The sequence below is a fragment of the Cellvibrio sp. 25HG11W-0 genome, assembly GCF_057815475.1.
The window spans coordinates 230686-288356 of the sequence record NZ_CM174230.1 but is presented as its reverse complement, the minus strand read 5'-3'; the positions used below and the strand labels follow the sequence as shown (position 1 = coordinate 288356).

Here is a 57671-nt window from a genome sequence, read left to right as displayed (position 1 = left end):
CATCATGAGCAAGCCGATAACAATGCTAACCAATGTTTGTAATACTCTAAAACCGGATCCTTTTAGGATTAAAGAAAACTTTGAACTCACGACATTACCTTTTACGTAACAATAGTTGTTGCAGACTGCGCAAATGTTTTACTCGGCCTCGCTCTAGGGCATAGCTGACCAAGGTGGTTTGTAGGTTACTTATGTGTTGTTTATAGTTGCTATTTTTACCTTGCCCAGCCATGAAGTCATAACCATAACCTTGGGCTAAGGCTGCCTCTATGGCATAGCCCATGTGGAGTGCACCTAGGGCTATTTTGGGGTATTTGTTTTCAACAAAGCCTGACTGTAAATTGTACCTATATCCCTGCCATACAATATCAAGCAATAGCGAAACCTCTTGGCCACCTACCCTCATTGCTTCTAATATAATTTCGCCACCTTGATGATTCAGCTCCGTTAAAAATAACGTCATAAACTGAATAGATTTTTCCCCATAGCAGGCTTGCCCCCAACGCTCCACATGAAAGTTATTAAGCCGTGAAATAAACTCACTCACTTCACTTAAGGAGTATCGAGAAAATGAAATCGCACCATGATTGCTTAATAACGTGCGGCGATTGTAGTAACGCAACCGTGTATTCGCCCCTAGTGATTGCCAATACTCATGACAGCTACCCGGAGCAACCCTATAGGCTATTTCTGTTTTTTCACGATACACTTTTACACCCAAGGCCTTTGCGAGCGCCCAAACATGCCCTTCCGCTACCGACCCTTGAATGACATCAGGGATTAAGAATTGGTGCCAAGGTAGTTGCGCTAAGCGTGACGCTAGCTTTTCTATGGTTGAGTGCGCTAGAAGAGAATGCAGATTTATATATTCGGCGCGCGGCGTTGATACCTGCCGAGATCCCACGCCCATAAGATGCATACTAACAATAGGAAGAACCTTTTTGACCCTGTTGCGGCACAAATACAGTTGTTGCATAGGATTTTGTGGCGCGCCTATATCCACAACCTGAATACCCGCATTATCTCCCCATATTTTCGCCCACGCATTTATCCAGGCAGCGGTGCGAAATAGGCTAGGAGGTTCTACCACTGCCGGCTCCAACATATTTACTGCCCTATAAAAACAAACGACAACTCTTTTGGAGTTGCCGTTTGTGAGGTTTACGCTTAGCGCTTAATGACGACTTTTTGCATCAATAACATGCTGCTTTATTTCTTCATTCGCGGGAGCCAACTCTTGCGCTTGTTCTAGCACTTTTACACCCTCAGCTACCGCGCCTGTCTCTACGAGTATCCAGCCATAGGTATCTAATACTTCTGGAGACTTCGGTGCCAAGTTGGCAGCCTTTTTAGCCATTTCCAGTGCGCGCGGATCTTTATCTTCATAATACATCCACGCGAGATTGTTGAGAGCAACCGCCATATTAGGTGAAAGCGCTATAACCTTTTCGTACCATTCTTTTGCTTCAGATTTATCACCTGCCGTTTGCGCACCTATAGCTTTTATTAAAGTTGCCTTTGCACTCTTCGGTAATTTTTCAACCCAGTCACCAGCAAAGGTAAGCGCTAAGGCTTCTTCTTTATTGCGTTGATAGTAGGTGTAAATTGCATCGGCTACGCCTTCTGTTGGCGTTTCGCCCCATGACTGACGAAACAGCTTAATACCTTCTTCTGGCTTTTCTTCCGCAAAACGTATTACACCCTGTAAGAATAAACGTGCGCCTTCATTTTTATCAGATGTAGAAAATGCATCCAGCAAACGTTGTGCTTCAGGAATCTTTTTATCAATAAGTTCAATTTGAATAAGGTTTGCGAGATAGTCGGGGTTTTCAGGATAGAGTTTTATGGCTTCCAGCATGCTGACACGCGCTTCACCCAATTCATTTTTTGCGCGATGCTGCATAGCTTGCGCCTGATATAGACTAGCGGCAATTTGCTTCACATGATTTGCATTACCGCTACGCTCTAACGCAATTTTAATATGCGCGAGTGCTTCTGGTAATTGCTTGTTATTTACCATTAACTGCGCAAGAACAACGGATGGCTGCCAGTTAGTCTTTGTTTTTTCAAGCCCCTGCAGAAAATCTACAATTTCTTTGTCGCGCTTGAGTTCGAGCATAATCTTATACCAACGCCCATAGGCCGCCGTCATATCAGGATCTGCTGCTAGCGCTTGCTGCCATGCATTTACCGCTTTTTGCGGTTGATTTTGAATTTCGAAAATTTGTGCCAAACCAGAAAAGGCTAATTGTTTTTCGCTGTTAGACTTCATGCTCAGTGATTTTTCAAAAGCCTGTTCGGCAGCTGCGTAATCCTTCAGCTCCATAAAGTACCACCCCTCCATAAAGGGGCCACGCGCGTTGTCAGAAAACTGTCTTTTGAATTCTTGAATTTCTTCTTTCACTTTATCGGCTTGGTCATTTTGAAAAAGCGATTTCAAATAGACTTGTTGCACCATAATGTCCAGCGGCTGGGCCTCATAGGCCTTTTGCAGTTGCGCAAGTGCTTGCTCCGGCTGATCAAGCGCTTTATAGCGCTTTGCAAGGGCTATACGTACCCGCTGCTGTTTAGGGTCTAACGCTAAGCTTTTCTCTAATGCTCTCGCGCCCTCTACGCTTTTGTCGTCGCGGTCTAATAAGGCCAGACCATAAGTAGCCAAAATAGCTGCATTATTAGGTTGGTTTTCAGTGGCATTTTTTAATAGTTCGAGCGCCTCATCCATTTTGTTGCTGCGATATTTAACCAGAGCTGCCGCCTGTATAACGGTGGGTGTAGCTGTTTCTGGATCTATAAACTGGTCGAATAAATCTGATGCCTTGTCATCAGCACCTTTTTGATATTCCACCATACCGAGCAGCGTTGCTGTTTTTTTATCCTGCGGGAATTGTTCGCGCAATTCGTTAAGTATCACTTCTGCTTCAGCAAATTTTCCCTGCTGGTACATTTCCATCGCTTCATTAAAGCGCTGTTGTGCGGCGTTACTTTCTGGGCTGGCTTCCGCAATGACTTTTTGGTAGGTATAAGCCTCACTGGTGCGACCTTGCTGTATGAGCGCGTCCGTAAGGGAAGTAAGCACCTGCAAGCGCTCCACGGTAATAATGTCTGTTTTAGGTAAAAAACTCAGCGCAGTTGTAAGATGTTTTTCAGCTTGCGGTAATTTCTGTAAAAAGATACTCACACTGCCCAATAGGCTTAGGTATTTGACATTATCTGGCTGCGCCGCCACCAGCTCACTTAAGAGAATTTCTGCTTCTTGTATTTTGCCTTTGGCCAACAGGTAATTTACCTCTACAAATGTTTTCTCATGCTCTGCGCCACCCATTGCTACGTATTTTTCGATTGCCGCTGTATACGCATTATCATCGCCCAAAGAGATGTTTGCCGTCGCAAGTAAGGCCATTTGACGCGCAGCTTCTTCACCTTGTGCATCGCTCGAGTGATCGTTTAATACATTGATGGCAGTGCGGTATTTTTTTGTGGCAACATAGGCCTCTGCTAATTCAGTCGCTACTACTGGTTGCTTTTCTACTACTTTACTCAGCATATTTTGCGTAGCTACGTAGGCACCAATTTGGTTGTAGATTTTGGCGAGCAAGAGGTAGCCATCTGCTGCCTCGGGCTGCAATTGAATGGCACTTTTCGCCTCTTGCATGGCGGGCGTTAGCTGACCTTGGCTCTGATAGACCTTACCTGAGGTGAGGTGACGTTCAGCCTCTACTTTGTGTTCTTTTTGTTTATCACTACAACCCACTACAAAAATATTTAAGGTTATTGCAATTAGTATGAGTATTTTTTTCATGGGTGCACCCATTCTCTTTTTTTAATGACTATTGTTAATGCCTGTGGCGGCACGATTCCCAAAACTTATTTACTATAGATATTCCAACCAACAATTTTTCACTACTCTATTAATCTTTTTACCACTTTATTCTGGCCGAACAAACCAGCCAACGACATAGGCTGCTGCTCTTTAGCTATGTGTTAAAAACTATAACTTATTCCTACCCCTACAAATCTTTCACTGTATTCAGCGTCAAGGTTTTCGCTGCTACGGTCCTCGTCTTCAACCATAAGACGCAAAGCAAGTGATCCCATAAACGTATAACTATATTCCGCACTGGCAATAGTAGAATCGTAGTCACGCCCTAAATCTGCACCACTGAATACAAATTTACTTTGGGTATATTTCACATTAATCGCGGATGCTTTGGTGAACGAATAGCCAAACGTTAAACTGCCACCTGTTGATTTTTGTTGTTTTACATCATTGATGTAATCATCCTGCTGTAAAAAAACCGTTGCAGTTAAATCACATTTGAAACAAAGAGAGGCAGCATTCCAACTTGCTTGATTATCTTGACGCTTAATTAAGCCTAGTGCGCCACCAGACCCATCGCTGGTTGGCAAATTTGTGAGTGAAGGCTGATTGCCATTACCTAAGGATGTATCGGTTATGGTTTCAGAGCTCATTAATTCGAAATCATACAGCCCCGTTTTGTAACTTATATTGAGGCTATAGGCAGGTGAGGTTTCGGTGAAGCCTATTTCGGGGTCGCTTTGGTTGTAACCCAGCTCGATTCGGTAGCCTAGCTTACGTAGTTGTACCGCATAACCGAGCATGGCTTTGCGCGAGGTATAGTTAAATTCGCTTAGGGTTTCGAAGTTGATTTCTGTTGCTTGCACCATAAGCTGTAAATTTTGTGTTGCCGAGGTGCCGTGAAGGAGCATTAAGCTTGCACCTTGACGAGTTGAATCTAAGCGCTCATTTTCAAGAAATTTCACTTGTGTACTATCAACCGATAATTGCACTTGATCTGCGCTGCTAATACGGAAGCGCGCATTGGGTGTTAGAGTAAATATCTCACGTGAATCTTGATTGTTGGTAAGGTTTATTTGATCTGGCGCTTTTAGGAGTGTGGTGCGGGAATGTGTTATGTGGAGATCAAGCGGCTGGTGTTCTTTACCAATAACAAGTGTTGAACTGCCGTCCAGTGTGCTTTTATTTATTTGAGAGTCTTCGCTGAAACGCCGCTCATTGGCATTGTAGTCGGCTATAAATTCTATGAGTGCGTTGGTGTATTCGCCGCTCAATGTTAGCCCATACTCATCTTGTCGCTCATCTAACAAGGTTGTCGGAGACTTATAGGCATTGTCCGATGAACCAGCCAGACCATAAATCTTTCCTGACAAACCGTTCTCGGCATGCAGCGCAGGCGACACTAAAGCCACTGTAGCCAAGCTGACAATTTTGCGCAAAAAAAGTTGAGTTTCCATAAGCTGCCCAGCTGTTAGCGATTATCCGTGAAGTGCTTAGTTGTTAAATACTAAACCCGCAAACTTTTCCTTACCTACTGCATCTACTGCTGCAAGAACTTCGTTAGTTACTGCTTTACCAAAAGGCACCACAATCAATGCGTGGTCGCAGTAGCGCGCTAAAATACGCGCTTCTGTAGACTGTTGAACTGAAGGAGCATCAAGCAATATAAAACGATCGGGATAGCGCGCTTTGATTTCCGCAACAAACACTTCCATTCGCTTAGAATTAAAAAACTCGACGGCAGATTCACTGGAGCCACCTGATGGAATCACACGCAAGCGCTCAAGACCGCTTGGATAGATAATGCGCTTTAATGGGACTGTATAGTCGGTAAGGTACTGAGTAAGCCCCAGTTCGACCTCGGGGCCGGCTATATATTTTGAGGTGTTATTGCTATAGGGATTACAGTCGACAAAGAGTGCAGTTTTATGTTGATCTAAGGCAAAAGTAGCCGCCAGATTAAATCCAAAAAAACTCGCTCCTCCTTCGTTCGTCACTGAGGTGACGAGCAATACCATATTGTCCGTTTTGCTTTTTTGCAGCAAACGAATGCGCACTTCACGAAAAGCATTGAGTAATTCACGCTGACGCATACCGGTAAATATGACTTTCTTTTCGTAAAGCTCCTCTTGTGTCCAGTAGACAGGAGGCGTCATATTTTTTATTTGCTCGCGCTTACGGTGCTCAATAACCGCCGACTTCACCAGCTGCTCGCTCGACTCTACTAAGGAGTCTACCCCTTCCTTTAAGAGACTAAGATTTTTTTCTTTGTGTATATCCATGATCTTGTGCCTATAGGGTATCAATTAAGCGCGAGTAATTTGCCAGAAAATTGCTATGCCTACATAAACCAGTATTGCCAGCAGGAAACTGCCCAGCAAAATAAGCATATCTTTTTTGAGTAGTCGCTCACCAATAGGTGATTTGAAATGCGGAATCACGCCAAGCAGTTCAATCTCTGGTGGCATTTGCAGCTGTAGGTTGCGCGCAGATCTAAAATGCGGATCGAGCATGACATAGAGCACCAGCAAACCGAGTGGCAAGAGCAAGCCAAGAATAGGACCGATGATGGCAAAGTGAATAAAGTTTAGACCTGACGGTTTAAGTGGGAAACTTGCTGGCTCTTGAATGCGATAGCTCACACCCTGGCCCTCAATGTCGAGAGTCATAGAAAGACGCGCAGCTTCTTTGCGCTGTAACATTTCTTCGTACACTTTTCGTGTTACATCATAGTCACGTGTTAACTCTGAAAGCTGTGCTTGGTTGCCTGCGATGCGCTGCTGCCGTTCAAACTCTTGCTCTCGAAGTGCTTCTAATGATTGCATGCGACGACGTTCTGAACGCAGCGTCACTTCTGCGTCGGACAATTGTTTGCGCAATTCTTCATAGAGTGGGTTTTGCACTTGATCGCCTGAGCCATAAACCTCACCGCTGGATTGAATTTTAGCAATGGCTTGGTCAAGCTCTGCGATCTGTCCACGTTTGGAAATAATATCGGGGTAACTCTCTTCATAGCTTGAGAGCAATTGTTCTAACTGTGTATTTAAGGTTTGCCGACGAGCCTTTAACTCATCAATTTGGCCCTTGGCTTTGAGATATTGGCCTTCATTACCTAATTGGGCCTCTATGGTATTTACGCGTGCCAAACCCTCTTCGATAGAGATCTTTAGTGTTTCAATTTCATCGCGCAAGCTGGCTAGACGCGCACTAACTGAAGCCTCCGACCCATCGGTATTTTGTGAGTTGAACTCTTTGAGTTTTTCTTCCGCAAACTCAAGTTGCTTTTTATAGGTTTGTACTTGCGCATCAATAAAGTTGTAGGCACCCACACTTTCTTCACGCTTTTTACGCGCGGTATCGGCAATAAATACATTGATGATTGCGTTAAGGACTTCAAAGGACTTGTCGGGATTGCCCGCGACAAAGCTGACTTGAAAGTGATTGTTATTACGTTCGCGTTTAATAGCGATATTGCCGCGCAGTTGATTCACCACCCTGAGCTGGTCTTCATCGGGTGTTGATTTGGTGATTAAGCCACTTTCTTTACCTACAGCAATTAAGATACTGCGGGTATAGACAATTTCACTCGCCTGTTCAGAGCGATCAATTTTAGTGACTTCAGCACTGCCTTTAAGCAGCGGCTCGATAATATTGGTTACATCGGCAAAGAGCACTGCACTGGTGGTGTAGCTTTTTGGCCAAATAATACCTAAGCCTAACAATCCAAAGCTCACGCCCAAAAACAACATCAAGCACCAAAAGCGAAAGCGGATTAACTCCGCACGCAGCGCTGCCAGCAAGTCTTTTAGATACACTTTATCCATTAATTAACTCTACCCTTGTGCTGAATCATTTAGCATCCACTACCTGTCTCGGTCGCCGTTAGCAACACATTTTCTTTCGCTTAGAAAGCTCGTTCCGGCACAGTGACTATGTCGGAAGGCTGCAGTGGATAGTTAGTTTCAACTTTTCCATCGTTAATCAAATCATCCAATTTAATGGGGTACACCTTAATTTGACCTTCGAATTTGCGGTAAAGCTTGGCTTTGTTAGAAGACGCAAATTCGTTGGGGCCACCGGCCAATAAGACGAGATCCAATACGGTCATACCTTCGCGGTAGGGAATTGATTGTGGACTGCGCACAGCACCGGTAATACGGACACGACGCTGGAAATCTGAACTGGCGGGATTGGCGACTATGACGGTAACTTGTGGGCTTTTTACAAAATTGCTGAGGCTTTTAACGATATTGTTAGATAGCTCAGTCGCGGTTAGATCCGCAGCCATAATATCGCCAATTAACGGCATGGATACTTTGCCATCGGGGCGCACTGGCACTGAGAGCGAGAGTTCTGGATTGCGCCAAACGTTAATGCGCAGATCATCTCCCACACCTATATGGTATTCACTGAGCATTCCGGCATCACTTACCGGCGGCATTTTTATCGGCTTATTACTGCTACACGCTGTTAATGCCAAGATGATTAATAAGCCGTGCACTAGGGTTGCGATCAGTTTCATGGTTCTGCTCCTTAATGTGTACAAATTCTAGAATTGCCGGAAGCACTGGTTAGTGCACGCCCTTACCGAGCAAAATAATTTCAACCGTTTGAATCATGATGAGCATATCCATCAGAAAACTGTGGTTTTTGGTGTAGTAGAGATCGTATTGCAATTTGTTTTTTGCATCTTCTACTGAGGCCCCGTAAGGGTATTTCAGTTGAGCCCAACCCATTAGGCCAGGCTTTACCTTGTGACGCGTATCGTAAAATGGAATTTGCTCGGTCAGCTCACTTACAAACTCAGGGCGCTCGGGACGCGGGCCAACAAAACTCATCTGGCCTGCGAGTACGTTGTAAAGCTGAGGCAATTCATCTAGGCGAGTGTTGCGAATAAAGGCACCAACCTTGGTGACCCTCGCATCATTCTTTTGCGCCCATACAGCACCATTCTTTTCCGCATCCTGACGCATACTGCGAAACTTGTAGATGCGGAAAGTTTTGCCGTTCAATCCTACTCTTACTTGGTGATAAAGAATATTACCCGGGCTTTCCAGCCTTACAGCTATGGCAGTCAACAACATAAACGGCCAGAGCACAAGGAAAAAGGCAGACGCGAGCACCAGATCAAACACGCGCTTGGCCATGTTGCGCCTTTGTGAATACTTGAATCCGTCGGAAAAGAGCATCCAGCTGGGCTGTAATAAGGTAATGTCAATTTTGCCCAGCTCCCGTTCACAAAAACTGAGCGCATCGCTTGAAGGAATACCGGCTAACTTACAATCGAGAAATTGACTGAGCGGAAAAGCAGTACCATTACCGCGGCGGCGCTCATCAGGCGAAATCACTATTTCAGAGATTTGGGTGCTGCGCACAAACTTAAGCCAATCGCTTGGCTCAGTCATGACGAGACTGGGATCAACTACTATTGCCTCGTCGCCACTGGGTATGCAGCCAACAATATGTACGCCCAAGACATTGCGCTCAGGTGCGAGATCGGCCAGCAATTTTTGTGCGCGACTTCCCGCACCATAGATCACCACGCGACGCTTGAGCTGGTCAGTATCCACCAATTTAATAAACACCCAGCGCAGCGCTATGACGGCGGCGGTTGCTAAAAGCACGCCCCAAAAAATAAAACCCTGATAAATGATGTCGTTGCCAATGATGATGTTAGCCAAAAACAAACTAAGGCTACCAAGGAGAAAGAAGCTGACCAGAGTGCGCAACACCATGCTGGAGAAGCCTTCACGCACCAGCGCCATATATACCCCCATCGAGAGGGTACAGCAGCTGAGAAGAACAGCGAAGGTGATAGTCGCTAGCCACGAAAAGTCGAATAAAGCCAACCCAGTGTCTCTAAGCTCTGCACTAGCCGTCAACCATTGCGCAGCCCAGGCTGAACCGGCAAGCAATAGGGCCTCCGCAATACCCAGAAATAAATAGGGTATATGGACGTAATGCTTATTAAGACGAATGTAAGACAAACTCGGTTCCTTCACATTGATGGGTAGCATTGACCGACAGAGCCGACCTAGAAATTAAGTGGCGCATTATAGCGAGTTTTATGACAAAAACTCGAACACTGCGCCAGAAACCTGTCAGACCGCTAACTCCTGCGCAATCTAAGACAAAAAACGACAAAGCTTTATGCTGAAACACCCTGTGAAATATAAAAATAATCCACAAATGTGGTAACTTAGGCGCCCTCTGGATTTTGACGCCCGCTAAGGAATTACTCATGTTCGCAAGCAAACCCAAGCTTTGTATCATTGGCCTAGGCTATGTCGGCCTACCGCTCGCGGTGGAATTTGGTAAAACGATTGAAACTATCGGCTTTGACATACATTCAGGCCGGATTGCTGCGCTGCGCCAAGGCGTAGATCATACGCTCGAATTGACGGCGGAAGAACTCAGTGAGGCCAAAAACCTGAGCTTTACCACCGATGAAAAAGCTATATCCAACTGCGATGTTTATATAGTTACTGTTCCCACTCCAATTAACGACAGCAAACAACCCGATTTAACCCCACTGGAAAAGGCCTCTGCCTTACTCGGCCGCGTTATTGGGAAAAATGCCATAGTAGTCTTTGAATCGACTGTTTACCCCGGCTGCACGGAAGAGATCTGCGTGCCCATTATTGAACAGGTTTCTGGCTTCACCTTTAATCAGGACTTCTTCGCAGGCTACAGCCCTGAACGCATCAACCCAGGCGATAAAGAACATCGCGTCCACAACATTATTAAGATTACCTCTGGCTCAACACCTGAGGTCGCGGACTATGTGGATCAGCTCTACCGCAAAATTGTGGTGGTAGGCACCCATAAGGCCAGCAGTATTAAAGTAGCTGAAGCCGCTAAGGTGATTGAGAATACTCAGCGCGACATTAATATCGCACTTATTAATGAGCTCTCACTGATTTTCAAACGCTTAAATATAGATACCCTTGAAGTGCTGGAGGCAGCAGGCACCAAATGGAACTTCCTACCCTTTCGCCCCGGCTTGGTAGGCGGTCACTGTATCAGTGTCGACCCCTACTACCTTACCCACAAAGCACAACAAGTGGGCTACAACCCCGAAGTGATTCTCGCAGGGCGCCGCATTAATGATGGCATGGGCTCCTTTATCGCTGACTCCGTCATTAAGATGATGCTGCAACGTAAGACCCATGTGGTAGATTCCAATATTCTGATTATGGGGCTGACGTTCAAAGAGAACTGCCCCGACCTGCGCAACACCCGCGTGATCGACATAGTGCGCGAACTGCAGGACTACCACGCTAATGTGCATATCTATGACCCTTGGGCCGATAAAGCCGAAGCACAGCATGAATATGGTTTGGATTTGATAGATGCACCCCAAGCGGCCAGCTACGACGCCATTATTCTGTGTGTAGGCCACGACAAGTTCCGTGCCCTAGGCGCTCCTGCAATACGCGCGCTGGGCAAAGACAAACATGTACTTTTTGATGTTAAACATATTTTGCCGAAAGACGCGGTTGACGCACGGCTGTAATTTTTAAGGACGCACCATGAAAGTTTTAGTAACAGGCACTGCAGGTTTTATTGGCTCCACCTTGGCCAAGCGCCTGCTCGCGCGCGGCGATGAAGTCGTGGGTATAGATAACCTCAATGATTACTATGATGTGCAGATCAAGAAAGATCGCCTTGCATACCTAACGCCGCAAGCGGGCTTTACCGATATTCGCTGCAACTTGGAAGATAAGGCTGCCATTGATAACGCCTTTAAAATCCACAAGCCCGACCGCGTCGTTAACCTCGCCGCTCAAGCGGGAGTGCGCTACTCGCTAGAAAACCCACAAGCTTACATCGACGCTAACATCACCGGCTTTTTGAATATTCTTGAAGGCTGCCGTCACTTCGGTACCGAGAACCTTATTTACGCGTCTAGCAGCTCAGTCTATGGCGCCACCACCGCTATGCCCTTCTCAGTGCATAACAACGTGGATCACCCTGTAAGCCTTTACGCCGCGAGTAAAAAAGCCAATGAGTTGATGGCCCACACTTACAGCCATCTATTTAATATCCCCACCACCGGCCTGCGCTTTTTCACCGTGTACGGACCTTGGGGTCGCCCCGATATGGCGCTGTTCCTCTTCACCAAAAAGATCCTCGCGGGCGAGCCTATTGATGTTTTCAACTACGGTAATCATCGCCGCGACTTCACCTACATCGACGATATAGTAGAAGGTGTGATTCGCACCCTCGATCACGTTGCGCCGAGCAATCCCAACTGGGATGGCAACAAACCCGACCCCGCCACCTCTAAAGCGCCCTATCGCATTTACAACATCGGCTCTAACAGCCCCGTTGAGCTGCTGCGCTACATAGAAATATTGGAAAATTGCCTGGGTAAAAAAGCCATTAAAAACATGCTGCCACTGCAAGCAGGCGATGTACCCGACACCTATGCCGATGTGGATGCCCTAATCGAAGACGTAGACTACAAACCTACAACAACGGTCGAAGTCGGCATTGAAAACTTTGTGAAGTGGTATCGCGATTATTACAAGGTTTAAAAAATACGCGCCTTAAACAAAACTTGAAAGCCTCGCGCAAAACGGCATCTGCAGATGCCGTTTTGCTTTAAGCCAGCGCCAAATCTTCGCTCATAACAGTCATTAGCACCGCTCAAGGAGTCAGCCGTGGCAACCAACAAACCCACCATTACTCATGCCATGACGGTAGATGTCGAAGACTACTACCACGTCGCCGCCTTTGCCAAGGTCATCAAACCGAGCGACTGGGACAACTGGCCGTCGCGCGTTGAAGCCAATACCCACAAACTACTGCAGCTTTTTGCTGATCGCGACCTGAAAATCACCTTCTTTATTTTGGGCTGGGTTGCCGAACGCTACCCCGAGTTGGTAAAAACCATTCGTGCCCAAGGCCATGAAATCGCCTCGCACGGCTATAGCCACCAACTCATCTACGCACAAACACCTGAGGTATTTCGCGCAGAAACGGCAAAATCCAAACAGATACTCGAAGACCTCGGCCAAGCGCCCGTTATCGGCTATCGCGCAGCCAGCTACTCCATCACGCGCAAATCCCTCTGGGCACTCGATATTTTGGCGGAGCTGGGCTTCACCTGGGATTCCAGTATATTCCCAACCCGTCACGACAACTACGGCATACCTGGCAGCCCCGAAGAACCCTACCGCATCATCACCAGCAGCGGCGCCAGCTTGCTTGAATTCCCACTGACCACCGCCAAGGTTTGCGGCCAAGCCATACCGGCAGCTGGCGGCGGCTACTTTCGCCAATACCCCTACGCGCTCTCGCGCTGGCTGTTCGAACGCGCCAGCCTGAATCAAACCAAACCGCAAATTTTTTATCTGCACCCCTGGGAAATAGACCCAGAACAACCGCGCGTACCCAACGCCAGCTGGTTCAGCAACTTTCGCCACTACACCAACCTCAAGCGCTGCATGCCACGTTTGGAGCAAATGATCACCGACTTTCAATTCGGCACCATCAGCCAAAGCCTAGGCTCCGTCGAGATCACCACCGAACGCAACCTACAACAACTCGGCACAGATTCCACCAGCACCCGATAATTCAACATAGACTCAGCCGCGCAAGACAAGTAGAATCGCGCCCTCGCACTGCCAAGTATCAAAAGTAGGGCTTGAGCGCAGCGAAAGGAGTAGCGGCAGTGCGCAGCACTGCTAGAACCTGCAGGACGCAGAGAGATAATTAGTAACCCTTATTACGTATCCCCATCTGACTGAAAGGCTCAGCTGGGTGAGCCAAGCGTTTGCAAAACATGTTTTGCGCGCAGGCAAACGACCAACAACTTGTTGTTGGGCAGGGCTTGAGCGCAGCGAAAGGAGTAGCGGCAGTGCGCAGCACTGCTAAAACCTGCAGGACGCAGAGAGATAATTAGTAGCCTTATTACGCATCCCCATCTGACTGAAAGGCTCAGCTGGGTGAGCCAAGCGTTTGCAAAACATGTTTTGCGCGCAGGCAAACGACCAACAACTTGTTGATGGGCAGGGCTTGAGCGCAGCGAAAGGAGTAGCGGCAGTGCGCAGCACTGCTAAAACCTGCAGGACGCAGAGAGATAATTAGTAACCCTTATTACGCATCCGTAGCTCAGCTGGGTGAGCCAAGCGTTTGCAAAACATGTTTTGCGCGCAGGCAAACGACCAACAACTTGTTGTTGGGCAGGGCTTGAGCGCAGCGAAAGGAGTAGCGGCAGTGCGCAGCACTGCTAAAACCTGCAGGACGCAGAGAATTAATTAGTAACCCTTATTACGCATCCGTAGCTCAGCTGGATAGAGTAGCGGCTTCCGAAGCCGTTGGTCACAGGTTCGAATCCTGTCGGGTGCACCACTTTATTATTAATACCCTCGGGATTGCCTGCCCCTTCGCAGGCTCAGCGGCGTTCAGCTGCGCGCAAAATACATTTTGCAACACGCTTGCCTCACCCTGTCGGGTGCACCACTTTATTATTAATACCCTCAGGATTGCCTGCCCCTTCGCAGGCTCAGCGGCGTTCAGCTGCGCGCAAAATACATTTTGCAACACGCTTGCCTCACCCTGTCGGGTGCACCACTTTATTATTAATACCCTCGGGATTGCCTGCCCCTTCGCAGGCTCAGCGGCGTTCAGCAGCGCGCAAAATACATTTTGCAACACGCTTACCTCACCCTGCCGGGTGCACCACTTTATTATTAATACCCTTAGGATTGGCCGCCTCTTTGTAGGAGCAATGGCCCCTACTGCAACAACATAAAAATCCGCATGCATTGATAATTAAATATCAGCTCATAAAAAACCCGCCGTAGCGGGTTTTTAGCGAACATATCTCAAACTATTTCAAACTCGATGAATAGTTGCGTAAGACTTCATGAATACGTTCAGATGCATGGCCATCTCCGTAAGGAGAAATCCCACGCGCTACGGACTTATAGGCCGCCTCATCATCGAGCAATAACTGGCATTCGTTCACTATCGCATTGAACTCAGGGCCCACCAGTTTTACTACACCGGCATCTACCGCTTCTGGGCGCTCTGTTTCGCGGCGCAACACTAACACCGGTTTTGCTAGAGCAGGAGCTTCTTCCTGCACACCGCCCGAATCACTCAAAATAATATAGGCACGCTGCATGGCACCTACAAATGGAATGTAATCCAAGGGCGGGCAAAGAACAATTTGCGGATGATTGCCTAGCAATTCGTATGCAACAGACTGAATGCTGGGGTTCGGGTGTACTGGGTAAAGAATTTGTACATCACTGTTGTGATCGGCGATATGTTTCACCGCTCGGCAAATTTCACGATAGGGTTCACCAAAATTTTCACGCCTGTGGGCCGTGACTAAAATCAAACGTTTACTTGCATCCAGCTCTACACCCACATCTTGCAACTCAGCAGAAACAGACTGCAAGGCATCAACCACGGTATTACCGGTGATCCAAATCTGTTCTGTAGGCACACCTTCACGCACTAAATTATCGTGAGAGCTTTGCGTAGGTGCAAAGTGCCAGCGCGATAACTTTCCGGCAATGACACGGTTCATTTCTTCAGGGAATGGATTATCCATATCCCAGGTGCGCAACCCAGCTTCAATATGACCAAAAGGAATGCGCAAATAAAAGCAGGCCATGGCGACAGTCATCACCGTGGTAGTATCACCCTGAGCCAAGACCACATCGGGCGCCTCTGTTTTTAATACATCATCTAGCTTCAGTAGTAGGCGCGCAGTTAAGGTTGTGAGCGCTTGATTCGGCTGCATAATATCCAAATCTATATCAGGCACTATGCCAAAAACCGCAAATACTTGGTCGAGCATTTGACGGTGCTGTGCAGTCGCCAATACACGTACATCAAAATCAGGATTCTTTTTAAGCTCCAAAATGACTGGCGCCATCTTAATAGCTTCAGGGCGAGTTCCCGCCACACAAATAATTTTCATTTCTTTTTACTCACAACAATTTTAAATACTAGAAAACACCAGGGCGATAATTATGTGGGACCCACTCGCCCCACTTCGCTTCATAGGTCGCTTTATTCGTTTCGAATAATTCTTGGCGAACATTCGCTTTTAACTTATTAAATGATGCACTTAAATGATGATGTACGAAAACATCATCCGCGCACACAATACGCAACCCAGCCTGTTCAGCCCTACGACAATAATCATCGTCTTCGAAAAATCCTCGACCAAAAGCCTCATCCAACAAACCAACTTTTTCGTAAGCCTCACGGGTCAACATGACACAAAAGAAAGCAGCGGTAGGCAGAGACGTCAACTGACCTATGTGACGCAAATTAAACTTGCGCGACTCAGCTAGCATTTCTTCCATAGTTGCGTAGCCGATATTAATTTTTGCTTCATTGCCGATGTTGTTGGTAACTGGCCCTATGAGGCCAATCGAACTATCGCGCTGCGCATGTTTCACTAAGGTGCCGAGCCAGCCGGGTGTTACATAAGTATCGTTATTGAGCATGACAATATAGTCGCCCGTTGCCTCTACGATGCCCACATTATTGCCTGCAGCAAAGCCTTTGTTATCCTCATTCAATATTAAAATTCGATTTGAACCTCCAGTAACCCATTCGCGTAAAAAATCTGGCGAGCCATCGGCTGACGCATTGTCTACTACGATCACTTCAAGATTTGAGTACCGCGTATATTGCTCCAAGCTATACAAACAAGCTTTGGTTAAATCAAGATTGTTGTAAGTGAGCACTATGATACTCACCTTTGGCTTAGGTGCCATATCATCTATGGCTTGCGCCAAAGCGCGGGCACGATGATGCCAGGTTTGCTGTTGTGCAAATTCTTGGCGCGCGGCAATGGCTTGAGCGCTATCTTCTGTGTTGAGCACATGGGCAACTGCCGCCACAAACTCTTTGTGATTTTTTGCCGCAGTTACTAGGGTTCCGAATTGACTAATTTCAGGCAAGTCCACACAAACAACCGGCTTACCTGCGCCCAAGTATTCATAAACTTTTACCGGATTAGTCGCCAAGGTTAAAGGTATTACTTGGAAGGGCAGCAAACACACATCAAAGGCATAGAGATACTCAGGCAAAACTTGATAAGCAACCTCTCCCGTAAAGACCACATTTTTGCAGTGTTTGAGTTGCCTTTTTGCATCAACCGTATCGGCACCCACTAACAAAATACAGGCGTCAGGAAATTCGCTCGCAAGAACTTCAACCAAGGCTATATCAAACCATTCAGCTATAGCACCGTAATAGCCAATAATCTTACGGCCCTGTGCATCCTGATAGATGCTTACTGGTTTACGCGAAAAATGTTCGTAATCACCCGCATTGCGTACAATAGCGCGGTGCGGCGAGAATTTTGACACTATGTCATCCAGCCAAGCAGAGGTCGTTACGGTTAAATCTGCCTCACTAAATAAACTATGTTCCAATTTAATAATATCTTCACCGACATTACCAAAACCTTCATGGTGGTCCATGCAGTCATAAATTAAATCGCTATTAGGCACTAAGCGCGCCAATGGATACCAAAAAGGATGCTGAACAATATTCACCACATGGGTACTATTCACACTCAGCAGCAACTCACCTATGCTAGCACTTAAGTCTGCAATATCCCGCTCCGTCGGCGCCGCATAATAAATTGCTTTTTCCGTTGAAAGCGCGAGATTTACTTGAAACAAACGCCCATTAACGCCAAGTGACTCAAGAGAAAAGCTCGGTTGATCTGCATACTGCAGATTCGATGAAATATAAAAAACACGATCGCCTTCTTGTGCCAACGCAAGTGCAATTTGCTGTGGGCGCTGGTGACGAAAGTGCCAATCAATAACCCCCCAAACAATAAAATCGCGGCCTGAACTTGCTGCCATAGGTGTTTTCACGTGCGCAGTTGTTGCACACTCATCATCGAGCTTCGAATAACTACCCGCTCGAACTAATTCAGCGCCGGGAGAAATTAAATTCGGGCGTACTAGTTTACGATACAACCAGCGATTGCAGCGCTGTATAGGTGCGGGAGAAAGAGCCTGCACCCTGCGCAATAATTGGTACAAGCTACGCTTATCTTCTTGCAGTAATCCGTGCTTACACACTCGCACAAAAAAGCGCAAAGGTTTGGTATAACGCCAGCTGCGGCTACGCAACACTTGTTGATGCTGGGATACAATTAAATTCGCTTCAGCAAGTTTTTGATCGAGAAGTTTAATATGCTTATCGCGTTCTAGAGTTGCCAAGTAAAGAGTGTCTATTTCTTGCTCTTTAACAAGAACAATTACTCCTTGCTCAACCAACTGGGCATCAATCGTCTGAATTGCAAGATCCTTGCTCACCAATAGCTCATCTAACCTATTGATATGGCTATCTCTTTCTTGCGTTGCAACGTAAAGTTTATCTACTTCAACTGATCTAGACGTCAGCTCATTATTGAGCGATGCGATATGCTGATCTAATTCTTTGGTGGTAGAAAACAACTCATTAACTTTGTCTTGATAGTCGCAATTAAACTGCTCAAGATTGACAATTAGCTTTAACTTTTCTGCTAGAGCATCCTCTAAAATACTGTATTCAATCTGACCATTGGCAAGCGATATACTGAGAGAGTCCACCAGCGTAAACGCCGTCTCGCCAAACTTTATGGCAGCCACCCAATTAAATACTTGCGTTTGCAAGCGAGAATCAGACACAGATTGTGTGCCACGAGACACCGCCAACAACTCCTGATAGATCTCCTTCGCCAGCGCCGGACAACTTGTATCTAGATCCAAATCTTTTAACTCATAAATACTGTGGCGCAGCCCAGGGTCGATAAAGTCTTTTAAAAATAATTCCAGCTCACGCTCATCAATCACCAAGCCAAATACATCAGCTAATCGCTTTAATTCTTCACTTGGGTTTTGCATAAAAAAATCATAATCAACCAAGGGAATTGTATTTATTTGCGCGAGCTGAAAAGCACTTACCACATGCGTAAGCCAGAGCAAATAGGATTTCTCAGCGCTGAAACCATCACGCTTTTGCAATGACTTGACGACACTCAAGGGGTGACGAATGGTTAATAGGTAATGCACATCATATTGGCAATGGTTAAATACTTCTTGCCAAAAAGGCAAAAGCTTGGCGATACGCGGGTCTTTAATACCAAATACTGCAGTGGAACCTATTTTTTTACGCAACAGTTCAACTGCAGCTAAAAAATATCCGTCCTGCTTGAGCGACTCAACATCTGTAGAAGTGATGGGGGTTAAAAAATCCCACTCACTTCTGAGCGCATGTAAAAGTTCAATATTAAACGCATTTATATCTGCATCTTCCCAAAAGCCTTTGGCATTGACTTGCTCCATAGCAGGCAATAGTTCATTGCCCAGCTCCACACCCATTACCTGCAAACCGCGCGTAATAAGGCTGGTGCCAGTGCGATGCATACCTATAACAACAATTAATTTTTGGGGATTAATCACAACGCTCTCTTTTTCAATAAATTGGGTGACAACACATCATTATGAATTAGGAAAATCTATTAACTGCAGCAGCTGAGCAACGGATTCTTCGGCGCTACTTAGGCGCGTATCTATCACCAACTCCGCATGCTCGGGGCACTCATAAGCACTGTCAATACCGGTGAAATTTTTGAGTTCACCGCGCCGCGCTTTTGCGTAAAGTCCTTTCACATCTCGTTTTTCGCAATCTTCCAGCGGCGTATCAACAAACACTTCAAAAAATTCTCCCGGTGAAAATAGCTTTCGTGCCATTTCACGTTCGGCTCTATAGGGCGAAATAAATGATGCTAATACAATGAGGCCGGCATCTACCATCAAGTGCGCCACCTCGGCGACACGACGTATATTCTCGACACGATCAGCCTCAGTAAAGCCGAGGTCGCGATTCAAACCATGACGCAGGTTATCACCATCGAGTAAATAGGTATGAAAGCCGCGCTCGTAAAGAGACTTTTCTAAAAGGTTTGCGACAGTGGACTTGCCAGAGCCGGACAAGCCCGTAAACCAAATACAGCGTGGCACTTGCTGTTTAACCTGAGCCCGCGCCAATTTATCTATAGTGACTGTTTGCCAGCGAATATTGGTCGCGCGTCGCAACGCAAATTCAAATACCCCATAACCAAGTGGCGTGCGATCATTGGAATCTAGCAATTCAAATCTGTCTTGCTCACTCGCGCTGATCGTAATTGCCGTCGCAATATTCGCTAAGGCAACCTCGCCCTTATTTATTCGAGTGGCGGAGAGGTGTTCGCCCGTTTCTTGGTTTTCGCGATACTTGAGGGCAGTTATAGTAGCTTCCACCTCGCGTTCGCCTTGCGTAAGAATATAGGTGCGGCCCGCAACTAATGACCGCGCCGACTGCCAAAATATTTTAGCTTGATATTGATCAACGTTCTGCTGCACAGACACTTCCTTTTTCGTCAGGGCTGGCATCGTGACTCCAGCTGCAGTTCATAGGTAAGGCAAACAGGCCGGTAAACTTAGCGCGCACATCCTCAATCATTTCAATAGAAAGCAAATCATCAAAGCGACTCATCAATAAGGTTTGCTCCAAACTCGGTGCACTTACTAAACGCAAGCGCACACGATAAACACCTTTTTGTAAGGCACACTCAAATTCAATACTCAGATGACTGGTACCCTGGATATCAGGTATGGCAATACGACGCCCAGTTAACTGTACCCCACGGCTGTCGATAATATCGATGATAAGAAAGGGGGCGCTCACAGGAATACTCATGCAAATATCAATGCCCAAGTGCGCCACTTGACTGTACATCAAGGTTGCATGATTACCAGACTCATTAAAGCTTGCCGCGGTAATATCAAAACCGGTAACAGCAAAACCCTTACCTTTACGCTGTAGATCGATATTTTTTGTGACATCAGCAATGCGATCTTTTTGTACCAAAAAGAGATAATCGGCAATCACATCATCAGGAATTCCCTGAGCGATAATTTTACCTTTATCCAACAACATGGCTTGATTGCAAAACGAGCGAACCGCACTCAAGTCATGGCCTACAAACAACAGCGTAGTGCCACGCTTTAAAATTTCTTCTATTTTAGTGAGCGCTTTGGCCTGAAATCGCGCATCACCTACGGAGAGCGCTTCATCGACAATCAAGACATCAGGGTCTACATGTACCTGCACCGCAAAAGCCAAACGCACCATCATGCCGGAGCTGTAGGTTTTTACGGGCCGATCAATGAAATCACCAATATCAGCAAAAGTAACTATGTCATTATACCGAGCATCTATCTCGCGACGCGACAAACCCAATATGGCTGCATTAATATAAATATTTTCTCGCCCCGTAAACTCGGGATCAAAACCACTGCCCAACTCAAGCAATGCCGCTATACGTCCATGAACTTCGACGGTGCCAGTAGTTGGCTGTAAGGTTCCGGCAATAATTTGTAACAGTGTACTTTTACCGCTGCCATTAAGGCCGATTATCCCCAGACTGCCGCCCTCTTCTACCATGAAGTCTATGCCACGCAAGGCCTCAACCGATTGACAGCTGCGCGCTAACAATTGTTCACAATAGCCTGGCCACATTGGGCGCAAGAGGCGAACCATTAAGGGCACTAACAAACGACTTAATGGGCTGTGCCAAATCAAGTAGGTTTTAGAGAGATTACTGACTCGAATCATAGTTGCAACCTAGAGCACATCGGCAAAGCCGGGGCGAACCTTTTGAAAAAAGCTAAAGCCTAATAGCGCCACTACACTGGCGACTAGCGTATATATCCCCAAGCCAATAAAACTCGGATAGTTGCCATAAATTAACACAGCGCGAGCAGCTTCAACCACATAGGAAAGCGGGTTTAAAAAAATTAACATGCGCAGTTTTTCAGGCAAAATATCCACTGAATAAAATACAGGGCTTAAAAACAACAGGAGCGTCGCCAAGGTCGCGGTAATTTGCTGTATATCACGCAGGTACACACCCAAAGCCGCCAGAAACCAAGAAAGCCCCAGCAGCAGCAATAAATAGGGCAATACTATAAGTGGCAATAACAAAGCTGTCGCAGGAATACGGTGCAGCTCGATTAAAATGAAAACCAGAATGAGCGTGAAACTAATCAGAAAGGTAAATAGTGCACCAAAGAGCGTAATCCAAGACAGGGAGTCTAATGGAAACACAATTTTCTTAACAAAATTTTGGTTACCGGTAATCAGCACCGGCGATTTTGTTAAAACCTCTGTTAAGAGCGCGTGAAGACTTAAGCCTAAAAACAACACCATCGCAAAGCTTAAAGTTGTCTCACCAGCGGTATCACTCCAACGCGATTTAAAAACGTATTGAAACACAAAGGTATAAATAAACAGCATAATTAAGGGTGTCGCCAAGGACCAAAATAGGCCCAATACCGAACCCTTATAGCGTGCACGAATATCGCGCCGTAACAGCTGCCAAATTAGCGTTCTATTTTTCCACGCATTACTGAACATATAAGAAAGCCAAGATAATTAAAACGTTCTATTAGTCGCGCGCAACCAGGCACGACTCCTTAACTATTTTTGATTGTGTAAATACCACTGAATCGTTTTTTCGATACCCGTTTCAAAACTCTCTTGAGGGTGATAACCCAGTTGCGCATGGCACTTAGACGGGTCTATCGCATAGCGACGATCATGCCCTAGCCGATCTTCTACAAAGGTGATTAGATCTTTTGCTTGCTTACCTTGGGCGGCTGGAGTACTCGGGAAACGTGGGAGAAGCTCATTTCCCGTGCGCAACAACTCATCCAAACGGGTGCAAATTAAGTTGACTATATCAATATTGCGCCATTCATTTTCTCCGCCAAGGTTGTAGACCTCACCTGCTCTGCCCTTCTGCAAAATTAAATCTATGCCGCGACAGTGATCTTCAACATAGAGCCAATCGCGAATATTTTTACCATCACCATAAATAGGCAGTGCCTTCCCCTGCAAAATATTTTGAATAATTAGAGGGATTAATTTTTCATTATCTTGGTAGGGGCCATAGTTGTTTGAGCAATTGCTCGTAGTAACTTTCAAACCATAGGTATGATGATAAGCGCGAACTAAGTGATCCGAGGCCGCCTTAGATGCAGAGTAAGGTGAATTCGGCGCAAAAGCATTGGCTTCAGTAAACGCGGGAGCATCAGCTTCAAGCGAGCCGTAGACCTCATCAGTAGAGACATGATGAAAGTGATGGTCTGCACAGGCACTATCCAACCAATATTTTTTAGCGGTTTTTAAAAGACAGTGAGTACCGATGATATTTGCTTGTATGAAAGCGTCAGGCCCATGAATAGATCGATCCACATGAGACTCAGCAGCAAAATGCACAATACGATCTAATTGATATTGCTGAAACAACGACTCGACCAAAACTTGATCGCAAATATCACCCTGCACAAAAATAAGTTTTTGTTGCTGCTCTAAGCTAGCCAAGTGCTCCCTATGCCCAGCATAGGTGAGCGCATCTAGTACGATGAGTCGGTCCTGCGGATGTTGCTCGGCCCAATAATGACAAAAATTACTGCCAATAAATCCAGCACCACCGGTAATTAGAATATTATTCATAACGTTTATGTAATCTTTTAAAAATAGAAAATATGCGCGCATTTAGCATAGAAAATAGCGGCAACAATAAAGCAAGCTACTTAGTTTTTTTGTAGATTTTTGTAAGCATCAAGCATTTGAACTAAAGCGCTGCGCCAGTGTATGGGCGTGAGCGCCAAAGCAACCCATGTTTGCTCTTTATTTAATACACTAAAATTGGGGCGTTGCGCAGGTGTTGGATAGGCAGAGCTGGGTATTGGCTTTACCAGCGGTTTTTTATCGAGAAGCTGCATGCTGTAGGCTTCATCAAATATAGCTTGCGCAAAGTCATACCAACTTGCCACACCTGCATCTGAATAATGCCAAATTTTTTCTTTTGGCTGCACTTCTATCAAACGCCAAATCATAGCGGCAAGATTTATCGCATAGGTTGGCGTACCCACTTGATCGCACACAACACCCAACTGGTCGCGCTCAGCGCCTAAACGCAACATGGTTTTTACAAAATTTGCGCCATGCTCACAATAGACCCAACCGGTGCGCACTATATAAGCCGCCGGAGCATGAGCATGAGCGGCAGCTTCACCTTGCAGCTTTGTTGCACCATAGACACTTAATGGATTGGTCGTGTCGCTTGGCACATAAGGAGTAGATGCAGTGCCTTCAAAAATAAAATCAGTTGATACTTGTATCAGTTGCGTCTGCTGCTCGTTACACCACTGCGCCAATATGGCCACGGCATCTGCATTTATTGTGCGTGCTAGATCTGCATCAGCTTCTGCCTTATCTACCGCGGTATAGGCGGCGGCATTGATGATGACATCAGGTTTTATACGATTCAAAACAGCGCGCAATGATTGAGGCTGACTTAAATCAAAATCTGCACGGGTTAAGGCATTCACATGTATTGGCTCACCGAGCACATTCTGGCTGGGAGCAGTTTTTTGCAGTGCATAACCCAACTGGCCATTGCTGCCACTAATCAGCACTTTCACGCAAACACCTCGGCTTGAACTAAAGGCAATGCGGCTTGATCTTTGGCCGAGAGCAATGGAGTAGCAATATCGCCCAAAGGCCATTTAATTGCCAAGGCGGGATCATTCCACAACAAGGATCTATCGTGTTGCGGCGCATAGTATTCGGTGCACTTGTAATTAAACTCTGCAGTTTCACTGAGCACTAAAAAGCCGTGCGCAAAGCCCGGCGGAATCCAAAAAATATTTTTATTCTCTTCTGATAGATGTACACCTACCGCCTTGCCAAAAGTCGGTGAGCTTTTGCGCAGGTCTACCGCCACATCAAACACTTCACCCTGAGTAACTCGCACCAACTTGCCTTGTGGGTTTTGAATTTGATAATGCAAACCACGCAGTACACCCTTTGCAGATTTACTGTGATTGTCCTGCACAAAATTGACATCTATACCGCGCTGACTAAACCATTCCGTACGAAAGGTTTCCATAAAAAAACCGCGCTCATCGCCAAATACTTTTGGCTTGAAGAGCAATAAGTCGGGGATTTCTGTAGCAATAACGTCCATTAAAACACTCGATCTTCAAGAATATTCATAAGGTATTCGCCGTAGCCGCTTTTCAATAAGGGCTTCGCCAGTGCGATGAGTTGCTCTTGGTCGATATAGCCCATGCGATAGGCAATTTCTTCTGGGCAGGCAACTTTAAGACCTTGGCGTTTTTCAATCGTTTGAATAAATTGACTCGCAGCTAATAGATTATCGTGGGTGCCAGTATCCAACCAAGCCGCACCGCGGCCTAAAATCTCTACCGTCAACTCGCCCATTTCCAAATATCTTTTATTCACATCAGTAATTTCTAGCTCGCCGCGCGGCGAGGGTTTTATTGACTTGGCGATGTCGATGACGCGGTTATCATAAAAATATAAGCCGGTAACTGCATATTTAGATTTTGGTTTTAACGGCTTTTCTTCGATTGATAGAACAGTTCCGTCATCAGCAAAGTCCACTACACCATAGGCGCGAGCATCATCCACGTGATAGCCAAACACACTGGCTCCTGTTGGCCGCGCACCGGCATTTTGTAAAAGTTGCGAGAAATCGTGGGCGTAATAAATATTGTCGCCTAATACGAGCGCGCAAGAATCTTGGCCGATAAACTCTTCGCCAATGATAAACGCTTGAGCCAAACCGTCTGGCGACGGCTGTTCAGCATAGGAAATCGTTAAACCCCAACTGCTGCCATCATCCAAAAGCTCACGGTACATCGGTAAGTCACGCGGGGTAGATATAATCAAAATATCGCGAATGCCCGCCAACATTAGTGTGGTGAGCGGATAGTAAATCATTGGCTTATCGTAAATAGGCACCATCTGTTTACTGATCGCCTTGGTAATCGGATATAGCCGAGTACCCGAGCCGCCAGCGAGCACTATGCCTTTGCGCCGCGCTGCCACCATACTGCTCGTTTCGTTAGACATAGATACATCCCATAAAATCATTAAATATGTGCTAAGCGTTGAGGCTATTACACTCACCGACCAAAACCGCGATTATCGCAGCCATGGCCAGTCAGGGCTATAGCCCATGTCGCGTAATAGCTTTTTCAAACCGCGATTGGCAATTTTAAAGCGGAGCCAAAGTAATGCACGCGCTATGCGCTCTGGCCGAGGTTGTTCGGCACTTGCAAAAACAACCTCTTGCGCAACGGCAAATGTCGGCAAGCCTAAAAACTCTGTCACACGCGCCATAGTTCGATCGTGGGCACCGATCAATTCGCTATTGTCGATTATTAAAATTTGTTCGTCAGGAAATACGCGCCGCAGTGCGATGAGCTGTCGCACGTAGTGGCCCCTATCACCATAGGAATGGTGACGTGAAGCACTGTCATGGTGGCGTTTATTGCGCGCCAGTAACCGCAAAGGCTCTATGAGTAGCGCCAGACTGAGCGGCCAAGGCTCAAAACCACGCGCGCGCTCCATGCGATATTGTGACAAGGCTCGCTCGATGGGGTCGCGCAACATGACAATCAGTTTCAACCTAGGATTATATCGATACAGCTCTGCAATTATTTCCGGCCAATAGATATAAACAGGGGTAGCGTCTGAACATAACTGCGCCGTGCAGTCTTGAGGAAAATAAGACTGATAATGATGTTGAATTTCAGCCGTCGATAGCCCTATGTGGTAATCGGGTGCGTCAAACAAATGCACCTCTTTACCCTTCGCCATAGCGACTTGTGGATGCTGCGCTAAAAAATGGCTCAAAGCGGTAGTCCCACCCTTTTGCACACCTATTATCATGAAACCCAATGGACTCACGCGCTTTTCCTTATGCTTTCCATCAGTTCATCCACTTGGTCAGCCGTGTAGAAATGCCAAATCGCCTCGCCATAATGTTTTAGTTTTGCATAAAGGCTTTCCATGAGCGCCAAATCATAATGCTGATTACGACTTTGTCGTGCAGACTGATGCTGTTGATTCACACCATACAGCTGCATGATATTGGCTACCAATTCAGGGCGCTCCACAAATTCCTCATAACGCAGTACTCGATTAGGTAACGACACAATGAAGCGCGCGCAAAACCATTCCAATATACACAGCTGGCGATCGAACTTATCTGGCAGGCTAGCGAGCTTCTGGCGCAACTCAGGGCAAAACTTTTCTCCCGCGGGTATGTGACCCGTGTTTACGGGTAAATCCACTGAGTTCCAACTCGCCAACACCGCCAAAGGGTTGCGAACTATGCCATAAACGGGAAACTGTATTGCCAACTCGGGTAACAGCGCGCTAAAAAGCGCGTTATGCTTAATGATCAAATTAAAGCCTTGCTGCAGCCCTCGGTGACCAACATCAATTTGGCCGAGGGTTACATCCATAGCACGCAAGCTACCCGCAGCAGCGGTCAAAGCGACTGGGTTGTCGGGAACCGCACCGTTTTTATGGCGACTCTGTGCCATGCCTTTCTCCACAACACTGCTTCGTGTTGCAAGCGCAAATTCAGTAATTTGTGCGAGCGCATGCTCTTTGCCGAACGCTGGATCAAAATCTTCCGGCGACAAGGGTTCATGCAAGGCCAAGGTATTAGGATGGCTATTGAGAATATGACAGCAGAGCGTTGTACCCGCTCGCGGTAAGCCGGTTAATAGATATGTATTGGGTACTATCAATGAAGATTTCTCACTCTATTCATATAAACTAAGGCGCCTAAAAGCGCCTTAGTTCGAGATAAGCTGCCGCTAAAATCGCGCGCTACAGCTCGCGCCAAAGCTCATCGACCCGCGCCATAAGCGCTAAGAATTCTTGACGCTCGCGCATAAGCGAATGTTTCGCTAGTGTTTCATGAATGCGTGCGCGCATAGTGGCAAGTGCCAGTGGCTGCTGCAATAGGGCTTGCGCCTGAACCAGTGCAGCGAGTAAGGAGGGCACATTGTACTCTGGCAGCAGACAATTTTCTTGATCGAAACAAAAACTGCGATTACCCACACAGTCCGGCACTATGCAGATATCACAATAGGCCATGGCTTCTAAGGCGGGCAGATAAAAGCCTTCTGTTGCATGGGGCAACAAAAGCGCTATGCGGCTCGCTGCCATCTTATTCGCCAAGTCTTGGCGAGGAATAAAACTATCCACACAGCAGATATTCAAACCGCTACCCTCTAAACCAAGTTGCAGTTGGCGCGCCATGGTAGGATTTTTAGGGCCGAGAATCAAAAGATCCCATATTTTTTCCGGCGCGGTAACGGGCAATAGGCCGTGTCCATTGGCAATGGTCACTATTGGGCCATTCACCCTTCCTGTTGCTTCAAGTGCCTGCTGAACCTCGTGGGACACACTAATACGAATTGCTGGTTCCTGTAGAAACTCAAATAGCGACTCCTGTGGATTTGCGTGGCGAACATGTTGAATTAAGTTTATAACAGGCTGGTTTGGTGAGCGCGCAACACCTTTAAGTTGCTGCCAATCCATACCTGCTATGAATAGGTAATCATATTGGTCCGGGCAATAGTGCACTAATTGCTCCGCAGCTAATGATTGCCAAGGAGTCGCGTTGCGTGAAATAGATTCAGGGGAGAAGGCGATAAAAGGAGTAAATCCTGGGGCGCTATTTAGATGGGAAAAATAATCAGCGACCTTTTGATGACCGCCGGTGTAAAACTGGTAATCGCGAAAAAATAGTAGGGATTTTTCACTGCCTTCAGGCATGGCCCGCATAAGGGTATCCATCAATCGACTCAAAAAAGCTAACTTAACTCAAAAAAATAAGGGAGCCGAGGCTCCCTTATTTCACACTACATTGTAAAACCGAATAATTAGTTCAGTTTAACAGTGTCAGTTGACTTGTCAGACAAGTTAACTTGAGTGATTGCTGCATCGATAGTGCTAGATGGTGCAGTAACAACTACAGTAGCAGCAGTACGAGTACCGCCAGTCAAAGTAACGATGTCGCTTACTTTGATAACTTTAGTTTCGTTAGCAGCCAAAGAACCAGAAGCCATAGTACCAGCAGCAGCCGTTACACCAGCTTCTTTAGTGAAGGTGATAGCGTAAGGAGCAGCAGTAGTACCACGGTTAACCAAAACCAAACGTTGATTGTAGTCAGCGAAGGTAGTTACGTAAGGAACTTGAATGGTAGTACCACTGCGAGTAACGGAACCCAAAGCAGCAGTTACTGCTGAAGGAGCGTAAGCAGCGGTAGCAATGCCCACTGGAGTGAAGGTCAAGCTATAAGCGCCAGCATTGATTGCACTTGTAGCAGTTACTGAAACTGGGTAAGCAACGTCTACAGCAAACGCACCAGTAGTGAACTTGTCAGTTTTAGCAGAAGGTACGTTGGTTGCAGCAGTGTTAGAAACTTGAGTATTAAAAGTCAAGTTAGCAGCAGTCAAAGCAGCAGTAGTACCAGCGGTGTAGCTCAGGTCACCAGTTACAGACAATGCAGATTTACCATCAGCAGTATCAATAAGTTGAGCCAAAGTGGTAACAGCTGTACCAGCTGCATCTAAAGCGCCAGCAGTCAATTTAAACTCAACAGTACCCAAGCTTGCAGTAGCTGCAGCAGGAGTAACGAACGCAGTGAATGATGGGCTAGCACTTACGTTAGCAACACGGTCGGTTGCAACGATAGTTGGAGTCAATACGTTTGCAACGCTAACAGCTGCGTAGCTATCTGAAGCCAAAGCGCCAGACTGAGCAACAGCATTTGGAGAAGTGCTGTAGTGAGCGTAAGAAATAGTTGCAGCAGCAGATGGGTTAACTTGCAAACCAGCCAATGCCAATTGCAATAAGTCAGTTTGAGCCAAACCGCCAGAAGTTACATCAAAGATTACAAAAGTGTCACCAATAGCGCCGCCTTGAGCAACAACTGGAGTACCAGTGATGGTACCAGTCACAGCAGTCAAATCACCACCAACTACAGCGGTTTTGAACTTGGCATTGGTCAAGTCAAAACGGATAAAAGCGTGAGTAGTAGAAACCACACCGAAACCAGTAGCAGCACGCACATTCAACTCAGTCGTAGCAGCAGTCAATTGGACCATGCCAGAAACAACTTGAGCGGTAGTAACAGATTCTTTGGCGTATACAACTGCACCAGCACCAACACCACCAGTACCAGCAGACATGTCAATAACAGCGAAGGCAGGGGCAGACATTGCAGCAGCAATAGCTACGCCTAAAATTTTCTTGGAAACCATATGGTTTAACTCCTAATTAGTAAACTTATAATCAACGTTGATTTGATTGGTCTTGCGTCCTTGGGTGTACTTGAAGTATCCCCATAAGTTAAAGACCGCTGAAGAATATACCCTATCAAACCAATAGATCAAGCCTTAAGTTATTAAAAGCAGGTGCAGTTACTCAAAAGTCGATTGTTTTCACAGCGAAAACGCTCAAACAACACCCAATCAGACCAAAGGTAATCCAGCATTTCAGCGATATTGCGCTAAGCTGGTGCCTACCCTTGGCGTGCTCGCCCGCATTGACACTGAGGTGCGGCGTTAGCATGTGCTTACACTTCGTGGCAGAGCAATAAGGCGACAGAGCCGCTTTATTAACACTGCCGCGATCCTACTAGGCTACTTCCGTGGTGGCAAGCAGTAATCATGCGTCGCAAAAAGCGGCTGCTTAGTGGTCTGCGAAGCTGAGCTAGGGTCGCATTTTAAAGCTTAAGCTCAACTGAATAAAATTTAAACACTTAGATTTATACCCTATATGGGCGGGCTTGAGCCAATGAAACACTACATATGTGTATATAGTAGAAGGAAGACTTTTATTAGGTACTTTGGAAGGTAAACCTAAAGGGCCCGAAAGAGACAATCCATTAGGTTTGTTGCACAGCAAAAATAGACGCGGAAACACAGAGTGAGGATAGCTGGGCTATTTATCGGGCCCAGCTGGTCTTAAATTAGCCAAATCAGTTTGACGTTAATTTGCCTCCTGAAAGGCGTCCTGGATACTTTGAGTAATGGCCTGCCCCTCGGCGGGTGAGTCTATAACGTAGGGAATAATCATAACCATTAACTCAGTGCGCACCGATTCATTCGCATCGGCTTGGAATAGCTTACCGATTAATGGGATTTTGCTAATCCAAGGCACGCGGGTATTGCCCAGAGATTTACTGCTGGAAATCAAACCACCCAACAGAATAGAACCGCCGTCTTGCAGCGTGACCGTGGTTTGAATTTGGCGATTGAAAATACTGGGGGAGTCAATGCTGCTGGTTTTATTGGCAACTGCCTCACTCAATTCTTGATCTATCGCTATATCTACATGGCCCGAGGCATGCACAGTGGGCGTGACGGTTAAACGCACCCCGGTTTTACGCTGTATGATACTTGGCGGTAAAACCACACCGCTCGTAGTGGCGCCAGTGCTCGCCCCGAGGGTTGGCACTTCGGTGCCAACATCAATAGTTGCCTCCTGGCCGCTTTTCACCATAAGGCGCGGGCGCGACCGAATTTCCGCTCGGTTGTTTTGATAGAAAAGATTGAGGATCGCGCGCGTTTCACCGGCGCTATCTAAGGTGGCGCTCAAACCAGAGGTACCCAAACCCAAACCGCCCAAGGTCGCAATTTTGGTGGGGTAACTAGCGCCATTAATTGTTTGTGACCCGCGCCCGAGAAACTCAAACCCTGTTTGCTCCTTGTCGTTCAAAGAAACTTCAGCCAATAGCACCTCAATTAAAACCGAAGGCGCCGCCTTGTCTAAGGTTTTAATAACTGGCATCAACTCCAGCCAAGCTTGGCCACTGCCTTTATACACAATGGTATTGCGGTTAGTATCTACTACAAAATTACCGCCATTCACTTTAGCTGTCGCACCTTGTGCAGTTGCTGTGCCGCTGGTATTCATGTCGCTAATGGCACTACCTGAAGCGCTTTGGCGGGTTGACGTTGAAGTAGAACCGCCATTTTCGAAACTGTTGAGCAACTCCACTATATGTGCGGCTTCGGTATTGCGCACCTCATAGGTAAAGATGCCTTGGTCAATACTCATTTGCTGGCGACGATCTAACACCTGTACCCATTCACGCACATGGTTCAGAATCTGCTGTGAAGCGGCAAATACGATGAGCTGATTAGCGCCCTCGAGAGGGATAATCATGATGGAGCCAACCGATGACTTGATGTTGGCATCATAGCCTTCGGCATTAAGGACTTCTTTCAGGTTTTTGCTGAGGTCATCAACCTTTACAAATGCAGGCTCAATACTGGCCGAAAACTTGCCGCGCATGACGGGCTGATCAAGCACTTCAATAATCGCTAGAGCTTGAGCCACCAAATCGGGCTTACCTTTTAGCAGTACTGCATTGCGCGTTGTATCTTCATTGACTTGAATGTCTTTACCTGTAAGTGCATCGCGCACCCAGCTTGCAACCTTATTATTGGTTACTACTTTTAATGGAACAAACATAAACACGGGGCGATGTGAGGCTGGCACTTCGGGCAATGCACGGCCACTTATAAGTAATGGGGTTTCACCCGCAGTGATATTGCGGTCAATCGTAAAGGTGAGCAGATTATCTTGTTGGCTGACGGCAACGCCATAGGTATTAAGGGTGCGCATGGCAATGCGGAACAACTCCGAAGGGGGAACTGGCTCCATGAGGCGCAAGGTGACCAAATCTTCTTGTTTTTCTATTTGCGGCTCTAGGGTGAAGGAGAGACCGAGCTGCTCGCCAAACACTTCATTAATAAAGCTAGGCAAAGGCATATTGTGATAGTTGCCACTGATAGGCTCGCCGGTGAGCTTTAGGGACAACTCTTGTGCCTGAGCATCGGCAACGCTATTGCTAATAGTGACGCCGGGGCCAGCCGTAATAAGGGCGGTTGCACGCCCTGCATTTTGGGTGAATGCGGGGGTATGATCCTCCACCTTAGGTGCGCGCAAAGGTTCAAAATGCGCAACTTGTTGCCCTTTATTCAGCGGCTTTTTGCTTAAGGGTTCTTCTCGCTCTTTGGGCATGAGAGAACTACAGCTGCTTATTCCCAGCAACAGCACACCTATAGTAACCCAGCGCCCAGCGACCTTAACCGCCTGAGCAGAAGCAAAAGTGCTCATGCGATAGTTGAGGGGCATAAGATATTTTATGAACATGAGAAGTTGTTCCTAATTAACGTAAGCGCGCCGCGTTAAGGGGCTTTCTGTGGAGTTAGTGGGTATAAACTTAGCGTTCTTGTTTCTGGCTTAATGTCTTCCGCGGCCAGAGATGATTGCTGCTTGTGTTCTTGTTTTTGCTGAGATTCACTGGACGTAGATTGTATGACCCTTAGGGTCACCTGAACTTGAGCCGAGCCAATGGCCGTGACCTCCCAATCGCCAATCAACTTATCACCCAGTGTTAGCTGTTTTACTTTTCTGCCGTTTGTAACCGGCGCTTGGGCATTAGGACGAGGCAAAAATAAGGCGTAGGGTGCATTGTTTTGCTGCACTATGCCAATTAACTGCAGGCTTTCAGGCTGACCGTCTAGATCTTTGCCCGCGTCGGCTTCTGTTACTAACTGCCCTTGCGCAAACCAACGGGCTTTTTGAGTTGCATTGGTAAATAGCGAATCCACATCCGTCACCTCGGCCAATGACGTCGGCTGCCAGGTATCGCTCGCATCAAGCGGCTCATCGGCAAAGCCTAAGAGCACCCATAGCATACCCACGACCAATGCCGCGATAAGCAAAGCACCCAAGGCGCTATAGAGCTGTTGATCTTGCCCAGACAATTTAAGGCTTTGCATTTGCAGCCTCGTCATCGGTTGTTAAAAAATAACCCGTAACAAGCATATTAATTTGACCTGCGCGCTGTGGGCTGTAGCCGAAACGCTCTACCAATAACACCCGTGGATTAGCCGCTATGGCGCGCATCAGTGTATCTATTTTATTCACGCCCACCACCCCTGTGACATCGGCGCTCACTTTAAGCAGGGTCTCGCCGCCAAGCTCTAGCGTTTCTGTCGGTGCGAGGCGCAAACGCAAACCGTCCGCTTGCTGCTCTAACATGAGTTCGCGCAGATAGTTTTGTAAATCTGCTTCCGCTAGGCTCGCTGATTTTGCATGCCAGAGCTTAGCGCGCAGCGTTGAGGCGGCGGCCAGTTCGGCCGCTTGCCGCTCAGGCCATTCCGTTTGAGTGTGCAACTGATCCAATTTGAGCGACGTGCGCTGCAGTTGCGCAATGTTTTGCCCATGACTATCACGCCATTCACCGAGACTGAGCGCAAAATAAATAATGAAGATGTAGGCAATTCCCCAGAGCATCCAACGCAGGCGTGGATTGGCTGCAGTTTGCTGCTGAAACTGTAACCAAGCCGTCGCCAGTTGGGGCGGTAAGGTAAACTTATCGGCTGTGCCGAGTCGGGTATCGCGCTTAGTCATTCTCAGCTCCTGCAATTAGGGCGGACTCAGCATTCGGTAAACTAAACAACAAACGCGTTTGATCAGGAGTTATACCAGGCTCGGCGCGCACATCAGTAAACAGCGTGCCAGCGCTGCAGGCTTCGATAAGTCCACGAGTATCCAAGGCGGTTTCGTTCTGCTGCTGAATTAAGAGACTGAGCTGGCCGCGCTGGTACTGCCAATCCAAAATAACAAATTCAAAGGATAACAAGCAGCTTTGTACTTCTGCGACCAATTGTAAAGGCGTGGGGCTTTGCACTAAGGCACCAATAGCTTGATTAAATTCTTGCTGGAGCATGGCAGCGTCGCGCTGATTGACTATATCAAGCAGCTCGCTACTCTTCTCTTCCACCTGCGATGCAAGTAGGGTCTCCTTGATTTGAGTGCCGACACTTAAGCCCAACGCCAAAAAAAGCCAAGCCAATAAGACGCCGGCGATGAGGCGCGTCGCCACAGGTTCGCTGGTGAGATTTTCTTTGCTCCAAAAAGGCTTTTGATTCCACGGGCGCGCTAGCAGTGGCGATTCATGCTGCTGCCAACCCAATTCCCCGAGACTTACGCCCGCCGCGCGCACAAAATCGGCGCAGCTATTGTTATCGGGCATTGCACCGGGTGCCAGTGCCAGCCAGCGCGAATTGCGCAGACTGCCGTCAACCCAAAATTGTAACTCCCAGCCAGTGATACAGGCTTGCAGATTAAAACCTTGAGTTACAGGTGCGCGCAAAAGCGGCTCGGGCACTATGGCTAGGCGCGAAAGCTCAGCGGCTTCAATTTGTTGTTTTACCTTTTCTGCATCCCAAAACCACAATTGCGCATGGTCGCCATTCATTACCAACCAGTGTGCGGCATGGGGAAAAGGGCTGAGCTGACGCAGACGCTGTTCAATAAAGGCCTGACGTAAAGCGCGCGGGACACTGCTTAAATCGAGATACTGATAAAACAAACATTGACGCGGAATAATCAGACTGGGCGTTTCTAGACGTACATCCTCTAAACCTTGATCGGCAAGTAGGTAGGGGCCAGCCGGATTGGTCTCTTCTGAGTTGTGTGGGTGCAACCCCGCGCTATTCGTGGACGCGTCTTGCTTGCTCGTGCTCAGCACCCAAGGTGTGGTCAAAGAGGTTGGTTTGCCAAAGGGCAATAGCTTCATTATTGTCGTTACCACGTTGAACACTGTACTCATAATCCACTAGCCAGGGGCCGAATAAGCCGTTGGGCGTCAATTGTAGGCTAATCAGTTGGGCTTGTCCCCCCCCTTGATTCCAGACCTTTAGGCGCATTTCATTGGAGGGGAAAAAACGATATTTCTCTTCGCTGAGGTTCAGCGGCAAACCTGTACGCAGAATAAAATCATCAATGTTATTAAAGGGATTGGTTTTGCGTTCGCGCATTAGCAACTCAGCGAGATCCGGCTTTAAATTTAAATATTTTACCAAGAGTGCTTTAGGCATAACATTGAGATTCAGCACCGAATCCCGCTTGATGGTAAACCAATTTTGCAGCTCCACCTCAGGATGCTCTTCCAACCATTGCGCCCAACCCATCACTTGCGTTAACTCTGCTTCGGTGCGCAAATAATCATTGGTCGGCAGCGGCAATTTTTTTGCAGCGTAATCGCGCTGTTCCGCACCGGAGATGTTGATCAAATCATCGGCATCGGTATAGTCCTGCAGGCGACTGAGCAGCTGACTTTCGGTGAGCGGGTCGGCGCCGAAGCGGCGAATCAGCTGCGCCAAGTCATCCAGATTGGACGCGTTGAGCGAGATAACGCCCGCAGCATCTTGCAGTGAAAATAACGCGCTGCCCACACCTTGATAAACGGTGCCATCGAGTGTCACTTCATCGCCCACGGCATCAGAAATCAAGTAGCCTTCTGCCGTGATGTATTGGCTTTCCGCCTGATCGGACAAGGTCATACCCGCGCGGGTTTTGCGGGTACTCGACAATAAATACAAAACCGTTTGCGTGGTGGAGACACGATCTAATGTTTGGGTTAGCGCCGCTTTTGCTTGAATGCCAATCAGCACCTTCTGCTGCACATAAGCGTGAAATATACCTACCGCAATCAGCATTATGGCGATGATCCACAGGGCCGCCACCAAGATGAAGCCCTGTTGCGCGCGCCTTAGACGAGACTTAACGGCCATACATTAGCTCATCCATAGTCACTTCTGGGCGTTTACGTGTAGGGATTTGCACGACATAGTTACGCTGTTCTTGGCCATTTTTAACCACTAACCGCACCACGTCTGGCAATGAAGGTGCATCACTTTTTTGCGCAGGCCAATAGCGGTTCCAACGCCCCTTGTCATCGAGATACTCAAATTGACCTGTGGCGCCTGGCCAGCGGTAAACCACAAATTTCTGGGAGCCCTCTTCATAGCTCAACGTCAGTTCACGCCCCGCGAGTTGAAGCTGCCACTTAATGAGAGTTTTGAGCCCAGCGGCGGCGATCAGGGGCTGATAACTATAGGTGGAAAGCTGCTCAGCATCGCCCTCTAAACCGCGATCATTGGGCCGCGCTGCCACAGCGGGCGCAATTGAGGTGCGCAGCCATTCGTAGGCAAACGCTTCGCTGTAGGCTTGACGTTGAGTGGCAACAACACGCTGATATAGCCCCATGCTATACCCAAAGCCCTGCACTATGAGGGTGACGATTAAACCTACAATTATCATAACGACCAGCATTTCAATGAGCGTGAATGCTTGCTGGTAAACTTTACGCAGTGCGCTTTTAGTCTTCATAGGTTGCCTCCCGCGCCTGCTTACGCGAGCAGTATCGGTAATCAAAATGACTGACAAAGCGACCATTTTTAGTGAGTTCAAGATCGATTTTATACAATCCCAAATCGTAGAGGCCAATTGCACCTTGAGCGGTGCGCCCGAGTCGCACTGGTTCCATCAACTCCGCCTGCCAACTCACCAAATACTCGCCCACATTAAAGGCGCCCTCAGCTTCTGAGGTAAGATCCACGAGTTTTAAGCGCTCAAGAGACGATTGCACCACAAATTCAGCATCGGCGACTTCGGCCACGCGATTGAGGGAGATGAGGTTGACGTTAATCCAACCGTAGATACCAATTGCGGCGGAGGAAAAAATAACCAGCGCGACTATGGCTTCTAACAGCGTAAAACCTGCTATTCGCGCCAAGCCACTGCGGATTTTTGACCGAGCTGTACGCGTCACGATGACACCGGCTCGCAATAGGGCGGCTTAAGCTGCAGGCTACCGCTCAAACCTTTAATGCGGTAATTGAGTTTGCCGCCAACACACAAGCCATTGGCGCGATAGATGATGGGCTGAGGGATTTCAATTTTCCACTCGCGCACAAGCGCAGCATCCTCTGGCGCTAACAAGGCTTTGGCGGTGTCGGTAGTGAGGATAAGATCGCGCTGCTGACTATGGGCTCTTAGCGGTAAGGTCGCAAGCGACTGGTGCAGCAGCTCCACTTGGGATTTATCTTGAAAACGCTCATAAATGCTCGGCAGGCGCGGCAATACCAGTGCACTGGTTAAACCCAGTATGACCAGTACCACCATCAGCTCTATGAGGGTAAAACCTCTGTGCCTTTTCAGAGCCAAGCGCGCCTCCAGTTTGTGAATAGACTAGTTGGCAACGAGCCCTATGTCGGCATCTAGGCCTTCACCGCCGGGCTTGCCATCAGCACCAAGGGAATAAAGGGTGTAGTCCTGCAAGCCATTGGGCTCGCGGCGGTATTGATAGTTGGCACCCCAGGGGTCGAGCGGCAATTGCTCATCCAAATACGGGCCCTTCCAATTTTGCTTAGCACGGGCGCTGTCGGGGGAGATTATGATCGCGCGCATACCATCTTGAGTGCTAGGGTATTCGCCCATATCTAAGCGATAGGTTTGCAAGGCAGCCTTGAAAAGTTTGAGCTGAGTTTCTACGGTTTTAACTTTAGCGCCATCAACCTTGCCGAACATTTTAGGGCCGACTAAACCGGCCAGTAGGCCGAGAATTACTAGCACCACCAAGAGTTCGATCATGGTGAAACCCTGCTGACGGCGAGTGTGCGATTGTTTGTACATGCTGTTCCTCTGTTTCGTTTATCAATACAAATAGCTAAGCCGTTAAATGGCTATGTCATTAACACTGGTGATGGCTTGAATTAAGCCAAGAATTATCACCCCAACTGCCATGCCTATAACCACAATGGCGAGGGGTTCGATCATGAGTAAAAAGCGCTTCATGCGATTTTTGCCGGAGTTTTCGTAGATCTTCGCTACCGCTTGCAGCATCTCTGCGAGGCGACCAGTTTTTTCACCGGCGCGAATAAGGTTGTACGCGGTGGAATTGAGAATTTGATTGTCTTGTAGCGCTTTTGACAGAGTGCCGCCCGCCTGCACAGCTTTTAGCGCTGCGAGTAATGCGCGCTGACGGCGACTATTTTTAACGCTGGTACGTGCTAAGTCGAGCGCGCGCACCAATTCAATATGGCTGGCCAGCATCGCGCCCATCACTGATGACCAGCGCGCCACGTCGGATTCGGTCAGCCAAGAGCCAAACAGCGGCAGCCCCGCCGCCTTATCCAGCAGCATTTGCCGCACCGCAGGTTTGGACAGTTGCATACCGATTAAGGTTGCAACCACCGCCACTAAACCGAGCATTAAATAGAAGTTTTCATTGAGCCAGAGCCCCGTGGTGAGAACGGCAGTGGCGAGCATCGGCAGTTCCTGCTTGCCATCTAACAGGTTGGCAAACTTGGGCACCACAAATACGAAAATCAACCCCACGGCGCCGAGCCCTGAGAGCACCAAAATAGCGGGGTAAATCAGCGCATTGCGCAGTTCATTGGCGACCGAGAGGTCGTATTCCATCTGCTCGACCGCGCGGCGCATAGTGGTGCCCAGCTGCCCAGACGCTTCACCCGCTTCCACCAACTGAATAAAATAGTCGGGCAATTTTAGCTCTGCTTCGCGGAGCGCTTGGCCAAAGCTCACGCCGCGCTGTAACTGGGCCGATGCACTTTGGTAAAAACGACGCAATTGCGGGTGGGAATCCGCCTGCTGTAGTGACAGCAAGGCTTCGGCTATAGCAACACCCGAGTCGAGCATGGTGGTGAGCTCAAACAGCGATACGGTTAAGTCTTCACGACTGAGCTTTTTGCGCAGGCCGCCCGTCTCTTCTTGCTGCTCCGCAATCGACACCAACTGCAGATTTTTTTCACGCACGAGGCGCGCGGCTTCGCGCTCGTCTACCGCATCTATGGTGCCGGCGACAAGTGCTTGATGCTGGTCTAATGCCTTGTAACTAAATTGCATCTGGCCGCTCGCTATTCAACATCGATGTTAGTGGCGCGCATGACTTCTTCAATACTGGTAAGCCCTTTCGCTGCTTTGATAAGCCCATCTTGATACATGGATCTGTGCCCTTGGCGACGGGTGAGCTTACGCATGTCTGCCACCGGCGCACTGGCGATAATCATGTCGTGCAGCTCCGCAGAGATAGGAATGATTTCGTAAACCCCCATACGCCCCGAATAACCGTTGTTGTTGCACGCCGCGCAGCCAACAGGTTCAAACCAGCGCGGGGTAATGGCCGTATTGAGGGCGGCAAATTCGGCTAGGATTTTTTCGGGCGCCACACTTGGGCGAGCGCAGTGTTTGCACAACTTACGCACCAAACGCTGCGCCTGCACTGCTTTGATCGGCGCGGCCACTAAAAACGGTTCCACCCCCATATCGATTAAGCGGGTAAAGGCCGAGAGCGAATCATTGGTGTGCAGGGTTGATAACACCAAGTGACCCGTAAGCGCCGATTGAATCGCAATTTGAGCGGTTTCCACATCGCGAATTTCGCCCACCATGATCACATCGGGGTCTTGACGCAGGAAGGCGCGCAGGGCCTTGGCAAAGGTGTAGCCGATTTCGGCGTGAGCCTGTACTTGGGTGATGCCCGGCAATTGATATTCCACAGGGTCTTCAACCGTGAGAATTTTGCGGCTACCGTCGGTCGCTTCCTGTAAGGCGGCATACAGGGTGGTGGATTTACCCGAACCCGTCGGCCCCGTCACCAGCACTATGCCGTTGGACTCCTGCATCAGCGAACGCACCATGGCCACATGGTCTGGCTCTAAACCGAGGGCTTCGAGCGACAGCTCTTTGCGATCTTTAGGCAGTAAACGCATGACGATGGATTCACCGTGCACACCGGGCAAGGTAGATACACGCACATCCATTTCACGCCCAGCAACACGGGTGGTGATGCGCCCATCCTGCGGCAGGCGGCGCTCGGCAATATCAATTTCAGAGATAAGTTTGACCCTAGAAGCCACCGCGGGATAGCGGTCAATCGGCTGCTCTAAATGGGTTTGCAGTACACCATCTACGCGCAGACGCACGCGAAAGACTTCTTCTTGCGGGTCTAGATGTATATCGGAGGCGTTAAAAGCGACGGCTTTGGCGAAAATATTATTGACCAACTCCACCACGGGTGCCTCTTCTGCCATTTCGCGCAGGCCTTTGCTTTCGCTGCCCTCGGCGAAAAAGCGCTCGGCATTTAATTCTTTGCGAATGTAGTCCACCAGAATGTCGAGGCTGTGACTGGACACGAGACAGGGGGTGATTTGCCAGCCTTGATAGTGGTAGTGAATAACATCTAATACGAAAGGGGAAAGCGGATCGCGGCTAATGTAGCTGAGCTGCTGCGCTGCAGGGCTCCAGCAGAGCACGCGGTTATCGATAGACCAATTGATATCGATAGGCGATGCCTTGAGAAATTGGTAGAGCGCCATACTATCGGGAATGTCCACCCCCGTTTGCGCCACCGGAAGATTCAACTGCGCCGCCAGCACCTCCAGCAATAACTCTTCTGACACCGAGCCCATACGCACCAAGCCCTGCCCTATGCGCCCACCGGTCGACTGCTGCAGCTGCAATGCCTTTTTGACATCTTCCTGCTGGATTAAACCGCGCTCGACGAGCAATTCTCCGATCAGTTTATTCACGCTTGCTGTTCACTCTAGTTGGCTGGGTTAACTCAGTGGTACTAAGGGTCTGTTGAGGATTGGCATACTACTGTAATTCCGCCGCTTTGCACATTCACTCCACATTCACTCGACCTTCAAGATACTTTAGGTCGCACACAAATAGCGCGCGAGTGCTATAGAGGTAGAGAGTGGCGGCACCCAATCCAAGCGCTGGCGCGTGGCGCTGTCATCCACCCACAAGGACTCCGCCAAACGCGCATAGATTGCCTCTTTACCCAGCAACCCTGCCCCGAGTTTTAATATGCTGAGAGGGATTTTAAGCTGCCTCGGAGGCTTACCCAGTGTGCGTGCAATATGTGCGCAGAGTGCGGGAGTGCTTAGCGCGTCGCTATCTGCCACTAAAAATAGCTGGCCGACTGCAGCCGAATGCCAGCAGCAGCGCACGATGAGATCCACTAGGTTATCTACCGCCACTAGGCTGCGACGATTTGTTATAGCACCAAAAGGCAGGGGTACACCGGTATTAACCAACGCGACCAAACGACCAAAATTACCCGGTGATTGGCGACCATAGATTAAAGGGGGGCGCAGTATCACCAGTTCGATCTGATCGGCCAACGCCAATAAGCCCTGCTCTGCCTCCCACTTGGACTGAGCATAGGGGTCCGTGGGTGCGGCTATATCCGCGCCTGTATAGGCTTGATCTCGCTCATGACCCAATACATGCAGGCTACTTATGTAGATGAAACGCTTCACCCCCGCAGCAATTGCCGCCTGCGCGAGCGCAAGTGTCGCCGCACAATTAACCCGCCGAAACTCGGCCAAAGGGTCAGCAGCTGTTTCACGCAGCTGATGTACCCGCGCCGCACTGTGGACAATGCAATCTACATGGGTCAAATCCGGCAGCTGCTCGCGGTGCATGTCCCAGTAGCAGTGCTGTAAATTTACTACATCAAGCTGACGCTCTGGGCTCCGTACACAGGCGCTGAGCTGCAGGTTGAATTGTGTTTGCGCATGCAATGAATGCACCAGCGCCCGCCCGAGAAAGCCATTGGCACCGGTAATTAAAATATGCTGATTTTTTAAGGGGGCATGCGCAGGTGATTCATCACCCGTAGCGCCACTAATAACATCTGCTATAGCCGCGTCGAGCGTCATAGAGGCACCTCGTTAGTCGCCGTTTTCTTAAGGGCGCGACGAATGGCCCGCTGGTAAATCCAGCTGCGCAGCCCACTGGGAAGCAGCCTCACAGGCAGGCGCAGGAGCACACCACAAAGTGCTTGATACCAGGTCATAAACCCCATTTGCCAAAACGCTTTATAAAGCAACAATTCGCGCTGGGCATAAACCCAGCCGCCGCGCCTACGGCCCAAGTCTGCACCTGCGCGCACCAGCATGAGTACCTCGCGCAGGTTATCTATGGACTTACCGGCAACCAAGAGCCGCCCCCAAAGGTAATAATCTTCTATACCGCGAAAACCACTGTAACCACCCACGGCCAGCAAGTGAGATTTGCGCACTATCACGCTGGGATGATTAAGCGGACAACGCCAGCGCGCTGCAGCCGCCACTGCACTTTCACCCACAGGCACTGGGCGCAACGCATAGGGCTGTTGGGGATTATCGATAAACTCCGCGACATAACTGCCCAGCACACTCAGCGATGGGCGCTTAGACATCACGGCAATTTGACGCGCAAAGCGCGATGGCACCGCCACATCATCCGCGTCCATCCGCGCGACCAATTCATAGGTGCAAGCTTCAAGCCCCAATTGCAGAGCTGCCGCCAACCCGAGATTTTGAGGCTGAACCATGCGCAACAAAGGAAGCTTTACTTCATAGTCATTCAACACCTGCGTTAATTCTGGGGTGAGCGGGCCATCTTCCACAATCACCACCTGCTGAGCCGGCAATTGCTGTTCACAAAGGCTTGCCAAAGCCTGCGCCAAATGCGGCGCCTGTTCACCGGCATACACTGCCATAAGCACCGAAAAGTGCTCTTGATTTTGATTATTCATCAGTCTGACCCAGCGCTTGGCGCAATTGCTGTACGCCCAGAGATGCCTGCCAATAGCTTTGATAATCCATTAACCAGCGGGTGCGCGCAGTTTGTGCCTTTGCAATCAGAGCAGCAGGGTCGGCGGCCCGGAGTTGCGTCAAGAGCTGATCCAAGGACTCTGGCCGCTCATCAAATTCCCAACCAGTTCCCCACGCCAACACCTGCACGGCTAAATTAGTACCGCTATTGGTGAGCAGAGGCCGACCAAAATACAAATGCTCATACAACTTATTAGCGGCAATACATTGGTGATGCTGTTTGCGCAGGCTATAGGCCGCAAACAATAGGTCGCAGGGTTGAACGAGTAAAGCCAAGGTGTCCGGCTGATAGGCGCCATGAAAGCGAATGTGTGGATAGGTCTCAGCTGCCTGCCGACAAAATTCAGCTAGTCCGCCACTACCGGCAAGATCCAAATCTGTATCTGTGCGCTTGGCGACTACCGCTATCAGTAACTCCAACAGTCGATCGTCCGGTTCAAGCGCCCCGAAATAACCAATCCGAACACGCTCACGTGAAGGCACCGGTAACTCAATCATTGCCTGCGCGGCTAGGGCTACATTTTCAATCACCACCAGCGGCAGCGCACACGCATAGTAGCGACGACGACAGTCTGCAGGTATCAAAGCTAGGTGTGCGGCGGCGGCAACCTTGCCTTCAAGCCAATCGATCCAGGCCCAGGAGCGACGCAAACGCCCTGCGGAATAGGGGTCAGCTATATCAAAAAAGTAGCGAAAGCCTTTAATACGACTCGCCAAGTAAGCGGGTAATCCTGTATCCAAATCTATTGCAAAAACCCTGTCCGTGCGGCGCACCTTGAACAAAAAATAAAACAATAACCACAAAGAAAACAATGGGGTGAGCAGTAGGTTTAGCCAAGGTTTAGCGCGCACCCGCGGCAGCGGCGCCACTACAACTTTAGATTTTGGGTCTAGTGCAGAATTCTGGCTCGCGCCCCATTGCACAACTCTTGGCGTGCAGCCCTCATCTTCTAGAAGCTGATAAAAACGTAGCGCACGGCTGTCCTGCTCCAGAGGAATCGCTCGACAGAGATAAATGGAGTTCACCGCACACCTTCACGCATAGACATTGAGCTTAGTTATCCATAGTTTAATCCGCGCAGTTTACACAGCTAACAGGTTGTTGAAAAACTATCTGCTCTGTTGCTGCGTTTAAAACGTTTTCAACAGCCTGCTAGGTAAATCCAACTACTCCTTAGGGTGGAGTAGAGCGATCAAACACTCAGCTGCACTGAAAAAATTACCAAAGCGCATATAAAAAAACCTGCCAAATATTCACTTGGCAGGTTTTAATAATCACTTACTTGTTCAACCCTAGATTGCAGGCAAATTTAAACGCCCATTACAACTTGTCGAATGAGTCCGTAATTAAACAGTCAACACGGCGCGCATCGTATTCCACCAAGGGCGCAACATCGTGCGGCTGGATGATATTTTTTGCCGCTGCATCATTGGCCAATTCTTCCGTCGTCGCACCGGAAATTTTGCCGCTGTTTTTGGCTTTCAAGAAGCTGTGCCATACAGGGCCAAGCGCCAATAACTTTTGGAAAGTAGATTCAACTCGGCCAAAGGCATCGTCGGCCTGATGGCTTACATGGAGATACTGACCCAACATTTGACGCACAGGGTTCTCTTCCATAATAAGGTCGCCCAATTCGCGGATTAAATTGTCATTGGGTTTATGCACTATGGTGCCGTAAGGCATGGCGATGAAACGAATTATTTTGGCGAGCCATTTTAGCGGGAAGTTCTCCGCAAAATCGCGCAGAGCTTCTTGCGCAAGATAGAGCGAGCGATGCAGTGCATACTCGGCATGTGCATCTTCAGCGCGGGTACGCGGGTGCGCGGAATGGAACTTCAAGATTGAACAAGCAATAAACAATTGACTGTGCACATCGCCCAAGCGCGCCGATAAAAGCTCACGTCGTTTAAGATTACCGCCCAAAATACCCAGCGCAATATCTGACATAGAAGCCAAGGCAGCACTTAATAGATTGATACGCTGATACCAGCGACGGCTAAAGTCATCGGCATTGGCAGGCACGCTGCTGAAACGGCCACCCACAAAACCAAGCAGCTTAGTGCGCAGCAGATTGTTTACTATGTGGCCAAGATGACTGGTGAAGAGCTTATCGAACTTTTTAATGCCCTCCTCCTGATCTTCCAACTGCATGGCTTGCATTTCTTCAAACAGGAAAGGATGGCAACGCATTGCACCCTGGCCAAAAATCATCAGTGAGCGAGTGAGAATGTTCGCACCCTCAACGGTGATGGCCACAGGTACGCTGTGATAGGACGCCACCAAAAAGTTGCGCGGCCCCTTTTGAATGGCGCGCCCACCGACTATATCCATCGAGTGTTCGACCGATTTACGCATCAGCTCAGTCGCATGGTATTTCGCCATAGCAGTCATGACCGAGGGCGCGCCAGTCTCCAAGCCTTTGGTCACAAATTGACGCATGGCTTCAAGCGCGTAACCACTGGCCGCGATTTCAGCCGAGGCTTCTTGGACACCTTCAAACTTGCCCACTTCCATATTGAATTGACGGCGAATACGCGCATAGGCGCCCACCATGCGGTAGTTCATTTCGCCGCTGGCGGTAGAGAGTGCAGGTAGAGAAACGCCGCGACCCGCGCCAAGGCATTCGATCAGCATGCGCCAACCTTTACCGGCCATAGCAGCACCGCCAATAATCCAGTCAATCGGGATAAATACATCGGTACCGTAAATAGGCCCATTCATAAACGGCGAGCCAGGATTGTGGCGCTTGCCGATTTCTACACCAGGGTGATTGGCGGGAATCAACGCGCAGGTAATACCGTATTCTTTTTTGTTCGCATCGCCTAACAAACCATCGGGGTCTTGCAGCTTAAACGCTAGGCCAACCACGGTTGCCACGGGGGCGAGCGTGATCCAACGCTTACTGAAAGTCATGCGCAGACCGAGTACTTCTTGGCCTTCATGCATGCCTTTGCACACAATACCTAAATCGGGAATTGAGCCTGCATCGGAGCCCGCTTCGGGGCCTGTTAAACCAAAACAGGGAATCTCGGTGCCCTTCGCCAAACCGGGCAGCCAGCGCTGACGCTGTTCTTCGGTGCCGTACTTAACCAAGAGTTCGCCAGGGCCGAGGGAGTTAGGCACCATCGCGGTTACTGCTGCCGTCCCTGAACGGCTGGCAATTTTGCTCATGATGCGGCTTTGGGCATAGGCGCTGAAATGACGACCTCCATATTCAGTCGGTATAATCAGGCCAAAGAAGTTTTTATCTTTCAGGTATTGCCAAGCTTCCGGCGAAAGATCTTTGCGGTTATTTTGAATATCCCACTCGTCGAGCAGTTCGCAGAATTCACTGACTTCCACATCGAGGAACGATTGCTCTTCAGCGGTGAGTTGCGGCAAGTTGATTTGCGCAAATTCATTCCAATCGGGCTTGCCGCTGAAAAGATCTTTTTCCCACCAAGTAGTCCCCGCTTCAATTGCCTCGCGTTCGGTAACACTCATAGCGGGCATAGATTTCTTGAGCACACTGAATACCGGCTTAGTGAGCACTGCGCGGCGAATAGGCGCCACATTCAGCACCAACATAACCGCGACCAGCGGCACTACTAACCACACAGACAACAAACTGGGCGCTATAACACTAAGCAGCAACCAGGCCACAATAACCACTGAAGAGGCCGCAGAGAGCGCCACTTGGCGGTACACGAGCACGGCCACCAAGAGCCAAAGCACTATAAGAGCGAGCAATAACATGATGTATAACCTCTGAAATTTCTATTGTTGTTCTGATGCGGATGGTTAATCTAAATTCACTGCTTTAAAAAACCTACCCTTAACCTTAGCCTATTCTATCTAAGTTGGGGGGCTTTCCTATGCTTACAAGCGCAAGCTATAAATAGCGCTCTGCCTACACGCCATTTCACCGTTTACAGGCCATTAACGCCATCTCATGCTCTGCCGCCGCCAAAGGTTGCGCATCGATCAATTCTAAACGGCTATCGGTTAAATCGCTGAGCGGTACCTCTAGTTCATTCACACTGAGCACACCGCTCTCGCTGTTAAACATAAAAATACCTTGGTCTGTGTGCATGACCGCTTTGGCACGCACGCAGTGTAGCCCCGTCATCCAACCAAAAAGCTGATTGAAATCAAACTGTATCTGGGGCTGGATCATCCACCCGCAGGCGAAATGCCCCTGCCCTTGGCTTTCGCGACGCACAAACTCTTGCTCCGCCGCCAGCTGGTGCTTGTTGTTGTAAAGTTCACCCTTGGGCTTTAAGCGATTACGGTTTTCTGCACCGTTGTTGCTGTGATGCCCTGGATTTTTAACGCTATGAATAGCGCGCGGCAGGTCCAACCAAGCACCTTCCAACGCCCCCTGAGTCACAATTTGTAGCTCGGGGCCCTGCACATACTGCTGAAACAACGCCAAATCCTCTTGATTGCAAAGGTCGGCTTTATTCGCAACCAACACATCCGCAACCGCTATCTGATCCTGAAAATTAGCATTGCCGGTGTAGCGCTCATCGCGCAATTTGCGCGGGTCCACCAAGGTGAGCGTCGCACGCAAATCGAGCACAGTGTCGTAATATTCACCGGTCAAGCTGGCGATGATTTCTTCCGGATGCCCCAAGCCTGTAGGCTCTATTAAGATACGATCCGGCTTGGTGGTGGCGATCAACATGTTCAGCGCCATTTTCATTGGCAAGCCGCCAACGCAGCAGATGCAGCCGCCAGGTACTTCGCGCACATGGGCATTGGTACCCTGCAAGAGCGCGCCATCTATACCTATCTCTCCAAATTCATTCACCAAAACCGACCAGACTTCAGCCTCTGGTTTATGCGCCAATAAATAGCGAATCGCCGTGGTTTTACCCACGCCTAAAAACCCAGTAATGATATTGGTGGGAATAAGCGCTCTAGCCTCTGTTGTCATAGGATGCATCTAACCTGTCGATATCAAAGAGGCGCTCAGAATACTCCTATAACCACCATAATCCAGCGCCTGCCTAAGCTTTTTTGGCACAAAGAAATAAGCTAGCCAAGAATTTTATGCTTTTAGTTATAAGGCATTCGTCAAGGCTACCATCCCAAATATGTCACCTAAAAAAACCATTTGGCATGCAATTCAAAATCACCCTCCAACTATCTTCATTAATGTCACAATTTGTAACCGTTTTCACTCAAAAGACATTTTTTAAAGCGACACTATTAACCCCTATAACTTCACCTGCAAAAAATTAATATTATAAAAAGTAAAAAAATATTCTATTTAAATCATATGGTTGTATTTTAAGTTATAAAAAAACCAATAGTAACGTTAACACTTCATATTTTTATTCAAGAGTAAAACCAGATAAATCGTTAGTTTTATGGCAAAAAAATATTGTAAATGTAATCGATTACAAATAGGATTAGACACCTCTTGCGCTTTAGCGGGTCTTTTTAGATCAACTTTAGCTTAGAGCAAACACTGCTGTATTAAGCAGTGACTACCCCAGAGTACACCTATAAAAATTACAGAGTGAGGATGCTTTAATGACACCAACCATAGGATTTAACAGAAAAATATTATCTAGCCTTATAGCCGCCTGCGTAGCCAGTAGCGCCTTTGTAGGTTCCAGCAGTGCCTTTGCAGAGTCAGGCGCTATAGAAGAAGTTATCGTCAGCGGTGTGCGCGGCGCCCAAGAGCGCGCCATTGATATAAAACGCAATAGCACCGAAATCGTCGACTCAGTCGCTGCGGAAGATATGGGTAAACTGCCGGACGTCACTATTGCCGATTCGCTGCAGCGGATTACCGGCATTCAAATTTCACGCGATGCCGGTCAAGAGGGTGGCTTAGTGAGCATTCGCGGCATGCAGCAAATTCAGTCCACCTTGAATGGCGAAACCTTTTTAACGGCTAAGTCGCTCACCGACAATAAAGCCGACTTTACTGATATTCCCTCGAGCTTGGTTTCCGGTATTAATGTTTACAAATCACAGTCGGCTACCAATGTTGAGGGCGGTATTTCCGGCTCTATCGACATGTTGACCAAGCGCTCACTGAGCTTCGATGATGGCTTAACCCTGGCCGCGTCCGCCAAAGTCAGCAATGGCAATGTTAGCCAATCTACCGACCCGGATATCAATGGTGTTATCGCCTGGAAAGCCAACGACAGAATTGCCAGCTCGCTTGCATTGTCCTACTCAGATTCCACCCTGGCGGATAACCGCGGCGTACAGTCAGTTGACCGCGCAGTAGAATCATCCTGGGGTTGCCCGGGCGGCAGCTGCCAAGACTTAGATGGCGACGGCAAACTCAGCAGCGAAATCCTGCATGGCGCCACCTGGAACAGTAATGTGCAAACCCGTGAAACTTCACGTGAGCGTCTGGGCTTGGTCTACAACTTCAACATGATGCTGAGCGACAGCCTAGAGTTAAATACCGATGTTATGTACAACGACATGACCGAGAAGTCGGCGGGGCAGTTCCTCTACCTCACCAACGGTACCGATCGCAGTCAATTCCACAGCTATCAAGCCACGAGTGGCAAGCCCGCATTTCCTGCATCCGGCTTGCACGATGCTTCGGCCATTGGTCAAAGCGCCTATGCTACCGAATACAATACCAATATTTCTGGCCTGCGCGCCGGGGTACTGGGCGACTACCGCGACACCAATGCACTTAACACCAATGTTGAGTTGAAATACGATGCGGGTGAAGCCTTCACCGGCGCACTGCGCTGGGTCCATGGCAAAGCAGAAAGCACCGACAACGCCCTGACCCTTGCTGGTGTCACCTATAAAAAAGCAGTACCGCGCACACCCGGTGGTGCTGATGTTGAACTCAACCCAGGCGGCATCGACAATGGCGCCATCTACCCAATCAACGTCAAACTTAACGCAGAAAATGTTGGCTTTAGTGTCGACCCAGCACTGGCATCGCTCGCCAGTAAAGAATCTGCCTGGTATTTGCACTCGGGCTGGATCGATGGTAGCTACCAAGAGGCAACCTCTGATGTGTTGCGCGCTGATGGTAACTTCAAGTTTGCCGACAGCGGTTTAACCTCGGTTGATTTCGGCCTACGTCTTTCAGATCGCAGCACCACTAATGATAGCTTCTCGTTTTTCTCACCCTCTGGCTACATCAAAAATGGCGTAGAACTGCTGAATAAATATCATGAAGTTGGCTACGCATTGGGTCAGGCTGGCAGCACCGGCACCGCTGCTGGTGCAACCTATGACCCGCTAAAAGTGTTCACTTTTAGCGATCCAAAATTACAAGGTTATATCCATCAAGTAAGCGACTTTGGTAAAGCGGTTAGCGGTCTGAATCTGTCTATTCCAATGATTAATGTCGACAAAATTGATGACCCAGTTGCCTTTGAAAATATGCTCTATGGCACCGGTCAACAAATTAATAACCCCGATAAATCCTATGTGGTCGATGAGTCTAAGCAATCGATACATGTGAAATTTAATTTTGATGCGGCGATTAACGATGCCGTAAGCATGAGCGGTAACGCCGGTTTGCGCTATGTAAAAATCGACCTAACTGTCAATCGCAACATCACCAACTCTACGCAATTAAACCCAACTATTTTGGCGGGAACCGATCCAAACCACACTACCTATACCGACTTAGGTGATGAGGCCACGGATGTTTCCTACAACTATGCGCTGCCCAGTGTTAACTTGAACTTTGATATTGGCGATGAATGGAAAATTAAAGCGGCCTACAACGAAACATTACAATTACAAGACCTAAAATCCTTAGGTGGCGGCACTACTGCCAGTTATAAAGGTCAAGCTAATGGCGAAAGTTTTCAACGCATTAACAGCGTTGAAAATAACGGCAACCCCAACCTGAAACCTTGGAACGCTGGTATCTTTAGTCTCGCTGGTGAATGGTACCCAACCGATACCGCCATAGTAACGCTAGGTTACTTTCACATGGATATCGAAAGCTTCACCTTCCGCGATAGCGTGTTAGATACAAGCTTGAAGGATACCGATGGCGTGGCCCGCGACGGCGCACCTGTGTACACCGTTCAAAACGGTAAAGGCGGCGCAGTTGAAGGTTATGAAATGGCCTACCAACAAAGTTTGGATTTCTTGCCCGGCTTTTTGGCTAATACCGGTGTAACACTTAACTACACCTATTCACCCAGCAAAGGCACCACCAAACTTAACGATGGCAGCGACGCCCCCTTTGGCTCTACCGCCAAAAATCAAGCTAACGCCATTGTTTGGTATCAAGCGGATAAATGGCAGGCGCGTATTGCCGCTAACTATATTAGCGAACAATACAACGGCCAATTCCGCGACTGGATGACCTCTAACAATCCCAACGGTTTAAACCAATGGATTAAACCGCAATTGTTTGTAGATCTATCCGGTAGCTATGATGTCACTGAAGCCGTACAAGTTAGCTTCTCCGCCAACAATATTCTCTCTGAAAACAAGATTGAATACAGACAGTGGGAAGACAACATCAGTCAATACGATCTTTATGAGCGCCGCTTAACGGCGGGAGTTACCGCCAAGTTTTAATGGCCGCCATTAAGTCGCAGTAACAGGGAGAGAGTAGATTCATATCTACTCTCTTTTTTACGTTTAAAGGTTTTATTAGGCGCTTCTCATGGCAGACACACGCATTAACTCCATTGTTATTCTTGGCGGCGGCACCGCAGGTTGGATGACCGCCGCTGCACTCGCCAAGCGCTTTAACAATCAACCAAAAATTACCCTAGTGGAATCATCTAGCATTGGCACTATTGGGGTAGGCGAAGCCACAGTTCCCGCCATCAAAGATTTTTTAACATTATTAAAAATTGATGAAGTGGAATTTATGCGCGCCACTCAGGCCACCTATAAATTAGGCATTCAATTTGAACACTGGCACAAACCTGCAACAGCTTTTTTACACCCCTTCGCTGGATACGGCGCACGCATCGACAACATTCCGTTTTACCACTGTTGGATCAAAATGCGCCAGCAGGGCCAAGCGCAGGCACTGGATAACTATTGCCTAGCCGCGCAAATGGCGCAGGCACATAAATTCGCGCTGCCCAAAGCAAACCCCGAAGCCGAACTAGCCGCCTTTAATTACGCCTTTCACTTTGACGCGGGTTTATTTGCGCAATACCTTGCCCAGTATGCACAGGCACTCGGCGTAATGCGCATAGACGCACAGCTAACCGGCGCCATACAAGACCCGACCACCGGGTTTATAACGGCGCTGCAACTGTCCGATGGGCAGACACTGCAGGGCGATTTATTTATTGATTGCTCAGGCTTTAAAGGCTTACTGATTGAGGAGGTATTAAAAACCGGTTATGAAAACTGGAGCCACTGGCTGCCCTGCGATAGCGCTGTCACCGTTGCGACTAATGCCGCCAGTGCACCTGTACCCTACACCCGCGCTATCGCCAGCTGCGCCGGTTGGCAGTGGCGCATTCCACTGCAACACCGTCAGGGCAATGGCCATGTTTACGCCAGCGCTTATCTAAGTAAAGAACAGGCCAGCGCACAGCTGCTAAACACACTTGAAGGAACACCCTTGGCCGAGCCGAAACATCTACACTTTGTGACCGGCATGCGCACACAAACCTGGAATAAAAATGTATACGCCATAGGCTTGGCCAGTGGCTTTTTAGAGCCGCTCGAATCCACCAGCATCTATATGATTCACGAGAGCATCAATCAACTGATTGATCACTTTCCCAATCGCCAGTGGAACCCAGCCTTAAGCCAGCAGGCTAATAAAATTCTGCGCCTGCGCCAGGAAAAATTGCGCGACTTTATTATTCTTCACTACCACTTAAATGAACGCAACGGCGAAGCCTTTTGGGACGACTGCCGGAACATGGCAATACCCGCCAGCTTAAGTGAACAAATTCATTTGTTTCAGACGACTGCACAGGTGAATTTAGATAATTTGGATTTTTTTAGAACCAATAGCTGGCTGGCAATGTTTGCGGGCTTTGAACACCTGCCCGATTACTATCACCCTGCCACTGACCAGTTTAATGAGCAGCAACTGGCTACGGAACTGGAGTCAATAGCAGCCAGCATTCAACTGGCACTGCCACAACTACCCAGTCACCAACAGTTTCTTAGCGCTAATATTTTTCGCTAAATTATTTTTCTCTGAAAAATTGGCCTGCACTCAATTATGAAATAGTGCAGGCCAACTAATACCCTTCGCTATTTTTTCTGCTGATTTAATTGATCAACCGCCAAGGCTAAAAACATATAATTCGTTGCACCGCCGCCCATCACATATTCTGTTTGCTGCCAAAAATAAGGCCATATTTTTAATTCAGGTAGATCGGGGCGAATAAGCGCGGTACCGGAAATAACACCACCCGGAATGTAGGACCAATCTGCGCGGTTCACACCGTAGGCAACTGTTGCAGAATTTGCACCTACACCAGAAGCAAAGGACTGTGTATTCTGACCAGGATGAACGCCCAGAATAAAATTCAACGCATTTTCATAAGAGTCACTATTCGCATATTGTGGCCAGGTTTTATGAAAGAAGTATTGTTTTACGCCGAAATCCTGAATGGTCCATCCTGCGCCCCAGATATTAGGGGTGTAGGGAACACCATAGGGCGATTCTGTTTTAGCGCGCTCACGCAAGTCGCGTTGATACGCCGCTACGGCTTTATTAACCGCCATAACAAAGTTTGTATCTTTAATTAATGGCATGGCTCGCCCCAGTACCCAACCAGTATCAGCAATATTTTCAGTGATGACATCCTGCAAGCCAATGAGCTCTTTAAGGTAAGTTGGATTGTTTGTCGCCAACGCCAATTCACTCAAAGCAAACACACGTTCTTTTTGCTGCTTCACCTTGGGTGCGGCTATGCGATAAAGATCTTCGGCCGCGGCTAAAGCATCTTGCGCCATGTGCGGATTAAAATCTTTTAACACCCGCGCTGCTGCAGCCAAACCACCCGCCACATAGAGTTCGCGCCCGGGGTTGTCTTCCGTAAAAACCCAGCGATCGTCGGTTGCGCCAGACTGTCCATTTTTTATATCTTCAGGCGCGAGAGATGAGTTGTGGGGTAAGTTATCTGTTTGTACTGATGCATCACCTAACAACACATATTGACGAATCGTGGGTGAAATAATGCCGCGATACAAACGCCCCATAGATTTATAACCACCGAGAACACTCAGCAAGCCGTGTTCAATTTGCTGCAGTGCATCATTTTTCCCATCAGCTTGATGAATTTCGACAATTTTTTTGGCTTGATCGATATGGGTGCTATCTAAGGTTAAACCAAATTCTTCCACCATTGCGGCCAAGCGCCAGACCGTTCCTATTTGCGATTCAACGCGTAGATCATAATCTCCTGCATCGTGCCAGCCGCCCTGATTCAAACCGGGCACTGACTCACCGGGTTTAAATTTGGTAAGCGTTGAAGGACCCGAGAGGTAACCATCAATATGGTTATAATTGAGCGGCATCATGCGCGCGTCATCTTGATGATCAAGCCCGTGCCAAACGCGATATTTTTCATTAACGCGCATGTGGCACATTTGGACAGGTAAAAAATATTCGAGTGTAGGCTGCCAAGCATTACGGGAAAATACATCATCGCCAATTTTAAATGGCGCCGATAATTTATCGCGGTAACTTATTTGATACATTCCCGGTGTTGTAAGCGCCGAAAAATCATAGGTCATATATTGATAGCGTAAAAAATTACCCCAAGGCTGTACCTTGGCTTTTTTCACAAGGGTTTTTCCCTGCTCGCTCAACCGATAAATATTAAGTTCTGAGGCTTTGGTATCGCGCGCATCCTGTTCTATAACCACTTTTTTCGCTTGCGCAGTGCCATAACCTAGTTGTGATACCTGAATAACCGGCTCGTAGCGCCAATTTTTTATGGCATGGGGCGTTACAATCCACTCTATAGCGTTGCCCGTTGCACCGGCGGGAATTATCGAGCGCACAATGAACCACCCGTTATTGTGATTACCGCGCCCGTCCCATAATTCTAAATCGCCCTGAGCATTTTCAATGAGAATACGCTGAGTCTCAGACTCAGGAGCAATGACCAGCTTTTTGCCAACAGCCATAGGCGCCGTTAAAAATTCACCGTGTGGATTTACCACGGGACCATTGGCCTGTTGGGTAAATAATCCGCTGGTCTTATCCATTAAAAAGGACTTCCCAAAAAGTTCACCAGGGAACAACTCTAAATTAAAACCCACTTTCCCAATCCATTCCGGCGGCAAGGCTTTTTCTAAATTGACACTGATTTTGAATCGATTATCTTTTAATGCGGTAACACTGACGTCATAGGTAAACTTTAAATCGGGATACAGAATTGGATTAAAACCCGTGCGATCCTTACTCGGATCAGGGTAGGACAAGGTTTGTGTAATACGTTGCTCTTTTTTATCAATATCTTGCTTGCCGCCCACAGGCACTGGCGACCATTGGCCGGGAGAAATTTCCAAACGCACATCGCCATTAGCGGCAATACGACTTCCCGCTTGAATAATAGTGACGCCCGTTTGGTGCCCATCGGGATAAATATCACTAAACACCGTCACATCTAGGCCCGGCATACTAAAGTAATTTTTATCATTAATACTCAAACCATCTTTGGCGTGAAGCGATGCGGGATATACAAGGGCGCATGCCACTAGCCCAAGACCGAGCAGGTGATTTTTCATGAAAAGCTTCTCTTAATACTGTGGAGTTACGATGGATAACGCAGACTAAATCATTATTTAATTTATAGTGTGACTGCGCCAAGTCAGCGTTAAAGCATAAACCTCTTGAGCTTTATTGAGGCGCTCATTTTTGTCGATAATCGTTAACTTGTGTTAATAACGAGCTATAGAGTGCGCATAGTTATTGATAAACCACATCTTTATAGGCGGGGGCTAAGCGGGCCAGCAATTGATTTTGCGTTGCCACGGCAATATGTTGCTGTTCCATCGCAAGAATTAAATGTTCCACAATCGCATTGAATTCACTATTGGTGTAGTGATGCCCTGCATGCACGACTGCAAGAGATTCACCTTTATATTCACAGGGGCCGCCACTCACCACACACACATAATCGCTAAAGCCCTGTTTAAAGTGCGCGATATTTACACCTTTGAAACGCGGTTTTACCCGTTCATCTTGCGCGATAATATAAATCATCGCGTGTACTATATTATCGATCCCCTGACGTTCACCAAGCGCTTTATACAGAGAGCTTCCATCCGGGGCGCGACTGGTACAAGCAATTAAGCTAAATACCATCAAGAGTAAAACCACTTTTGCGCCGCAACTCATTTTACGCAAGCAAACATGTAAAAAAGTCATCATCATTAAAAACTCCCTTGCAGCGAAACATACCACCCAGTTTGATCTTTGAAGGTCGCTACTTCACCCAAATCTACATAGGCCGCCACAAGTGCAATGCGCTTAGAGGGAAACCAACCCACAAAGAGTGTTTGCCAATCGTCCTCGCGAATAAAGGAAAGATTGTTAGGCTTTTGCCGATATTCGGCGCCCACTAGCCAATATTTATTGAGCAATACACTGGCAGAGATCTCCCCCATTATTTCTTTATCGCGATTAAGGTCACCGCCAAACCCCACCAAACCTTGCTGATTCGCATCGGTATAACGCAGGTTAGCATTTAGCAAAAAATTGCGATTAAAAATTCCACCAAGATACAATTTAGTCGCGGTTAAATTGATATCGGTGCTCGAATCTTTTGTTGCGCCGACTGCACCAGGAACAAAAAAATCTTTATTTTTTTTATACTGAGCACCTAAGCTAATTTGTGGTGATGCGGTATAAATAAGATCGCCCAGCAGCCGTACTTTCAAGCCAACAATTTGCTGACGAATAGTGTTGTCCGGCAGCTGTAACGCAGCCGTTAAAGATTGATGCGTTAAGGTTTGCTCAGCAAATGAGAATTCCACACGATTGTGCCAACCCCAACTAGCACCCGCCACCTCTAGACTATAATCGCCGGTATCGACCAGACTTAAAAATGCAGTGCCACCATACTCTTCTTGAGCACCATAACCCGCAATAACAGCCATTGGTACTATGCCGCCGCCCGCAGTACCCTCAATTGTGCTGGCACCACCTGTCACCAACAAGCGGCTGCGGTCTGAGCCCTTAGCTGCCGCGACCGAGCATAGGCTTGTCAACATAAAAAAAAATACTACATAATTGACGACTTTCTTTTTCCGCGCCTTCATCATGACGTCAACCCCGCTAAATATTGTTTCATCCAGTTAGAAAATGCCTCACTTGGCAAGGGCTTACTGTAGAGGTAGCCCTGCGCCACATCACAGCCATAGGATTTTAATAGATGTTTAATGGCCTCTGTCTCTACACCTTCTGCGGTTACGCTTAAGCCCATGGTATGCCCCAGTTCAATCGTGGAGCGCACAATAAGCTGATCGTCCGCGCTGCTATCTAAAT

At 48.1% G+C, this 57671-nt stretch carries 46 protein-coding genes and 1 tRNA gene (2 of these 47 only partly in view); 6 read left to right on the top strand and 41 right to left on the bottom strand.

The genetic code is table 11. The features are described 5' to 3' along the window. From AC0KUT_RS01255 to AC0KUT_RS01220, 8 genes are all read right to left on the bottom strand, one after another. Positions 1-6: the 5' end (the start) of an oligosaccharide flippase family protein gene (locus AC0KUT_RS01255; RefSeq protein ID WP_488832884.1), read on the bottom strand. Its footprint begins 1437 nt before the window's first position; 6 of the gene's 1443 nt are visible here — the first part of the coding sequence; the start codon lies at positions 4-6; its stop codon lies beyond the left edge, outside the window. A gap of 88 nt (positions 7-94) precedes the next feature. Beyond that, the gene (locus AC0KUT_RS01250; RefSeq protein ID WP_488832883.1) at positions 95-1090 is read right to left on the bottom strand and encodes a GNAT family N-acetyltransferase; all 996 of its coding nucleotides are present in this window, start codon (positions 1088-1090) and stop codon (positions 95-97) included. Between the two features lie 84 nt (positions 1091-1174). Beyond that, complete coding sequence (locus AC0KUT_RS01245) at positions 1175-3799, bottom strand: tetratricopeptide repeat protein (protein ID WP_488832881.1); 2625 nt, start codon at positions 3797-3799, stop codon at positions 1175-1177. Positions 3800-3981: 182 nt separating this feature from the next. Continuing rightward, positions 3982-5274, bottom strand: a complete 1293-nt coding sequence (locus AC0KUT_RS01240) for a porin family protein (RefSeq protein ID WP_488832880.1) — start codon at positions 5272-5274, stop codon at positions 3982-3984. Positions 5275-5310: 36 nt separating this feature from the next. After that, the gene (locus AC0KUT_RS01235; protein ID WP_488832879.1) at positions 5311-6099 is read right to left on the bottom strand and encodes a tyrosine-protein kinase family protein; all 789 of its coding nucleotides are present in this window, start codon (positions 6097-6099) and stop codon (positions 5311-5313) included. Positions 6100-6123: 24 nt separating this feature from the next. Then, positions 6124-7641 carry an XrtA system polysaccharide chain length determinant gene (locus tag AC0KUT_RS01230; protein ID WP_488832878.1) on the bottom strand — a complete coding sequence of 506 codons (1518 nt, stop codon included), beginning with the start codon at positions 7639-7641 and terminating at the stop codon, positions 6124-6126. An 80-nt stretch (positions 7642-7721) separates the two neighbouring features. After that, positions 7722-8258: an XrtA/PEP-CTERM system exopolysaccharide export protein gene (locus tag AC0KUT_RS01225; protein ID WP_488835805.1), complete on the bottom strand. Its 537-nt coding sequence runs from the start codon at positions 8256-8258 to the stop codon at positions 7722-7724. A 130-nt stretch (positions 8259-8388) separates the two neighbouring features. Then, the gene (locus AC0KUT_RS01220; RefSeq protein WP_488832877.1) at positions 8389-9804 is read right to left on the bottom strand and encodes a TIGR03013 family XrtA/PEP-CTERM system glycosyltransferase; all 1416 of its coding nucleotides are present in this window, start codon (positions 9802-9804) and stop codon (positions 8389-8391) included. Positions 9805-10058: 254 nt separating this feature from the next. Here AC0KUT_RS01220 and tviB point away from each other — a divergent pair, with 254 nt between their 5' ends. From tviB to AC0KUT_RS01200, 4 genes are all read left to right on the top strand, one after another. After that, on the top strand, positions 10059-11333 hold the full coding sequence (gene tviB, locus AC0KUT_RS01215) for a Vi polysaccharide biosynthesis UDP-N-acetylglucosamine C-6 dehydrogenase TviB (protein WP_488832876.1): 1275 nt from the start codon (positions 10059-10061) through the stop codon (positions 11331-11333). 16 nt (positions 11334-11349) lie between these two features. Next, positions 11350-12357, top strand: a complete 1008-nt coding sequence (locus tag AC0KUT_RS01210; protein ID WP_488832875.1) for an NAD-dependent epimerase — start codon at positions 11350-11352, stop codon at positions 12355-12357. Positions 12358-12483: 126 nt separating this feature from the next. Continuing rightward, on the top strand, positions 12484-13398 hold the full coding sequence (locus AC0KUT_RS01205; protein WP_488832873.1) for an XrtA system polysaccharide deacetylase: 915 nt from the start codon (positions 12484-12486) through the stop codon (positions 13396-13398). Between the two features lie 701 nt (positions 13399-14099). Then, positions 14100-14176, top strand: a tRNA-Arg gene (locus AC0KUT_RS01200). A gap of 481 nt (positions 14177-14657) precedes the next feature. On the opposite strand, the gene wecB is transcribed toward AC0KUT_RS01200, so the two are convergent. From wecB to AC0KUT_RS01055, 29 genes are all read right to left on the bottom strand, one after another. Beyond that, positions 14658-15761, bottom strand: coding sequence for a non-hydrolyzing UDP-N-acetylglucosamine 2-epimerase (wecB, locus tag AC0KUT_RS01195; protein WP_488832869.1), 1104 nt, complete (start codon positions 15759-15761; stop codon positions 14658-14660). 28 nt (positions 15762-15789) lie between these two features. Then, positions 15790-19260 carry a glycosyltransferase gene (locus AC0KUT_RS01190; protein WP_488832867.1) on the bottom strand — a complete coding sequence of 1157 codons (3471 nt, stop codon included), beginning with the start codon at positions 19258-19260 and terminating at the stop codon, positions 15790-15792. A gap of 39 nt (positions 19261-19299) precedes the next feature. Further along, the gene (gene cysC / locus AC0KUT_RS01185; RefSeq protein ID WP_488832865.1) at positions 19300-20202 is read right to left on the bottom strand and encodes an adenylyl-sulfate kinase; all 903 of its coding nucleotides are present in this window, start codon (positions 20200-20202) and stop codon (positions 19300-19302) included. After that, complete coding sequence (locus tag AC0KUT_RS01180) at positions 20186-21457, bottom strand: ABC transporter ATP-binding protein (RefSeq protein ID WP_488832863.1); 1272 nt, start codon at positions 21455-21457, stop codon at positions 20186-20188. The genes cysC and AC0KUT_RS01180 overlap by 17 nt, the downstream gene beginning before the upstream one ends. Positions 21458-21466: 9 nt before the next feature. Continuing rightward, on the bottom strand, positions 21467-22258 hold the full coding sequence (locus AC0KUT_RS01175) for an ABC transporter permease (protein ID WP_488832861.1): 792 nt from the start codon (positions 22256-22258) through the stop codon (positions 21467-21469). A gap of 63 nt (positions 22259-22321) precedes the next feature. After that, a complete protein-coding gene (rfbB, locus tag AC0KUT_RS01170) occupies positions 22322-23359 on the bottom strand; it encodes a dTDP-glucose 4,6-dehydratase (RefSeq protein ID WP_488832859.1) in 1038 nt (345 codons plus the stop codon). 80 nt (positions 23360-23439) lie between these two features. Beyond that, complete coding sequence (rfbD, locus tag AC0KUT_RS01165) at positions 23440-24333, bottom strand: dTDP-4-dehydrorhamnose reductase (protein ID WP_488832857.1); 894 nt, start codon at positions 24331-24333, stop codon at positions 23440-23442. Continuing rightward, a complete protein-coding gene (gene rfbC / locus AC0KUT_RS01160) occupies positions 24330-24878 on the bottom strand; it encodes a dTDP-4-dehydrorhamnose 3,5-epimerase (RefSeq protein WP_488832855.1) in 549 nt (182 codons plus the stop codon). The genes rfbD and rfbC overlap by 4 nt, the downstream gene beginning before the upstream one ends. Continuing rightward, positions 24878-25789: a glucose-1-phosphate thymidylyltransferase RfbA gene (gene rfbA, locus AC0KUT_RS01155; protein ID WP_488832853.1), complete on the bottom strand. Its 912-nt coding sequence runs from the start codon at positions 25787-25789 to the stop codon at positions 24878-24880. Before rfbA ends, rfbC begins: the two co-directional genes overlap by 1 nt. A 72-nt stretch (positions 25790-25861) precedes the next feature. Then, positions 25862-26629 (bottom strand): sulfotransferase family protein, encoded by a 768-nt coding sequence (locus AC0KUT_RS01150; RefSeq protein WP_488832852.1) that lies wholly within the window; start codon positions 26627-26629, stop codon positions 25862-25864. Continuing rightward, the gene (locus AC0KUT_RS01145) at positions 26626-27480 is read right to left on the bottom strand and encodes a hypothetical protein (RefSeq protein ID WP_488832850.1); all 855 of its coding nucleotides are present in this window, start codon (positions 27478-27480) and stop codon (positions 26626-26628) included. Before AC0KUT_RS01145 ends, AC0KUT_RS01150 begins: the two co-directional genes overlap by 4 nt. An 82-nt stretch (positions 27481-27562) precedes the next feature. Further along, positions 27563-28537, bottom strand: a complete 975-nt coding sequence (locus AC0KUT_RS01140; protein WP_488832848.1) for a glycosyltransferase — start codon at positions 28535-28537, stop codon at positions 27563-27565. Between the two features lie 86 nt (positions 28538-28623). Further along, positions 28624-30006, bottom strand: a complete 1383-nt coding sequence (locus tag AC0KUT_RS01135; RefSeq protein ID WP_488832845.1) for a hypothetical protein — start codon at positions 30004-30006, stop codon at positions 28624-28626. 730 nt (positions 30007-30736) lie between these two features. Further along, on the bottom strand, positions 30737-32908 hold the full coding sequence (locus AC0KUT_RS01130; protein ID WP_488832843.1) for a secretin N-terminal domain-containing protein: 2172 nt from the start codon (positions 32906-32908) through the stop codon (positions 30737-30739). A gap of 35 nt (positions 32909-32943) precedes the next feature. After that, positions 32944-33540: a hypothetical protein gene (locus AC0KUT_RS01125; RefSeq protein ID WP_488832841.1), complete on the bottom strand. Its 597-nt coding sequence runs from the start codon at positions 33538-33540 to the stop codon at positions 32944-32946. Then, positions 33527-34174 (bottom strand): hypothetical protein, encoded by a 648-nt coding sequence (locus AC0KUT_RS01120; protein WP_488832839.1) that lies wholly within the window; start codon positions 34172-34174, stop codon positions 33527-33529. The genes AC0KUT_RS01125 and AC0KUT_RS01120 overlap by 14 nt, the downstream gene beginning before the upstream one ends. Then, positions 34167-35378 carry a hypothetical protein gene (locus AC0KUT_RS01115; RefSeq protein WP_488832836.1) on the bottom strand — a complete coding sequence of 404 codons (1212 nt, stop codon included), beginning with the start codon at positions 35376-35378 and terminating at the stop codon, positions 34167-34169. The genes AC0KUT_RS01120 and AC0KUT_RS01115 overlap by 8 nt, the downstream gene beginning before the upstream one ends. Further along, complete coding sequence (locus AC0KUT_RS01110) at positions 35260-36342, bottom strand: type II secretion system minor pseudopilin (protein ID WP_488832834.1); 1083 nt, start codon at positions 36340-36342, stop codon at positions 35260-35262. The genes AC0KUT_RS01115 and AC0KUT_RS01110 overlap by 119 nt, the downstream gene beginning before the upstream one ends. Further along, a complete protein-coding gene (locus tag AC0KUT_RS01105; RefSeq protein ID WP_488832832.1) occupies positions 36332-36940 on the bottom strand; it encodes a type II secretion system protein in 609 nt (202 codons plus the stop codon). Before AC0KUT_RS01105 ends, AC0KUT_RS01110 begins: the two co-directional genes overlap by 11 nt. Beyond that, the gene (locus AC0KUT_RS01100) at positions 36930-37382 is read right to left on the bottom strand and encodes a type IV pilus modification PilV family protein (RefSeq protein ID WP_488832829.1); all 453 of its coding nucleotides are present in this window, start codon (positions 37380-37382) and stop codon (positions 36930-36932) included. Before AC0KUT_RS01100 ends, AC0KUT_RS01105 begins: the two co-directional genes overlap by 11 nt. Further along, entirely contained in the window at positions 37379-37777 is a 399-nt protein-coding gene (locus tag AC0KUT_RS01095) for a pilus assembly FimT family protein (protein ID WP_488832828.1), read from the bottom strand. The genes AC0KUT_RS01100 and AC0KUT_RS01095 overlap by 4 nt, the downstream gene beginning before the upstream one ends. 24 nt (positions 37778-37801) lie before the next feature. After that, entirely contained in the window at positions 37802-38245 is a 444-nt protein-coding gene (gene gspG / locus AC0KUT_RS01090; RefSeq protein ID WP_488832826.1) for a type II secretion system major pseudopilin GspG, read from the bottom strand. Between the two features lie 42 nt (positions 38246-38287). Next, positions 38288-39478, bottom strand: a complete 1191-nt coding sequence (locus AC0KUT_RS01085) for a type II secretion system F family protein (protein WP_488832825.1) — start codon at positions 39476-39478, stop codon at positions 38288-38290. An 11-nt stretch (positions 39479-39489) separates the two neighbouring features. Continuing rightward, the gene (locus tag AC0KUT_RS01080) at positions 39490-41163 is read right to left on the bottom strand and encodes a GspE/PulE family protein (RefSeq protein ID WP_488832822.1); all 1674 of its coding nucleotides are present in this window, start codon (positions 41161-41163) and stop codon (positions 39490-39492) included. A 126-nt stretch (positions 41164-41289) separates the two neighbouring features. Next, positions 41290-42303, bottom strand: coding sequence for an NAD-dependent epimerase/dehydratase family protein (locus AC0KUT_RS01075; protein ID WP_488832821.1), 1014 nt, complete (start codon positions 42301-42303; stop codon positions 41290-41292). Further along, on the bottom strand, positions 42300-43163 hold the full coding sequence (locus tag AC0KUT_RS01070) for a glycosyltransferase (protein WP_488832819.1): 864 nt from the start codon (positions 43161-43163) through the stop codon (positions 42300-42302). The genes AC0KUT_RS01075 and AC0KUT_RS01070 overlap by 4 nt, the downstream gene beginning before the upstream one ends. Next, complete coding sequence (locus tag AC0KUT_RS01065) at positions 43156-44268, bottom strand: glycosyltransferase family protein (RefSeq protein ID WP_488832816.1); 1113 nt, start codon at positions 44266-44268, stop codon at positions 43156-43158. The genes AC0KUT_RS01070 and AC0KUT_RS01065 overlap by 8 nt, the downstream gene beginning before the upstream one ends. Positions 44269-44563: 295 nt before the next feature. Then, a complete protein-coding gene (locus AC0KUT_RS01060; protein ID WP_488832814.1) occupies positions 44564-46978 on the bottom strand; it encodes an acyl-CoA dehydrogenase in 2415 nt (804 codons plus the stop codon). A 166-nt stretch (positions 46979-47144) separates the two neighbouring features. Next, positions 47145-48161, bottom strand: coding sequence for a CobW family GTP-binding protein (locus AC0KUT_RS01055; RefSeq protein WP_488832812.1), 1017 nt, complete (start codon positions 48159-48161; stop codon positions 47145-47147). Positions 48162-48763: 602 nt separating this feature from the next. On the opposite strand from AC0KUT_RS01055, the gene AC0KUT_RS01050 reads away from it, so the two are divergent. Continuing rightward, entirely contained in the window at positions 48764-51763 is a 3000-nt protein-coding gene (locus tag AC0KUT_RS01050) for a TonB-dependent receptor (protein ID WP_488832811.1), read from the top strand. Between the two features lie 88 nt (positions 51764-51851). Continuing rightward, complete coding sequence (locus AC0KUT_RS01045; RefSeq protein ID WP_488832810.1) at positions 51852-53351, top strand: tryptophan halogenase family protein; 1500 nt, start codon at positions 51852-51854, stop codon at positions 53349-53351. A gap of 68 nt (positions 53352-53419) precedes the next feature. Here the strand turns inward: AC0KUT_RS01045 and AC0KUT_RS01040 are convergent, their stop codons facing one another. From AC0KUT_RS01040 to AC0KUT_RS01025, 4 genes are all read right to left on the bottom strand, one after another. After that, on the bottom strand, positions 53420-55909 hold the full coding sequence (locus AC0KUT_RS01040) for a glycoside hydrolase family 9 protein (RefSeq protein WP_488832808.1): 2490 nt from the start codon (positions 55907-55909) through the stop codon (positions 53420-53422). A 181-nt stretch (positions 55910-56090) separates the two neighbouring features. Then, positions 56091-56558: a group I truncated hemoglobin gene (locus AC0KUT_RS01035; RefSeq protein ID WP_488832806.1), complete on the bottom strand. Its 468-nt coding sequence runs from the start codon at positions 56556-56558 to the stop codon at positions 56091-56093. Continuing rightward, positions 56558-57448, bottom strand: a complete 891-nt coding sequence (locus AC0KUT_RS01030; RefSeq protein ID WP_488832804.1) for a DUF3034 family protein — start codon at positions 57446-57448, stop codon at positions 56558-56560. The genes AC0KUT_RS01035 and AC0KUT_RS01030 overlap by 1 nt, the downstream gene beginning before the upstream one ends. Beyond that, positions 57445-57671 carry the final stretch of a putative bifunctional diguanylate cyclase/phosphodiesterase gene (locus tag AC0KUT_RS01025; RefSeq protein ID WP_488832802.1) on the bottom strand. 2101 nt of this gene lie beyond the right edge of the window, so 227 of the gene's 2328 nt are visible here — the last part of the coding sequence; its start codon lies off the right edge, out of view; the stop codon is at positions 57445-57447. Before AC0KUT_RS01025 ends, AC0KUT_RS01030 begins: the two co-directional genes overlap by 4 nt.

Bases quoted from the DNA above. Each gene is read 5' to 3' on its own strand.
- AC0KUT_RS01245 (WP_488832881.1), bottom strand. From the start codon at position 3,799: ATGAAAAAAATACTCATACTAATTGCAATAACCTTAAATATTTTTGTA.
- AC0KUT_RS01240 (WP_488832880.1), bottom strand. From the start codon at position 5,274: ATGGAAACTCAACTTTTTTTGCGCAAAATTGTCAGCTTGGCTACAGTG.
- AC0KUT_RS01235 (WP_488832879.1), bottom strand. From the start codon at position 6,099: ATGGATATACACAAAGAAAAAAATCTTAGTCTCTTAAAGGAAGGGGTA.
- AC0KUT_RS01230 (WP_488832878.1), bottom strand. From the start codon at position 7,641: ATGGATAAAGTGTATCTAAAAGACTTGCTGGCAGCGCTGCGTGCGGAG.
- AC0KUT_RS01225 (WP_488835805.1), bottom strand. From the start codon at position 8,258: ATGCCGCCGGTAAGTGATGCCGGAATGCTCAGTGAATACCATATAGGT.
- tviB (WP_488832876.1), top strand. From the start codon at position 10,059: ATGTTCGCAAGCAAACCCAAGCTTTGTATCATTGGCCTAGGCTATGTC.
- AC0KUT_RS01210 (WP_488832875.1), top strand. From the start codon at position 11,350: ATGAAAGTTTTAGTAACAGGCACTGCAGGTTTTATTGGCTCCACCTTG.
- wecB (WP_488832869.1), bottom strand. From the start codon at position 15,761: ATGAAAATTATTTGTGTGGCGGGAACTCGCCCTGAAGCTATTAAGATG.
- AC0KUT_RS01180 (WP_488832863.1), bottom strand. From the start codon at position 21,457: ATGATTCGAGTCAGTAATCTCTCTAAAACCTACTTGATTTGGCACAGC.
- AC0KUT_RS01175 (WP_488832861.1), bottom strand. From the start codon at position 22,258: ATGTTCAGTAATGCGTGGAAAAATAGAACGCTAATTTGGCAGCTGTTA.
- rfbB (WP_488832859.1), bottom strand. From the start codon at position 23,359: ATGAATAATATTCTAATTACCGGTGGTGCTGGATTTATTGGCAGTAAT.
- rfbC (WP_488832855.1), bottom strand. From the start codon at position 24,878: ATGGACGTTATTGCTACAGAAATCCCCGACTTATTGCTCTTCAAGCCA.
- rfbA (WP_488832853.1), bottom strand. From the start codon at position 25,789: ATGTCTAACGAAACGAGCAGTATGGTGGCAGCGCGGCGCAAAGGCATA.
- AC0KUT_RS01140 (WP_488832848.1), bottom strand. From the start codon at position 28,537: ATGGATACCCTTATGCGGGCCATGCCTGAAGGCAGTGAAAAATCCCTA.
- AC0KUT_RS01135 (WP_488832845.1), bottom strand. From the start codon at position 30,006: ATGGTTTCCAAGAAAATTTTAGGCGTAGCTATTGCTGCTGCAATGTCT.
- AC0KUT_RS01130 (WP_488832843.1), bottom strand. From the start codon at position 32,908: ATGTTCATAAAATATCTTATGCCCCTCAACTATCGCATGAGCACTTTT.
- AC0KUT_RS01125 (WP_488832841.1), bottom strand. From the start codon at position 33,540: ATGCAAAGCCTTAAATTGTCTGGGCAAGATCAACAGCTCTATAGCGCC.
- AC0KUT_RS01120 (WP_488832839.1), bottom strand. From the start codon at position 34,174: ATGACTAAGCGCGATACCCGACTCGGCACAGCCGATAAGTTTACCTTA.
- AC0KUT_RS01115 (WP_488832836.1), bottom strand. From the start codon at position 35,378: ATGAGTACAGTGTTCAACGTGGTAACGACAATAATGAAGCTATTGCCC.
- AC0KUT_RS01110 (WP_488832834.1), bottom strand. From the start codon at position 36,342: ATGGCCGTTAAGTCTCGTCTAAGGCGCGCGCAACAGGGCTTCATCTTG.
- AC0KUT_RS01105 (WP_488832832.1), bottom strand. From the start codon at position 36,940: ATGAAGACTAAAAGCGCACTGCGTAAAGTTTACCAGCAAGCATTCACG.
- gspG (WP_488832826.1), bottom strand. From the start codon at position 38,245: ATGTACAAACAATCGCACACTCGCCGTCAGCAGGGTTTCACCATGATC.
- AC0KUT_RS01085 (WP_488832825.1), bottom strand. From the start codon at position 39,478: ATGCAATTTAGTTACAAGGCATTAGACCAGCATCAAGCACTTGTCGCC.
- AC0KUT_RS01075 (WP_488832821.1), bottom strand. From the start codon at position 42,303: ATGACGCTCGACGCGGCTATAGCAGATGTTATTAGTGGCGCTACGGGT.
- AC0KUT_RS01070 (WP_488832819.1), bottom strand. From the start codon at position 43,163: ATGAATAATCAAAATCAAGAGCACTTTTCGGTGCTTATGGCAGTGTAT.
- AC0KUT_RS01060 (WP_488832814.1), bottom strand. From the start codon at position 46,978: ATGTTATTGCTCGCTCTTATAGTGCTTTGGCTCTTGGTGGCCGTGCTC.
- AC0KUT_RS01055 (WP_488832812.1), bottom strand. From the start codon at position 48,161: ATGACAACAGAGGCTAGAGCGCTTATTCCCACCAATATCATTACTGGG.
- AC0KUT_RS01050 (WP_488832811.1), top strand. From the start codon at position 48,764: ATGACACCAACCATAGGATTTAACAGAAAAATATTATCTAGCCTTATA.
- AC0KUT_RS01045 (WP_488832810.1), top strand. From the start codon at position 51,852: ATGGCAGACACACGCATTAACTCCATTGTTATTCTTGGCGGCGGCACC.
- AC0KUT_RS01040 (WP_488832808.1), bottom strand. From the start codon at position 55,909: ATGAAAAATCACCTGCTCGGTCTTGGGCTAGTGGCATGCGCCCTTGTA.
- AC0KUT_RS01035 (WP_488832806.1), bottom strand. From the start codon at position 56,558: ATGATGATGACTTTTTTACATGTTTGCTTGCGTAAAATGAGTTGCGGC.
- AC0KUT_RS01030 (WP_488832804.1), bottom strand. From the start codon at position 57,448: ATGATGAAGGCGCGGAAAAAGAAAGTCGTCAATTATGTAGTATTTTTT.